This is a genomic window from Streptomyces sp. NPDC047117 (assembly GCF_040643545.1).
Taxonomy (GTDB): Bacteria; Actinomycetota; Actinomycetes; order Streptomycetales; family Streptomycetaceae; genus Streptomyces.
The window spans coordinates 57,672-115,342 of record NZ_JBEYUN010000019.1; the positions used below are offsets into that span (position 1 = coordinate 57,672).

Genomic DNA, 57,671 nt, shown 5'->3' on the forward strand with positions numbered 1-57,671 from the left:
GAGGCGGTCCCGGTCACCTGGTGACACCGTTCGGGCCCCCGCCACCACACACGAGAGCGCCGGCCGGACTCCTCCGGCCGGCGCACACTCCTGTCGCGCCCCGGACCGGCAACGCCCCGGCGGCCCGCGGGTGTGCACGCGTGCGCCCGACCGACGCACGAAGACCACTGATTTCAGGGCGCGAGAGCCCGACCGACTCGACGTGGGGATCGAATTGAGCAGCACAAAACCCGCACCCGCCTCCTACCCCTTCAACAGCTCGGAAGGGCTGGACCTGGACGAAGCGTACGAGAGGGCGCAGAAGGGCGAAGGGCTCCAATGGGTCCGCATGCCGTACGGGGAGCCGGGCTGGCTCGTCAGCCGTTACGACGACGCGAGATTCGTGCTCGGCGACCGGCGGTTCAGTCACGCCGCGGTGGCGGAGAACGACGCGCCGCGTATGCGGGAACTCCAGACCCCCAGCGGCATCCTCGGCATGGACGCACCTGACCACACCAGGCTGCGCGGGTTGGTGACCAGAGCATTCACCCCGCGCCGAGTGGAGGCCCGGCGGCCGCACGTCAAGGAGCTGACCGCCTCCCTGCTGCAGGACATGAAGGCAATCGGGTCGCCTGTCGACCTGGTGGAGCACTACGCCATCCCCATCCCCGTGGCCGTCATCTGTGGCCTGCTGGGCGTGCCCAACGAAGACCGGGCGCTCTTTCGCGGCTGGTGCGACATAGCAATGTCCACCAGCTCGCTCACCGCCGAGGACCATGTGCGGCTGGCCGGTGAATTGATGAGCTACCTGTCGGACCTGGTCGAAGACCGCCGCGCCGCTCCGCAGGACGACCTCGTATCGGCACTGATCGAAGCCCGCGATGTCAATGGCCGACTCTCGCACGAAGAGCTGGTCAACCTGATCGTCTTTCTTCTGTTTGCCGGCCACGAGACCACGGCCAGCCAGATCTCCAGCTTCGTCCTGGTCCTGCTGGAGCAGCCGGACCAGTTGGCTCTCCTCCGCTCCCGTCCGGATCTGCTGGAAAACGCCGTGGAGGAGCTGACGCGATTCATCCCGCTGGGAATCGGAGCAGCGTTCCCGCGCTACGCCACCGAGGACATCGAGGTGGGCGGAACGCTGATACGGGCAGGCGAGCCGGTCCTGATCCAGTCCAACGCAGCCAGCCGGGACGCCTTGCGTTTCCCCTCACCCGGCGTGCTCGACATCACCCGCGACGACGCCCGCCACCACCTCGGTTACGGACATGGTCCGCATCACTGCCTCGGTGCGTCCCTCGCGCGGCTGGAACTTCAGGAGGCGCTGAGGACCCTGCTCGACGGGCTGCCCGGGCTGCACCTCGCCCAGGACGTCGAGTGGAAGAAGGAAACGATTGTGAGGGGGCCGCGCAGGATGTTCGTGGCCTGGTGAGCGTCGCGGCATCGGGAGAGGCGGCGGGCCCCCTTTGAGGGAGCCTCTCCCATGCGCCGAGAGGCACCTCCCCGCCCCGACTTCCGTACACCGTGACACCTTGGAGGACTCCCGTGACAACGCAGTGGACCACGCCGTCCGCACTCGGCCGCAGGCTCCAACGGACCCGCGTGGGGCACTGGTTCGCAGGTAGCCAGGGCGATCCGTACGCGTTGATCCTGCGCGCCATGAGGGACGATCCCTCGCCCTACGAGGAGGAGGTCCGCGCGCGCGGACCGGTGTTCCACAGTGAAGCGCTGGACACGTGGGTGATCGCGGACGGCGTCCTCGCCCGGTCCGTCCTGACCGACGCCCGCTTCGGAGCGCTGACCCGCGAGGGAGGGCGGCACCGCGCGGAACATCTCCCGCCGGCGGGAGCCGAACTCCACCCGGACCGTGCGGGGGACGGGCACGGCGGCGCGCCGGCCGATGCCGGTCCGGCGGTGCCCGCGGAGGACGAGGCGGCCGTGGAGGCCCTTGCCGAGCAGGTGTCGCAGACCCTCCTGAGCGAGCTCGGCGCCGACTTCGACCTCGTCGCCGACTTCGCGCGCCGTCTGCCGGCACAGGTCCTGGCGGAATTCCTGGGGATACCCGCAGCCGACCGCGGCCGGTTCGAGGAACTGCTGACCGGCTGTGCCCGCAGCCTCGACAGTCGGCTGTGCCCGCAGACTCTCGCCATCACACGCGCCGGCCTGGCGGCGGCGGCCGAGCTCCAGGAACTGCTCGCGCGTCACCTCGATGACGGTGGCGCACGGCCCGCTCGCGCGGCTCTCACCCTGGCCGTCGGCGTGGCCGAACCCTCCAGCGTGCTCCTCTGCAACGCCTTCGAGACGCTCGGCAGCGCTCAAGGGGAGCGGGACGCCCTCTGCCACAGCCCGGAGCGAGCCGGCGCCGTCGTGGCGGAGACCTGGTGGCGCAAGCCGCCGGTGCGGGTGGAGAGCCGGATCGCGCAGGAGGACGTCTCACTGGCCGGGATGCCGATCCCCGCAGACGGGCATGTGGCGATCCTGGTCGCCGCCGCCCAACGTGACCCGGCGATCGCACAGGCCCGTGCGGCGGACGGCCCCACCGACGCCCCCGGGCAGGGCGACGGCACCGGGATACCCCTGGGGCTCCTCGGCGACGCGCACTCCACCTCGGCCGCGCGAGCGGCCCGCACCATTGCCCGCGCCGCGCTGCGGGTCCTCGCGCGGGAGGCACCGGGCCTGCGGGCGAGCGGGGCAGCGGTGCGCCTGAGGCGGGCGCCCGTCACGCTCGGACATGCCCGCTTCCCCGTCTCCCGGGCGGGCTCCGGGGCACTCACCGCCCCGGGTGCGGCATGAGCATCCGCGACGAACACCGACTGCCGAACGAGGAAGCGAGCCGATGCGCGTCCTGATCACGTCGATCGCCCACAACACGCACTACTACCACCTGGTGCCACTGGCCTGGGCCCTGAAATGCGCCGGCCACGAGGTGCGAGTGGCCAGCCAGCCCCGCCTCACCGACATCATCACCGGGTCGGGACAGACGGCCGTGCCGGTCGGAGACGACACCGACCTGTTGGAGCTGCTCACCGAGATCGGCGGCGACATCGCCCCGTACCAGGCGGGACTGGACTTCGCCGAGGACCGGCCCGAGGCGCTGACCTGGGAGCATCTGCTCGGCCAGCAGACCGTGCTGACTTCCCTGTGCTTCGCGCCGCTCAACGGTGACTCCACGATGGACGACATCGTCGCGCTGGCCCGCTCCTGGCAGCCGGACCTGGTGATCTGGGAGACCTTCACCTTCGCGGGAGCGGTCGCGGCCCATGCTGTGGGTGCGGCGCACGCCCGTCTCCTGTGGGGCCCCGACGTCATCGGTCAGGCCCGGGAACGGTTCGTGGACGCCAAGGCACAGCAGGCTCCCGAGCACCGGGAGGACCCGATGGCCGAGTGGCTCGGCTGGACCCTGGAGAGGCTCAGCCTCCCGCCCGCAGGAGACGGGCTGGAGGAGTTGCTGAACGGCCAGTGGGTCATCGACCCGGGCCCGGAGAGCCTGCGCCTCGACCTTCGCGGGCCGACCCGGCCCATGCGTTTCGTCCCCTACAACGGCCCTGCCGTCGTACCCGGTTGGCTGTCCGAGGAGCGGAAGCGCCCGCGGATCTGCCTCACCCAGGGGGTGTCACGACGCGAGACCCACGGCTCGGACATCGTCCGCTTCCAGGACCTGCTCACGACCCTGGCCGACCTCGACATCGAGATCGTCGCCACCCTCGACAGCGCCCAGCGGGAGAGCCTGACGGAGGTTCCCGACAACGTGCGGATCGTCGACTTCGTTTCGATGGACGTGCTGCTGCCGAGCTGCGCCGCGATCATCCACCACGGCGGTGCCGGAACCTCGGCAACAGCTCTCCTGCACGGCGTGCCGCAGATCATCATCGGCGCGCACTGGGACGCGCCGCTCATGGCCCGGCAGCTCGACGACGCGGGCGCGGGGATCTCCATCCGCCCCGATGACCTGGATGCGGACACACTGCGCGCGGCGGTTCAGCGCGTGCTCACGGACCCCTCCCTCCAACAGGGCGCGGACCGCCTGCAGGCCGAAATCCGGTCCCAACCCACCCCGGTGGAGCTCGTCCCCACGCTGGAGCGGCTCGCCCGGAGCCACCGGCGATCCCACTGACCGCACTGCCCGACAGGGGCCACGGCCGGCCCCCGGCCGTGGCGCCCCTACCGGCCCTGATTCGGCAACGTCACCGCAGGAATCCGCGTGCATCCCCCCAGCCTGCGGCGACATCCGCCTCAAGCTGGTTGAGCCGTGCCGTGATCACTTGGTCGAACCCGTCCATGAAGTACTCGTCACCGTCGTGCGGTGCGATCTGCCGGCCGTCGCCCACGAACCGCTCGACCACCTCCGCCAAGGAGGTGTCCGGCCCCACCCGGCCCGCGATGTAGCGGTCCGCTCCGTCGAGGTCCGGGAACCCGGCCTCGCGGTACAGGTACACGTCACCCAGCAGGTCGACCTGCACCGACACCTGGGGGTGCACGGACGGGCGCATCGTCCGCGGCCTGATCCTCAGCAGTTCGGCGTCCGCGCCGGTCTTCAGGCTGTGCAGTGCGTAGCCGTAGTCGATGTTCAGCGTGGGGGTCAGCCGGCTCACCCGCTCCTCGAAGGCGAGGAGCCCTTCCTGGAGCTCGGTGCGTTCGGCCTCGGTCAGCCTGCCGTTGTCGCGGCCGCTGTAGTCCTCGCGTACGTTCAGGAAGTCCACCGGCCGGTCCGGCGCCGCCTCGTTGAGTTCGGCGATGAAGTCGACAAGGTCGAGCAGGCGGTGGGTGCGCCCGGGCAGCACGATGTAGCTGAATCCCACTCGTACCGGGTTCTCCCGCTCGGCACGCAGCTGCTGGAAGCGTTGGAGGTTGGCGCGGACCCTTCCGAAGGAGGCGCGCTTGCCCGTGGTCTCCTCGTACTCCTTGTCATTGAGCCCGTAGAGCGAGGTGCGCACCGCGTGCAGGTCCCACAGGCCGGGTTGTCTGTCCAGCGTTCGCTCCGTGAGCGCGAAGGAGTTCGTGTACACGGTCGGCCGCAGGCCCCGGGCGGCCGCGCGGCTGCTGAGCGTGCCCAACCCCGGGTTGGTCAGGGGCTCCAGACCTCCGGAGAAGTACATGGCGTACGGATTGCCGGGCGGTATCTCGTCAATGATGGACGCGAACATCGCGTTACCGGACTCCAGTGCCGACGGATCGTAGCGAGCACCGGTCACGCGGACGCAGAAGTGGCAACGGAACATACAGGTCGGCCCCGGATACAGGCCCACGCTGTAAGGGAAGACCGGCTTGTGCGCCAGGGCCGAGTCGAAGACTCCCCGCTGCTCCAGGGGCAGTACGGTGTTCTGCCAGTACTTGCCGGCCGGCCCGGCCTCCACGGCGTGCCGCAGCCCCGGCACCTGGCCGAAGAGGTCGAGGAGACGGCTGAAGGAAGCCCGGTCGACGTCCAGCGACCGACGTGCTTCCTCAAGGGGAGTGAAAGGGCGGTTCCCGTAATGCTCCGCGAGCCGTACGAGCTGAGGCGCGACCGTTGCGGCCTCGTCGGCTCCGGCGTGGCCGTCAGCGATCAGGTCGCGACGCACCGCGTCGACCGCTGCCGCGAGGTCGGCGCCGGGGCGAGCGCAGGTTGCGACCGGACCGGCGGTCGGGGAGGGGGCTGTGGATGTCATCCTGCATGTCCCATCGTCATCAGCACGCGGTTGTCGGCGCCGAAGTGTTCGGCACCGTGAGCGTGCAGGTCATCACGGAATTTATTGGCACCCCAACGGCCTCGCGAGAGCAGATCTTGCGGCCCGTGGGGGGGGCGGCCGGCGTATCCGGCAATCCGCCGAACGGCGCGGCATTCGGCACAGCACAACACCAAATCCCTCTCCCCACGCGCCCGTCGGGGTCGGTGAAGATCGCCCCACGCTGGCGCCGGACAGCTAAACTTGCCCCGCCCCGAGCCGTTGACCAGCACGAATGAAGAAGCATCGCTGGCGTACCAGGAGGAACGAACGAATGGCGCAGTGCGACAGAAACACCTTCTCGCTGGGTGGCGACCTTGCGGTGCACCGGATGGGCTTCGGCGCCCTGCGGCTGACCGGCCCGGGATACTGGGGTCCGCCGGACGACCGTGAAAAGGCGCTCGAAATAGCCCGGCTGGCCGTGGACCTCGGTGTTTCCCTCATCGACACCGCCGATTCCTACGGGCTGGGGAGCAGCGAGGAAGTGCTGGCCGAAGCGCTGCGCCCGTACCCGGACAGCTTGGTGATCGCGACGAAGGCAGGCCAGTGCCGTCCCCGCCCCGATCAGTGGGTGCCGTTGGGCAGGCCCGAGTACCTGCGTCAGCAGGCCGAGTTGAGCCTGCGCCGTCTTGGGCTCGACCGCATCGACCTCTTTCAACTGCACCGGATCGATCCGAAGGTGCCGGCGGCCGAGCAATTCGGGGCGCTGAAGGAGTTGCAGGACGAGGGCAAGATCCGGCACATCGGACTGTCCAAGGTCACCGTCGAGGAGCTGGAGGAGGCCCGTGAGCAGATCACCGTGGCCAGTGTGCAGAACCTGTACAACCTGACCGACCGGCACAACGACGAGGTGGTCGACTACTGCGAGAAGCACTCGATCGCATTCATCGCGTGGCTCCCGATAGCCCGAGGTGAACTCGCCGCTGAAGACAGCCCGGTGACTGCCATCGCCGGCGAACTGGGCGCGACGCCCGGTCAGGTGGCGCTGGCGTGGCTGCTGCACCGTTCCCCGGTAGTGATCCCCATTCCCGGCACGAGCTCGCCCGCTCACCTCAAGGAGAACGTGGCGGCATCGGAACTCACCCTCTCCGAGGACCAGTTGTACCGGCTCGACGCGCTGGGACGATAGCGACCCCGGGGGAGTACCGGCACACTGCTCCCGGGGCGGGACGGCAGACCGCCGGACAGGAGTCGGGCACCACTGCCTTCGTGTCATTCGACGCTCGACGTGGCAAGGCAAGTCAGGGCGCCACCGTGGGTTCCCGATGCTCGCCGGCCCTGCGGGTGACCTCGTGTCCGCGCGCCACGATGAGCCGTACGATGTCGCACACGCGGCGGATGTCCTCGCGGGAGACGGTGGGGCCGGTGGGCAGGGCGAGTACCTTCTGCGCGAGCCGTTCGGTGTGCGGCAGGGTGACCGGCTGCTCCGAGCGGTAGGGCTCCATCTCGTGACAGCCGGGGGAGAAGTACCGCTGGCACACTACGTTCTCCGACTTGAGCACGTCTCCCAGCAGGTCACGGTAGACGCCGGTCACCGCGGCGTCGACTTCCACGATCAGGTAGTGGTAGTTGTTGCGCTCGGCACGGTCGAACTCGATGACCTTCAGCCCGGCGAGGCCGGCCAGCTCCGACCGGTAGTTGTCGTAGTTGGCCTCGTTCTGGCGCACCGTTTCCTCGAAGGCATCGAGCGAGGTCAGGCCCATCGCGGCGGCGGCTTCGGTCATCTTCCCGTTGATGCCCGCCTCCGTGGACACCCGCCCCTGCGCGAACCCGAAGTTGTGCATCGCGCGGATCCGCTGGGCCAGTTCCTCGTCATCGGTCACCACCGCGCCGCCCTCGAACGCGTTGACCACCTTGGTGGCGTGGAAGCTGAACACCTCGGCCTGCCCGAACCCGCCGATCGGCCGCCCTTCCGACGTGCAGCCGAGCCCGTGTGCGGCATCGTAGAACAGCTTCACACCGTGGTCGGCCGCGACCTTCGCAAGCTCGTCGACCGCGCACGGGCGACCCCACAGGTGGACCGGGACGATCGCACTGGTGCGGGGGGTGATGGCCGCTTCGACCAGTGCGGGGTCCATGCAGCCGGTACGCGGGTCGATGTCACAGAAGACCGGCGTCAGGCCCAGCCAGCGGAACGCATGGGCAGTCGCCGGGAAGGTCAGGGACGGCATGATGACCTCGCCGGACAATTCCGCGGCGCGAGACAGAAGTTGGAGAGCGATGGTCGCGTTACAGGTCGACACGCAATACCGTACGCCCGCCAGCTCGGCCACTCGTTGCTCGAACTCACGGGCCAGCGGTCCGCCGTTGGTCAGCCACTGGTTGTCCAGCGCCCAGTTCACGCGATCGAAGAACCGGGTTCGGTCACCGACATTGGGGCGACCCACGTAAAGCGGTTGCAGGAATGCCGAAGAGCCGCCGAATATGGCGAGGTCGCCAATATCGCGTTTCATATTCACATCTCCCCCGGCGTATGCGAAAAGATGCACACACGGTATTCATGACAGGCAGTACAGCACAAGAGTGAAGCCGTGAAGAGTCAACGATTTCACGATGCGTCCGAGGCCTCGGATCGACTCCGGACACAGTGAAAACGGGCACAGCAGTTTCGAGTGCGGCGAGTTCGAGCACAGTGATTTCGAATGCAGTGTCGGTCATCCTCAGCAGGCATGCAGCATGCTGCGCACGACAATCGAGGATCCGTCTTCGACAAGGATTTTGGAAGTGCTGGACAGGCGAGAGGCTACGGCGCACCGCGACATCTTTCGCCGTGCACAGGTGAGAGGCCCGCGCTATCAGCGCGGGCGCGAGACCCCGGCCCGGACGGATCGGCTCAGCCTGGACCGGGCAGCGATCAGTGCTTGCGGCGCCAGTAGACGCCGGTCACGTCCACGGTCTCGATCGGCTCGTCGATGCCGTGCTCACGCCGGTAGTCGTGGACGGCCTCCTTGCAGGCCGGAATCACGTAGTCGTCGACGATCGCGAACCCGCCGACGGAGAGCTTGGGATACAGGTTGACCAGCGCGTCCATGGTCGACTCGTACAGGTCGCCGTCCATCCGCAGGACTGCGAGCTGATCGACCGGCGCCGTCGGCAGGGTGTCGGCGAACATGCCGGGCAGGAACTTGACCTGTTCGTCGAGCAGGCCGTAGCGAGCGAAATTCTCCCGCACCTGCTCCTCGGAGCAGCTCAGCACCCAGTTCAGGTGGTGGAATTCCATGCCCTGGTCGAGCGGATGGCTGTCCTCGGACGTCACCGGGACACCGGCGAACGAGTCGGCGAGCCACACGTTCCGGTCTTCCACGCCGTGTGCCTTGAGTAGCGCGCGCATCAGGATGCAGGCGCCACCGCGCCATACGCCGGTCTCGATGAAGTCACCGGGGACGCCGTCCCGAAGAACCTGCTCCACGCACTCCTGGATGTTGTCCAGGCGGCGCATTCCGATCATGGTGTGTGCGACCGAAGGTACGTCCAGACCGGCCGCGCGATGGTCGACATCAAACGTGCCACGCTCTTTCGCGGGGTTTTCCGAGCCCGGACGCATGCTGTCCGCTTGATCCTTGTCCAGGACATTCATCCCGAACGGAAAAGTCGGGTGATCCTCATAAATAGTGTTCGCCAGAACCTTTTTGATGAGGTCGACGTAAAGCTCATGGGCCTGCACGGTCAAAGCATCCCCCAGCTTAAGAATCAAGCAAAAAAGTTTCTATTCTTAACTCACCCTAACAGCAACTAGAGGGAGGGAGCAAGGAAAATTCTCTCGATAGTGCCGGTGGCTGAGCCTCTTTCATCCCGAATGGCCGCATGTCAGCAGTGTGTGAACGGCTCGGGCGGGCGATCGGCCCCGGATCGGCCGGTCGCCGGGGCCGGGGAGACGCCTCAGCGGGCGGAACTCGAATTGCGTGGGCCGGGCTCGCGAGTGTGCTGCTCGCCGGATGCGGAACGGACGGATGCCCGGCTGTTGCCGCGTTGGCCGGCGGCGCCCGTGGGGTGCCCAAGGACGACGCCCGCCAACACCAGCACCACCCCGCACAGTTGCTGCGGAGTCAGTGTCTCGCCGGCGAGGATCAACCCGAGCAGTACGCCCGTCACGGGGTTGAGCAGTCCGACCAGGCCCACGGTCCCCGCGGGCAGATGGCGTAGTCCGGTGAACCAGGCGGCGAAGGCCAGTGCCGTGGCGATCAGGGCGACGTAACCGAACGCGAGGAGCGTCGGAGTGGAGAGCGCGGGCGGAGCGCCCTCCGTGACTGCGGCGACCGGCAGCAGGAACAGGCCCCCGGCGGTGAGTTGCCAGGCGGTCGAGGCGAGTACGTCGGTGCCGGCGCTCCATCGCTTGGTCAGCACGTAACCGAAGGACGACGTCAGCATGGCGGTGCCCGAGGCGAGGGCCCCGGCCACACTCACTCCGCCCGCCCCCGTGAGCAGCATGAGGCACACCCCCGCCAGCCCGGTCGCGGCGCCGGCCAGGTGAGCGGCCCGGGGCCGCTCGGACACCAGGAGCCACGCCATGAGCATCATCGTCAGCGGGGACAGTGCCATGACGGTCGAGGCGATGCTCGTCGGAAGCAGCTGGGATGCGGCGTAGACGAGGACGAAGAACACGCTCACGTTGAGCAGCCCGAGCACCGCGGACCGCCACCACCACGCCCCGCGTGGCAGCTGCCTGCGCAGGGCCAGCAGGACGAGCCCGGCGGGCAGTGCCCGAAGGGCGGCCCCGTACAGCGGGTGGTCCGCCGGCAGGAACTCGCGTGTGACGTAGTAGTTGGTACCCCAAGCCACCGGCGCCACCGCCGTCAGCGCCACCCACCGCAGATTAGCTTCCATGGAAGCTAATATAACTTCCTCGGAAGCTACTATGGGATCCATGAACGATCGGCAACCGCTGGACCGCGTGGCCCGCATCCAGGCCGACTGGCGCCGCGAACGTCCCGACCTCGACGTCGGCCCGCAGGGCGTGATCGGCCGGCTGCACCGGCTGGGCGACCGCCTCACCGAGAACCTCTGCCTCGTCTACGAGCGCTACGGCCTCAGCGAGGGCGAGTTCGACGTCCTGTGCGCACTGCGCCGCGCCGGTGAGCCCTATGAACGGGCCCCCGGCGAGCTTGCCGCGCACACCATGGTCACCACCGGCGCGATGACGAAGAGAATCGACCGCCTGGAGCGCGCCGGGCTCGTCACCCGCCGCCGCTCCGACAACGATCAGCGCGGCCGGATCGTCGCCCTCACCGCACCCGGGCGTGGCCTCATCGACCAGGCATTCACCGACCACATGCACAACGAACGGCGGCTACTGGACCTCCTGACACCCACCGAGGCCACAGCCCTCGAAAAGCTGCTCACGACCTGGCTCTCCCACATGGAACAGCCCACCACCAGCAGCGAGTGACCCACCGCAGTGTCTTGCGTGGGCGGCTACGCGGAGGCGCCTCGGGGAGAGGCGTGGAGCGACCGCGACCGAAGGTGGTCGTGGAGGGCCGCGAAAGCCGTGTACGTGAGGGGAAGCGTCAGGGCCGCGGTGACCAGGAGGCCCACGATGACGGGGGCGAGGATGCCGGCGTAGTAGGCGGCGAAGAAGTTCCCCGTGGCCTGTTCGAGGAGGGTGCGCACGAGGGGGCGCAGCGGCAGGGCGAGCTGCACCACCAGCCGGAGCACTCCGGCGGTCAGTGCGGCCAGTGGCAGTGAGAGGGCGAGGACGCGGATCCCTCCGGCGCGCGTCCACGTCAGCGACCAGGAACGGCGCAGAGCCGCGACGGGGCCGAGTCCGTCGGCCGCCGCGGCCGGGGCGAGGGCGAGCGCGAGGCGCAGCAGCACGGCGACGGCAATGGCCGCCACCGGGGACGCCTTGACGAGTGTGTAGGGCCACGATGCGGGCGCCAGAATCTGGTCCTCGGTGTCGATCTGATAGCCGGTGAGACTGTGCGCCACGGCCATGAAGAGCAGCGGCAGCGCCCATACGGCGAGGCCGCGCAGCGTGTACACGGCGAGCAGCGGTCGCAACCGCGCACGGACCGTGGCACGCAACGATTCCCTTGCCTCAGGAGCTCCGATTCCCACTGCGGCGGCCCGTGAGCACGCACTCTGCAGGGCCGCGCTGCCCATGCCGAAGAGGAGCAGGAAGAGCGGAAGCGTGCAGGCGGCGACCAGTCCCAGATCGCTGGGATCGTGCAGGTACGGGTCCTCGTTGTAGTGGTACCAAACGCGTTGGTTCCGCATGTGGGTGAAGAGGGGCCAGCCCAGCGCGAATATCGCGGCCGTCATCAGCAGCCCGATCAGCCCGGCCAGCCCGACGACACGTACCGTCACACCCGCCAGCACTCGCCGGTGCTGCCGCAGGACGGCGAACGTCGTGGCGGTGACACCGCGTCCCGAGTCCGCGCCCGTCGGCGGCGCTGTGCGGTCGTGTGGTGTGGTGCGCGTCATGGTGCGAGCCTTCTGTACGTTCCGGTTCCGTTCCCCGTGGGGACGCGAGACGGACCGTAACGGTTCTCCGGACGTGCGAGGTTTCGCGGCTGCATCCGTGGGCCGACGGCATCCGTGGGCCTACGGCAGGAGGAAATGACAAAGGCAAGGAGAAGTCTCTCCTTGCCACTCTCAATGTATAGCGCAACGGGGGGCTTGCGGCAAGGCCCGGGGGGTGCAGCACAATCTTCCGTCGAGGCCACAACCTGCGTAAATGCGGAAATGGGGACACGACGTGCGTGTGTTGTCGACGTCTGGGGGACGCGGTGACGTCGAACCAGTGCGGGGACCGGCAGTGCGGTCGCGAGCGATGGGGGCGGTGGGGGCGGTGGGGACGCGCCTGACCGGAGGTTCGACGGAACCTGAGGCGCCGGTGATTCGATTGGTTCGATTGGCCAGTGCAGTGCGACGACAGGACACGACTGCCTCGGAGGTAGCGCGTTGATCGAGCAGTACGTGTGGGATCTCGAAGAGGTCGACGAGACACAGGTCGCGGCCGTCGGCGGCAAGGGCGCCCACCTGGGCCGGCTGTCGCGGATCGACGGCATCCGCGTGCCGGCCGGCTTCTGCGTGACGACGGACGCCTTCCGGCGGATCATGGCGGAGGCGCCGGCGGTCAACGATCGGCTTGAGCAGCTGTCGCGCCTGACCCCGGACGACCGGGAGGGGATCCGCACACTCAGCGCGCAGATCCGCCGGACCATCGAAGACATCGCCATCCCGGACGAGCTCGCGGCGGCGATCACCGGCGCGCTGGCCCGGCTCGGCGACCGGACCGCCTGCGCCGTCCGGTCCAGCGCGACGGCCGAGGACCTGCCGACGGCCTCCTTCGCCGGCCAGCAGGACACGTACCTGAACGTGGTGGGGCCGGCGGCGGTCCTCCAGCACGTCAGCCGGTGCTGGGCCTCGCTGTTCACCGAGCGGGCCGTGACGTACCGTCAGCGCAACGGCATCGACCACCGTACGGTCCACATGGCCGTGGTCGTCCAGCAGATGGTCTTCCCGCATGCGGCCGGCATCCTCTTCACGGCCGACCCCGTCACGGGCAACCGGAAGGTCGCGACCGTCGACGCCGGCTTCGGCCTCGGCGAGGCACTGGTCTCCGGCCTGGTGAACCCGGACGTCTACGAGGTGCGGGACGGCGAAGTCATCGCCAGGACGATCGCCGCAAAACAGCGTGCCGTGCATGCCCTGCCGGCCGGCGGTACGCAGGAAGTGGCGATCGACTCGCGGCGGCAGGAGCAGCCGGCGCTCACGGATGCGCAGGTCATGGAACTTGTGCGGCTCGGGCGGCGGATCGAAGCCCACTTCGGCAGCCCGCAGGACATCGAATGGTGCCTGGCCGATGACGACGCCGGCTTCCGGATCGTGCAGAGCCGGCCGATCACGACGCTGTTCCCGATCCCCGAGGCCGACGACGAGGAGAATCACGTCTACGTCTCCGTCGGTCATCAGCAGATGATGACCGACCCCATGAAGCCCCTGGGCATCTCCATGTGGCAGCTGACGGCCATGGTGGAGATGCACGCGGCCGGCGGGCGGCTGTTCGTCGACACCACCCGGCGGCTGGCCACGCCCGGGAGCCGCGCCGGCCTCCTGGACGTCATGGGGAAGGGTGACCCACTGGTCAGGGACGCGCTGGAGACCGTCCTCGACCGCGACGGCTTCGTACCGTCGCTCCCGGACGCAGGTCCCAGCGGGCCACCGTCCGGAGGTGCGCCCGCCCCGATCGAGACCGACCCGGCCGTCGTCACCGAACTGATCGAGCGCAGCCAGGCGTCCATCGCCGCCCTGGAGCGCGACATCCGGACGAAGACCGGACCGGCGCTGTTCGACTTCCTGCTGGAGGCCTTCGAGGAGCACAAGCGGGTCCTCAGCGATCCGCTGAGCATGAAGGCGATCATGGCGGGGATGGAGGCCACCTGGTGGCTCAACGACAAGCTGCTGGAGTGGCTGGGCGAGAAGAACGCGGCTGACACGCTCACCCTGTCCGCCCCCGACAACGTGACCTCGGAGATGGGACTGGCGCTGCTCGACGTCGCGGACGTGATCCGCCCGCATCCGGAGGTGGTGACGTTCCTCCAGGGGGTCGGCGTCGAGGACGAGGGCTTTCTGGACGAGCTGGCGAAGCTCGCGGGCGGGACCGAAGCGCGCGATGCCATCGAGGCCTACCTCGACCGGTACGGCATGCGCTGCGTCGGCGAGATCGACATCACGAGGCCGCGTTGGCGTGAGCGACCCACCACGCTCGTGCCCGTGATCCTCGACAACGTCAGGAACTTCGAGCCGGGCGCCGCCGAGCGGCGCTTCGAGGAAGGCCGGCAGAAGGCGCAGCAGAAGGAACAGGAAGTGCTGTCCCGCTTGCGGGCCTTGCCGGACGGGGACCGGAAAGCCGACGAGACCAAGCGGATGATCGACCGGGTCCGCACCTTCATCGGCTACCGGGAGTACCCGAAGTACGGCATCATCAGCCGCTACTTCGTCTACAAGCAGGCCCTGCTGGCGGAGGCCGAGCGCCTCGTGCGGGCAGGCGTGCTTCCTGACCAGGAGGACGTCTTCTACCTCACGTTCCAGGAGTTCCACGACGTCGTGCGCTCGCGCGAAGTGGACGACCGATCCATCCGGCAGCCATTCCAGCAGCCCATCCGGCAGCTCATCCAGGAGCGCAAGGACGCGTTCCGGTCGTACCACGCGCTCACACCGCCCCGGGTGCTCACCTCGGACGGCGAGGCCGTCACCGGTGCGTACCGGCGCGACGACGTGCCGGCCGGTGCCCTGGTCGGCCTGCCGGTTTCCGCCGGGACGATCGAGGGCCGGGCCCGCGTCATCCTCGACATGGCGGAGGCTGATCTCGAAGCGGGCGACATCCTGGTCACCGCCTTCACGGACCCGAGCTGGTCGCCGCTGTTCGTCGGCATCGCCGGCCTGGTGACGGAGGTGGGCGGCCTGATGACCCACGGCGCGGTGATCGCCCGGGAGTACGGCTTGCCGGCCGTGGTGGGTGTGGAGCAGGCCACCCGTCGGATCCGGGACGGACAGCGGATCCGCGTACACGGAACCGACGGATACATCGAGCTCCTGCCGTGACCGATCACACCACAGCGAGACCGTGAAGGCCTGAGAGAAGTCTCTGAGAGCAATGGCCTGCGCCATCGCCGCCGGTTCATGGCCGGGGGAGAGATGGCGCAGGCCGCAGCCGGTTGGCCCCGGGGCAATCAGGACCCGTGCAGCGTCAGGACGTATGCAGCGTCAGTCCGTAACGGTTGAGGATCTCGTTGACGGGCTGGAACCAGGTCTCCCCGCCGCTGGAGCAGTTGCCCCAGCCCCCGGAGGTGACACCCTGCGCCTGGTCACCGCTGATGAACGAACCACCCGAGTCGCCGGGTTCGGCGCAGACGCTGGTCTTGGTCATCTGGTGCACCGCGCCCTCGCTGTAGTTCACCGTCTCGTTCTTGGCGAGTACGGCGCCGCAGTGCCAGTGGCTCGTGGAGCCGGAACGGCAGATGGAGGCGCCGATCGGGGCCTCTGCCGAACCGCGTACGAGCTGGTCGGAGACCGTGCCCCAGCCGATGACCACCGGCACCGTCCACCAGCCGTTGCCCACGCTGACCCAGGCGTAGTCGTTGTCCGGGAACGACGAACCCTGGAACGTGCCGATGGGGGAACGGTCCCAGCCGCTGACGGCCGCACCGGCCTTGCCGCAGTGGCCGGCGGTGATGAACCCGCCGTGTACCGAGAAGCCGATGGAGCAGCGGACGTTGCCGGTGTAGTACGGGTCGCCACCGACGGTGCCCGCCGCGAAGGTCCGGGGCGCGGACGCCACCGTCCGGACCTTGACCGGCCCGGACTCGCGGGCTCGGTTCACAAAGCGTTGGACATCGTTGTCAGCTCGCTTGCCGCTGACGACGTTGACCACCACGGTGTTGGCGGCGGGATCGACGTGCCAGCCGCTGACGCCGGTGGGCGCGTCGAGTCGGTCGATGCGTGTCTTGGCGGCGTCCAGCTTCCGCGCGCTGTGCTCGACGGTACGTACCTGGGCGCCGGTGGCGCGGACGGCCCGCACGGTGGCGGGTGACGCGGCCGAGGTGACGGCCACGGTCAGCCGCTCGCGGCCGGCGTCGAACCACGAGCCGCCGAAGGCGTCTCCGGCGGCCCGTTGTGCCTTGGGTGCGATTCCGGTCGCGCGGCGTTCGGCCGCGATTCGGTCCTCGGCCTGCGCCCGGGTGAGGCCGAAGTCCTGCTGCATTGCCTTGAGCAGGCCGGTGGCGGCGGATGGAGCCTTTGCGGCGGTGGGGGAGTCGGCCGCCGCGGCCGGCAGGGTGCCCGACGCGGTCCAGCTGCCGAGCAGGAGGAGGGTAGCCACGCCGACGTGCTTGAGTCTGCTGCATCTCACGGGAGTTGCCCTTCGTCGTTCCCACAAGGATGGGTGGAACAGGGTGGAACAACCGCTGCTTGAGAGCGCTCTCATTGGGGTCGCATCGAGCTTAGCCGGACCGAGGTATCAGGTCCATGCCAATGACGCTGGATGCTGGACGCCGGTATGAGCGCGGGGTGCTGCTGCGGGTGTACGTGCGGCCGCCCGGGCCCTGGCTAGAGCAGCTTCCACCGCTGGTCGTCAGCGCCGGTGTCCTCGCGCAGCACGGTCTGGGCGCTGTTCTGCGTGGACCCGTTCAGCACGCTGAGTACCTTCCCGCTGGGCACATGGGTGAGTGTGTGCCACCCGTCACCGCTGTCGGTCATGCGCCACCGCAGGCCGGGGTCGTCGTGGTCCGTGTACTGCACGACGCGCGCACCGTCCGGGCCGGAGCCGCCCTCGACGCCGAGCACCTTGCCGCTGTAGCCGTTGCGTATGACGAGGTGCCCGCCGTCGCGTGGGAGAAGCTGCCAAGCGTGATCGCCCGTACCGGTGTTGTCGAACTGCACGACGCGTCCACCGTCGTCCAGGGACATTCCGTCCACGGCGAGCACTTTCCCGCTGCGTTTGTTCTGGACGCGGTGGTACGGGCGTTCCTCGGCCCAACGCCGGCCGCCCGTCGGCGAGACGGTGGGGAACGCGGTGAGGCGCAGCCGGGCCGCGCCCATCGGTATCAGCGTCACCTGCTCCTCGGGGGCCTCGCTGTGGGCGGGGCTCGCCTGGAGCGGGTTGACCACACCCTCACTGTCGGCCGTCCACTCAGCGATGCGCCGGGCCGGGGCGCTGATCCGTACGGGGACGCCGTCGTGGGTGAAGGGGTTGTCCGCCAGGGGCCTTCGGTCGCGGTGGAACTTCAGCACGGCGGCGGCCATCCGTTCGGCGTCGGCCGCTGCATCCGCTGGATGTGCCGTGTTCGCCGCGAGGGAGAGCCCGTAGTTCCACGGCGTGGTGGCGTGCACCTCGTAGTGCGGGAACGTGGCGTCGCCGGCGTACTGTACGTACTTCTCACCGATGCGCAGCGAGTACGTGAGCGGTCCGTGGTCGACGCTCACGGCGTTGCCGTTGCCGGGCCAGGTGCGTACCGCGGTGCGCTGGGGCAGCCGGAGTGTGACGGTGTCGCCGTCCGCCCACGTACGGTCGATCGTGACGAAGGAGGGGCCTGAACATGCCGCCGTGCGACGGCCGTTGACCTTGAGCGTGGGGTTGTCGCACCAGGCGGGGATGCGCAGCCGAAGCGGGAAGGCGAGCCTTTTGGGTGCCGAGAGGGTGAGGGTCACCGTCTCGTCGAAGGGGTAGTCGGTCTCCTCGCGGAAGGTGACCTCCGTACCGTCGGCGACCTTCGCGGTCACCTCGCCGGCGGCGTACATGACCGCGGCCAGTCCGTGGTCGGGGGTGGCGAGCCACAATTCCTCGGTGAAGTAGGGCCAGCCCATACCGTAGTTGTGCGGGCAGCAGCGGTAGTTGTCGATGCCGGGCTCGTAGGTCTGCATCGCGAAGCCGTTCTGGAACTGCCCCTGGGTCTTCTTCTCCCGGCCCAGATCGACGCTGTTGGCGCTGGTGATGTAGTGGATGGCCCTGCCCTGCGGGTCGAGGGAGGCGGGGAGCATGTTGAAGGCCAGGTCCTCGCACCGGTCCGCCCACAGCGGGTCGCCGGTGAGGCGGACCAGCAGTTCGTGGCCGGCCATGAACTCCACGATCCCGCATGTCTCGAAGCCCTGGCGGGGATCACCGAAGCCGGGCCGCCGGTTCTCGTCGCCGGCGAAGCCGCCGCCGGGGAACTGGCCGTAGGTGCGCAACAGTTCGCTGTACGCGCGATAGGTGACCTGCGTGAGCCGAGCGTCTCCCGACTGTACGGCGTACTGTGCGGGTTCGCGGAACCCCTGTGCGATGTTGACGTTGTGCGGGCTCGGCAGCTGTTCTCCCGTCCAGTCGGCTCCGTACCGGTGCATCTTGTCGCAGAGGTCGAGCAGGTACGGCTCGCCGGTGCGGTTGTAGAGCCACTGCGCGACGTCCAGCCCGTCACCCCACCGGAACGAGACCCAGCTGCTGTCGAAGGCGCCCGGCCCCTGCGCGTTCATGAAGCGGGTGAACCGGGTCAGGAACGGCACGATGCGTTCATCGTGCGCGTACTCCTGCCAGGTGCGCAGCGCCATCAGGAGCGGCAGGAACGGCCAGAAGTCCGGACCCCCGTTCAGCGCCGTGCGCAGCGCACGCGGGCCGAAGAAGCCGTCGTCCTGCTGGGTGGCGAGGATCGCGTCGATCCACCGCCGGCTGTTCTCCAACGCGGTGCTGTCGCGCGTGGCGATGGCCAGGCTGACGTAGCCGCGCAACCAGTAGGTGACTTCCTCCCAGCCGTTCTTTTCCGGGTGGACCCATCCGGTGTCCTCGAAGTCGAGGAAGCGCGAGGCCCGTTCGTACTGGCCGCACAGCCCGTTGAGCTGGAGCTTGAGCTGCCCTGCGAGCCAGCCGCGTGCGGTGACGGAGCCCGGGGGCAGTCGCAGGAAGGCGGTGGGGGAGAGGGGTGCGGCGTTGGGGGTGTAGTGACCGCCGGGGGCAGGGGCCACGCGGCCGGCGGGAGGAGTGACTGCGGTGGCGTGCCGGGCGGTGAGCAGCGGAGTGCCCAGCGCGAGGACGCCGGTGGCGAGCAACTGTCTGCGAGAGAGGGGCATGCGGGTGCCTCCAAAAAGACATGCGTTGACTTTTGCGCAGCCTTGATGGGGAAACATGTTAGGAACTGTGCGAGTAATTGCCCACCCTCGGGAGCCCTCGTTTCCTGCAAGCCCCCCATGCCCTGCTAGCGTGTAACACATGACTACCGATACTGACTCTTACGAGCTGCGTGTCGGCGTCCCCTCCGTCGAGGTATTCCGAAAGCTGCGCACCGACGCCGGACTCTCCGACAGAGCGCCCGAGGCGGTCGCGCTGGCCCTGCCGAACACGTGGCACGGCGTGGTGCTCCACCACGAGGGCGAGCCCATCGGTATGGGGCGTGTCATCGGGGACGGCGGCACCGCGTTCCAGGTCGTCGACATCTGCGTGCACCCCGCGCATCAGGGGCGGGGACTGGGCAGGCGCATCATGGCCGCGCTCACCGAGGAACTGGAACGCCGCGCACCCGAGACGGCGTACGTGTCCCTGATCGCGGACGGGCCCGCGCGCTTCCTCTACGAGAAGTTCGGCTTCGCCGACACCGCCGAGCACAACTCGGTCGGCATGTACCGCTGGATGCGCGCGAGCTGACGGTGCCGACGGCGGTGCTGTTACCGGGGTGCCGCCGTACGCAATCCACATTCAATCCAGGAAGGTCGAAGCGGCTTGCCTCGCCCGGGCAGCAGGCTGAGCGGCGGGTGTCGTCATCGTCAGCCATGAGCTCCTCCCGGGGCAGGCGAGTGCCGCGTTCCCGATCGGCGTTGGCCGACGGGCGGTGCAGTACGGTGCGGCGCCTATGGGCGGTCCGCTCGCCGGTGGGTTCCGGTCCGGCCAGTCCGACGCGCCGACCCGCCCTCCCCTCCCGTGCCTACGCCTTGCGGGCGAGGAGCTGGACCTCCTGGAACTGTCGCTTGTCGGTGGGCTGCGGCTCGATCACCGTGCGGGCTGTCTCGGTCAATCCGTGGTCGCGCAGGAGCGCGGCGAGATGGTCGGGGGACCAGCGGTAGGCCGTTGCCACGGCGTGGTCGTACGCTTCTGTCTCGTCGTGGGGGCCGTCGGTGGCGGGAAAGCTGACCAGCAGGTGCCCGCCCGGAGCCAGTACCCGGGCCATCTCGGCCAGGATGGCGGGCACGTCCCGCGGCGGGGTGTGGATGACGGACCACCGCGAGAGCACCCCGCCCAGCGCACCGTCGTCGATGTCCAGTGCGGCCATCGAGCCGACCTCGAAACGAAGCTCGGGGTGCGCCTCGCGAGCGAGATCGATCATCACAGGGGAGGCGTCGACGCCGAAGGCATTCAGGCCCAGCCCGCGCAAGTGAGCGGTGACGTACCCCGGCCCACAGCCAAGGTCCGCGACCGCACCGTCGCCGTCCGCCCGTACCAGCTCCGCGAAGGCGCTCAGGAGCGCGCGCTCCAGGGGGCGGTCGCGCAGAGAGTCCTGGAACAGCTCCACGTAGGTGGGGGCGATGGCGTCATAGGACTCACGGGTGGCACGCAAGGTCTGAAATTCGATCACCGGGAGACCGTAGCGGGTCGAGCACGCATGCGCTTCAAGAACGGTCGAACACTGACCAGCAGAGGTCGTTGCGGAGCCGCTGATCGTCCAGTACGAGCTCGCGGATCGCTTCCGGGAGCTGGTCTCGCTGCCACTGACACTCGAGTCGCCCCGCGGCCTCGCTCTCGCTCTTCGGTGCGGCGGCACGTGCGGCCTTGATCGCGTAGGCCGCCGCACCCAGCTCATGCGCGGCGACGTGTGCGACGACCGCGGCCTGGCCGGCGGCGTACGCGGCATGCCGTGCCGCCCCACGCAGGTCCCGGGCCGCGCCCATCGCATGGCCGCCCGCAGCACGAGCCTCCATCATCCTGACCTCACCGCGCGCCCAGGAGCGGGCGTGCTCGATGGCTTGACGTGGCCGCGGATCATCGGGCTGGGCCGACTCGAAGAGGCCGAGCACGTGCTCCGCGCAGGAGGCCGCCCAAAGAGCGAGGAGACGGTGATCCGCATCGGTGAGGGTCCCACCGCGCCGGAGCGTCACGAAGCGAGGGTCACGGACCTTCGGGAGAATCACGGTCGGCACTCCTTCTGGAGGGAGCTGTCAAAGTTCATGCGTCTGCAATGAACCATGGATCAGCTGCCTGTTAAACATGAGCAGGTGAGCCCTCCAGCGCTGTACCGCAGGTTGTACGTGGATCTGGCACGCGTGGATGCGTCCGCGTGTCGGTGTTCCTGACCTGCCCCACCACCATCCGTTCCGGTGTGTGCCGACTGTCCGCGTCAGTCCTGTACGGCGCCCGGTCGTCGCATTCCGATGCCTGGTCACGCACCCAAGCACTCTCCGGAGGTGATCCTCCTGTACCGGTCGGTCGACGTCACCCTGCGTACCCGCACGCGGATTCTTCAGGTGCGCACGCCTGGAACAGACGGCGGGACGGGGCTGTTGTGACCCACGACGGCCGGCGCTCCTCGATGCGCGCCGTCCCGGTGGTCCGGCGGGCGGAGGTGTGTGGCATGCGACGCGTGCTCGACCCGCGCGCCCTGAACCCCAGCCGCCGAATCCGGCTCCACTCCCGGCCGTACATCGACCTGCAGCGCTTCGCCGGCGCGCTCTGTCGTTCCTGACCTTCTTCTGCCCGGGCTCTCGCTCGCCCGGGACCCTCATTCACCATGCCCGCGCCCGTCACGCGTGGGCCATCAGCGATCCCGTGCGGACGTACAGAAGTGCGGACGCGCGGACTTTGAGACGCACGTACACCCAGACGTACGGACACTCATAGGAAGGCACCCCCGTGTCCCCAATCCCCGCTTCCGCGTTGCATCTCGCCGTCGCACTCGACGGCACCGGCTGGCACCCCGCGTCCTGGCGTGAGCCGGTGGCCCGGCCCCGCGACCTGTTCACCGCCCCGTACTGGGCCGAACTGGTCGCCGAGGCCGAGCGCGGGCTGCTCGATTTCGTGACCTTCGAGGACGGCCTCGGCCTGCAGTCCTCCCACTTCCTGGAGCCCGACGGCCGCACCGACCAGGTACGCGGCCGCCTGGACGCCGTCCTGCTCGCGGCCCGCATCGCCCCGCTCACCCGGCACATCGGTCTGGTGCCGACCGCGGTGGTGACGCACACCGAGCCGTTCCACCTCTCCAAGGCCATCGCCACCCTCGACTACGTGAGCAGCGGCCGGGCAGGGGTGCGCGTCCAGATCAGTGCTCGTCCGAACGAGGCCGCGCACTTCGGCCGTCGTACGATCCCGCCGATCGACGCGTACGACAGCCCGGACGCGGCGGAGTTGGTGACAGACCTCTTTGACGAGGCCGCCGACTACGTCGAGGTCCTGCGTCGGCTCTGGGACAGCTGGGAGGACGACGCGGAGATCCGGGACGCGGCCACCGGCCGCTTCATCGACCGCGACAAGCTGCACTACATCGACTTCGAGGGGCGCCACTTCAGTGTGAAGGGCCCCTCCATCACCCCGCGCCCGCCCCAGGGCCAGCCCGTCGTCAGCGCCCTCGCCCATCAGCCCGCGCCGTACCGGCTGGTGGGCCGGCAGGGCGACATCGGCTACGTCACCCCGCACGACGTCGACGGGGCCCGTGCGATCGTCGGCGAGATCCGCGCCGAGCAGGAAGCGGCCGGCCGCTCGGAGCAGCCCCTGCACGTCTTCGGTGACCTGGTCGTCTTCCTCGACGACGACCCGGCCGACGCACGTGCCCGCCGCGCGCGCCTCGATGACCTCGCCGGGTCCGCGTACACCAGCGACGCACGCATCTTCACCGGCTCGCCAGCCCAACTCGCCGACCTACTGCTCGAGTTCCAGTCCGCTGGGCTGAGTGGTTTCCGGCTGCGGCCGGCCGTGGTCGGCCATGACCTGCCCGCGATCACCCGCCGCCTCGTACCCGAACTTCAGCGCAGGGGTGTCTTCCGCCGCGCCTACGAAGCCGACACCCTGCGCGGCCTCCTCGGCCTCGCCCGCCCCGCCAACCGATACGCCGCCACTGCCTGAGCCGGACGGAGACCGTACGCCATGAGCAAGCCGCAGAAGCAGATCCACAGCAAGTCCCCGAAGCAGGCCGACCACAAGCCGCGGAAGCAGATCCACCTGGCCGCGCACTTCCCCGGTGTCAACAACACCACCGTGTGGAGTGCCCCGGAGGCCGGCAGCCACATCGAGTTCAGTTCGTTCGCGCACTTCGCGCGGACCGCCGAGCGCGCCAAGTTCGACTTCCTGTTCCTCGCAGAGGGCCTCCGTCTGCGCGAACAGGGCGGTCAGATATACGACTTGGACGTTGTCGGCCGCCCCGACACCTTCACCGTCCTGTCCGCGCTCGCCGCCGTCACCGAACACCTCGGACTGACCGGAACCATCAACTCCACGTTCAACGAGCCCTACGAGGTGGCCCGGCAGTTCGCCAGCCTCGACCACCTCACCGGGGGCCGCTCCGCCTGGAACGTCGTCACCTCCTGGGACGCCTTCACCGGCGAGAACTTCCGCCGCGGCGGCTTCCTGCCGCAGGAGGAGCGCTACTCCCGGGCCAAGGAGTTCCTGACCACCGCGGGCGAACTCTTCGACTCCTGGCGCGGCGACGAGATCCTCGCCGACCAGGCAACCGGCACCTTCCTGAGCGACGCCAAGGCGGGCTCCTTCGTCCACGCCGGCCCGCACTTCGACATCCAGGGGCAGTTCAACGTCCCCCGGTCTCCGCAGGGCCGGCCGGTCATCTTCCAGGCCGGGGACTCCGAAGAAGGCCGCGAGTTCGCCGCGTCGACCGCCGACGCGATCTTCAGCCGGCACGCCACCCTTGAGGAGGGGCAGGCGTTCTATGCGGACGTCAAGCGCCGGCTGGCCGCGTACGGCCGTACTCCGGACCAGCTCAAGATTCTGCCCGCCGCGACCTTCGTGCTCGGCGACACCGACGCGGAGGCCGAGGAGATCGCCCGCGACGTGCGCCGGCAGCAGGTCAGCGGGGCCACCGCGCTCAAGCACCTGGAGTTCGTCTGGAACCGTGACCTGTCGTCGTACGACCCGGACGGGCCGCTGCCCGACATCGACCCGGACGTGAACGACCAGCACATCGCCAAGGGGCGCGCCCAGGTGCGCATGTACCGGGACCCGCTGGCCACCGCCCGCGAGTGGCGCGAGCTGGCCGCCGCACGCAACTGGTCCATCCGAGACCTCGTCATCAACACCGGCAACCGGCAGACCTTCGTCGGCGCCCCGGCCACCGTCGCGAAGACCATCAACGACCTCGTCCAGGCCGACGCCAGCGACGGATTCATCCTCGTCCCGCACATCACCCCGGGCGGCCTCGACGCCTTCGCCGACCGGGTCGTCCCGCTCCTCCAGGAACAGGGCGTCTTCCGCTCCGAGTACGAGGGCCCGACCCTGCGCCACCACCTCGGCCTCGCTCATCCGGACGACATGGGCGGCGAGCGGGTGGCGTCGTAACGTTCCTCGCCATCACGCTGGCTGGACGCAGCCCGACGCAAGGAGCGCAGCATTGGACGTCCACGCATCTCTGGCCGACGTGGTGGGCAACACGCCCCTGGTGCGGCTGAACCGTGTCACCGACGCGGTCGCCGCGCCGGTCTACGTGAAATTGGAGTACGTCAATCCCGGCGGCAGTGTGAAGGACCGCATCGCGCTGGCGATGGTGGAGGCGGCCGAGAGCGCCGGCCTGCTGGCGCCCGGCGGCACCATCGTCGAGGGGACCTCGGGCAACACGGGTGTCGCACTGGCCATGGTCGCCGCGCAGCGCGGCTACCGGTGTGTCTTCGCGATCCCGGAGAAGAGCAGCACGGAGAAGATCGCCGTGCTGCGCGCCTACGGTGCCGAGGTCGTCGTCTGCCCGAGCGATGTGCCGCGCGAGCACCCCGAGCATGTGCACGTCGTGGCCACCCGTATCGCCGCCGAGACGCCGGGTGCCTGGCTGGCCGATCAGTACGACAACCCGGCCAATCCGCGTGCCCACTACCGCAGCACCGGGCCGGAGATCTGGCGGCAGACCGACGGGCGGATCACCCACCTGGTGTCCGGCATCGGCACCGGCGGCACCATCACCGGAACCGGCGAGTACCTCAAAGAAGTGAGCGGCGGCCGGGTGACGGTCGTCGGCGCCGACCCGGAGGCATCGGTCTACTCGGGCGGCGACGGGAGCCCGTACCTCGTGGAAAGCATCGGCCACTTCCGGCACCCGCAGACGGTCGAGGATGTCTGGCCCGAGTCCTACCACCCGGCGGTCGTCGACCGATTCGAGCGGATCAGCGATGGCGAATCCCTGCACACCGCCCGACGACTCGCCCGCGAAGAAGGGCTGTTGGTCGGCGGCTCCGCGGGCACGGCGGTCGCGGCCGCACTGCGGGTGGCGGCGGAAGCGACGCCGGACGACCTCGTCGTCGCCCTGCTGCCGGACTCGGGCCGCAACTACCTTTCCAAGGTCTTCGATGACAGCTGGCTGAGCAGCGTCGGCCTGCATGAAGGGGCTGTTGCCACACCATGACAGCCCAGACGATTCCCTTGTTCGGGGTCTCGGCACGCGGATAGCTTCGGCAGCATGCGGATCTGCCGGCGGTTCCACAGGCGACGGGCCATCGATCTGATGCGCGTCGCCACCGCGGTGTGTAGCTGACTTCTCCTCCGCGCCGCCGACCTGCGCAACGTTCCGCGCAGAGGCGCGCATTTTCCATCCGCAATGCCCAACGTGCCGCCGCGTCACGGCCGTTGGGTTTCCTGGCCACGCGCCTTCCATGACCGCCCCCACCCCTGGCAACGCCCCCCACTGGCCGGCCCCGCCGTGCCGTCCCCGCCATCCCAACAGCGATCGGAAGCCTGATGAGCCCGAGCCCGGAATTCCTCTGGTACATCCCGAATACCGTCGAGCCCGGTCACCGCGGTGACGACACGACAACCGGCTGGGGGTCCATCGAGTACTCGACCGAACTCGCCCGGACGGCGGAGGACCACGGCTGGGGCGGCGCGCTGCTCGGTACCGGGTGGGGGCGCCCGGACACCTTCACGGTCGCCACCGCCCTGGCCGCGCGCACCACGACGTTCAAGCCGCTGATCGCCGTCCGCCCCGGTTACTGGCAGCCCGCGCACTTCGCCGGCGCGGCCGCCACCCTCGACCGGCTCAGCCGTGGCCGCGTACTGGTCAACATCGTCAGCGGCCTGGACAATCCGGCCGCCTACGGTGACACCAACGTCGACCCCACCGCACGCTATGCCCGCACCCAGGAGTTCCTGCATCTCGTGCGGTGCCTGTGGACCGAGGAGAGCGTCACGTTCCATGGCGAGCACTTCCACGTCACCGGTTCCACGGTCAGTCCGCGCCCCTACGTCACCGAGGAGCGGGCGCATCCGACCCTGTACTTCGGCGGTGCGTCCGAGGCCGCCGAACGCGTCTCGGCGGCCGAGGCGGACGTCCAGCTCTTCTGGGGCGAACCGCTTGAGGGGGTCGCCGAACGCATAGCCAGGCTAAGGGAGTTGAGCGGGCGAGTGGGGCGCCGCCACGCCCCGCTGGAGTACGGGTTGCGGATCACCACCGTCGTGCGCGACACCACCGAGGAGGCGTGGCGCGCGGCGGAGGAGAAGGTCGCGAAGATGGCGGCCGACGCCGGGGAGATCGCCACGTGGAGAGGCAACCGCAGGACGGCGGTCGGCCAGCGGCGGCTCCTCGACCTCGCCGAGCGCGGAGAGGTACTCGACACCTGCCTGTACACCACGCCGGGCAGGTTCGGCGGTGGGGGAGCGGGGACCACATGGCTGGTCGGTTCGGCCGACGACGTTGCCGCGGCGCTCCGCGCGTACCGGGGGCTCGGCGTCACACACTTCGTGCTGTCCGACACGCCCTACAGGGAGGAGACCCGCCGGATCGGCGACCAGCTGCTGCCCAGGCTCCGGGGAGATCACCTCGCGGGTGCCACTACCGCCCCGTGATGTCCAGCATCCGAGATAGCCGTCTCGTTCATTGTTGACTTCTTCCCGATCACTGAGTCATATTCCTCCTCATGTCACGCAGCCCCGTCACCTCCGAGCGAGCCACCATTGAGTTGGCTCTCATCGGCGTGACCGCGCACAGCGTCTCCGACATTCACTGTTGCTGACGTCTGCCTGAGCGCGCGTGGACGCACCGTCCGAACTCTGCAACAGAGCGGACGGCCGGTTCTGAACAGTCGTGCCTGGGCGAACTCCGTCCGCAGGCGCGGCAGCATCTCGTATTCGACGGGCACGTCCACTCTCCGCCCGTTCGCGTGTGATCGCTCTCGTCACTGCCTGCGCGCAACACCCCTACAGGCAACACTCCGAGAGGTCACCACCGATGCGTCATCCGTCCGTCATATCCCGTCGCCTGACAGCGGCGCTGGCCGTATCCGCCCTGGCCGTGGGCGCCACCGCCTGCGGGCCCAAGGACAGTGGGGGAGGCGACGGCGCCTCCGGTGCGGCGGGCACGCCCAAGAAGGGGGGCACGCTCAGCGTCCTCAACAGTGAGCCGCAGCAGGACTTCGATCCGGCCCGGCTGTACACCTCCGGCGGCGGCAACGTCCCCTCCCTGGTCTTCCGCACGCTCACCACGCGCAACCGGGAGGACGGCGCCGCCGGTGCGAAGGTCGTGCCCGACCTGGCCACCGACCTGGGCACACCCAGCAAGAACGCCACCGTGTGGACGTACACCCTCAAGGACAATCTGAAGTACGAGGACGGCACGAAGATCACGAGTGCCGACATCAAGTACGGGATCGAGCGGTCGTTCGCGGCCGAGCTGTCCGGCGGCGCGCCGTACCTGCGTGACTGGCTCATCGGCGGCGCCGACTACCAGGGCCCGTACAAGGACAAGAAGGGCCTCGACTCGATCGAGACGCCCGACGCGAAGACGATCGTCTTCCACCTCAACAAGCCGGAGGGCGAGTTCCCCTACCTGGCCACGCAGACGCAGACGACCCCCGTGCCGAAGGCCAAGGACACCGGCACCAAGTACGAGCAGCACCCCGTCTCCTCGGGCCCGTACAAGGTCGTCAAGAACGAGGGCGACGGCGAGCGTCTCGTCCTGGCGCGCAACCCGCACTGGTCGGCCGCCACCGACAAGGAACGCAAGGCCTACCCCGACCGGATCGACGTACGCTCCGGACTCGACTCCGCCGTGATCAACCAACGCCTGTCCGCATCGCGCGGCGCCGACGCGGCCGCCATCACCACCGACACCAACCTGGGCCCGGCCGAGCTCGCCAAGGTCACCGGCGACAAGGACCTCGCGGCGCGCGTCGGCACCGGCCACTTCGGCTACACCAACTACATCGCGTTCAACCCGAAGGTGAAGCCGTTCGACAACCCGAAGGTGCGCGAGGCCATCGCGTACGCCGTCGACCGCTCCTCCGTGGTCAACGCGGCCGGCGGCTCCTCGCTCGCCGAGGCGGCCACCACGTTCCTGCCCGACCAGAAGTCCTTCGGGCACACGCCCTACGACCACTTCCCGGCCGGCAAGTCGGGCAACCCGGCCAAGGCCAAGGAGCTGCTGAAGAAGGCCGGTTACCCCAAGGGCCTGACGGTCACCCTCACCCACTCCAACGCGAAGGACTTCGCCACCAGCCCGGAGATCGCCACCGCGCTCCAGGAGGCGCTGGCGAAGGCCGGCATCACCGTCAAGCTCCGGGGCCTGGAGGACAACGACTACAACGACACCATCCACAACGTGAAGAGCGAGCCGGGCTTCTTCCTCAGCGGCTGGGGAGCCGACTGGCCGTCCGGCGGCCCGTTCTTCGCGCCGATCTTCGACGGGCGCCAGATCGTCAAGGCCGGGTACAACTTCAACGCCGCCCAGCTGAACGACCCCACGGTCAACAAGGAGATCGACGAGATCAACAAGCTGACCGACCTGAGTGCCGCCGCGCATCGCTGGGGCGCGCTCGACAAGAAGGTCGGTGCGCAGGCACTGACCGTGCCGCTGTTCCACCCGGTCTACAAGCGGCTGTACGGCAAGGCGGTCAAGAACGTGGTGATCAGCGACTGGACAGGTGTGCTCGACGCCTCGCAGGTCGCGGTCAAGTAGGTCCAGCAGCCATGTCCGAGACTCTCCTCATCGAAAAGGCCGAGGAGGCGGGGGCGGTCTTCGCCCCCGCCTCCGGGGGCCGCCCGTTCTGGCGTCGGCTGCGCGCCCGCCCCTCCGCCCTCGTCGCGGCGGTGACCGTCGCCCTCTTCGTACTGATCGCGCTCGCCGCGCCACTGCTCACCGCCCTCGAAGGGCAGAACCCCACCACGTACCACCCGGACCTCGTCGACTCCGCCACCGGCGGGGTGCCGATCGGCTCTTTCGGCGGGATCAGCGCCGACCACTGGCTCGGCGTCGAGCCCCTCACCGGACGCGACCTGTTCGGGCGCGTCGTCTACGGAGCACAGGTCTCGCTCGGTGTCGCGCTCGCCGCGACGCTGCTGCAGGTCGTCGTCGGAGTCGGCCTCGGTCTCGCCTCCGGGCTCGGCAACCGCCTCCTCGACCAGGCGCTGAGCCGGATCACCGACGTGGTGGTCGCACTGCCCGTGATGGTGATCGCGCTCGGTGCACTGGCCGTCGTTCCCGCCGGTTTCCCGCGCCCGGTCCTCATCGCCGTGGTCGTCGGCCTGGTCGGCTGGGCCGGCATTTCGAAGATCGTGCGGGCCCGGACGCTGGCGCTGAAATCGCTCGACCACGTCGCCGCCGCACGCCTCAGCGGCTGGAGTTCGTGGCAGGTCGCCCGGCGCGAACTGCTGCCCGCCCTCGCCGCGCCCGTCCTCACCTACGCGGTACTGCTCTTCCCGGCGAACATCGTCGTCGAAGCGGCCCTGTCCTTCCTCGGCGTCGGCATCAAACCGCCCACACCGTCCTGGGGGCAGATGCTCAGCGACGCCGACACCTGGTACCAGGCCGCCCCGACGTACCTGCTGATCCCCGCCCTGCTGCTCTTCGTCACCGTGCTGGCACTGACCGTCCTGGGCGAGGGCGTCCGCACCGCACTCGACCCGCGCGCCGCGTCCCGGCTGGGCATCGGCACCGGACGCAAGAAGACCGGCACCGGTCGTGGCGCCGGCCGTGGCACCGGCCGCGGCATAGGTCGCACGAAGGGAGCCGACGCATGAGGGGGTTCCTGCTCCGGCGGGCCGCGGGAGCGGTGTTCGTGCTCTTCGCGCTGAGCATCGTCGTGTACGCGGCCTTCTACGTCGCCCCGGGCAATGTCGCGCAGATCGCCTGCGGCCCGCGCTGCTCACCGGCCCAGGTGGCGCAGGTCAGCGAGCAACTGCACCTCGGCGACCCGTTGTACCTGCAGTACGCGCACTTCGTCGAGGCGCTCTTCGCCGGCCGGGACTACTCGACGGGCACCGGGGTGCTGCACTGCCCGGCCCCCTGCCTCGGCCTGTCGTACCAGAGTGACCAGCAGGTCACCGAGCTGATCCTGGCCAAGCTCCCGGCCACCGCCTCACTCGCCCTCGGCGCCGCCGTGCTGTGGGTGCTGCTCGGCGTCGGCACCGGCCTGCTGTCGGTGTGGCGCCGCGGCCGGCCGACCGAGCGGATCCTCACCGGAATCACCCTGGCCGGCATGGCCACCCCGGTCTTCGTCATCGGCCTGCTGCTCATCATCATCCTGGTCACGGCGTTGCAGATCCTGCCGTTCCCGGACTACGTGCCGCTGACCGACGACCCCGAACAGTGGGCCTGGAACCTGCTGCTGCCGTGGATCTCGCTGGCGCTGATCTCCGCGGCCCCGTACGCCCGCATGACGCGGGCCTCGATGCTGGAGACCCTCGCCGAGGACCATGTGCGCACCTTCCGGGCGTACGGGGTCGGCGAGCGGGTGCTCGTCGGGCGGCACGCCCTGCGCGGCGCGCTCGCCCCGGTGATCGCGCTCGGGGCCCTGGACGTCGGCTCGATGTTCGGCGGCGCCGTCCTGACCGAGTCCCTCTTCGGGATCCCGGGAGTGGGCCGCGAACTCGTCGACGCCGTCAAGAACGTGGACCTTCCGGTCGTCGTCGGTCTGGTGCTCGTCACCGGATTCTTCGTCGTCCTCGCCAATGCCGTCGCGGACATTCTCCAGGCGATGGCCGACCGACGGGTGGTGCTCGCATGAGCCTGGTCGAAGTCACCGATCTCTCCGTTTCCTTCGGCGATGTACGGGCGGTGCAAGACCTGTCGTTCTCGCTGGAAGCCGGCCGCGCGCTCGGCGTCGTCGGCGAGTCCGGCTCCGGCAAGAGCGCACTGGCCTACGCCCTGCTGGGCCTGCACCGGGGGACCGGCGCCACCGTCAGCGGCTCGGTCGAGGTCGCCGGGGTGGACGTGAGCGCCGCGGACGACGCGGAACTACGTTCGCTGCGGGGTGCGAAAGCCGCGATGGTCTTCCAGGACCCGCTGTCCTCGCTGGACCCGTACTACGCCGTCGGCGACCAGATCGCCCAGGTGTACCGGGCCCACCACCGCGTCTCCCGCCGGGCGGCGCGGGCCCGCGCCGTCGAGGTCCTCGACCGGGTCAGGATCCCCGACGCGGCACGGCGCTCCCGGTCGAGGCCGCACGAGTTCTCCGGTGGCATGCGGCAGCGCGCCCTGATCGCCATGGCACTGGCCTGCGAACCCCAACTCCTCATCGCCGACGAACCGACCACAGCGCTGGACGTCACCGTGCAGGCCCAGATCCTGGACCTGCTGCACCAGCTGCGGAGCGAGACGGGCATGGGGCTGCTGCTCGTCACCCATGACGTGGGTGTCGCGGCCGAGTCGGTCGACGACGTACTGGTCATGCAGTCGGGCAAGGCCGTCGAGCGGGGGCCGGTGGGGGAAGTACTGCTGGCTCCGCGCGCACCGTACACGCGGGCTCTGCTGGCGGCTGTGCCACGCATCTCGGACGGCCCGGACGGCCCGGACGGCCCGGACGGCCCGGACGGCCCGGACGGCTCGGTGGACGAGGACGGGGGTGGTCCCCTCGATGTGGGCGAGCAGCCATTGGACGGCGGCGGCCCGCTCGATGTGGGTGAGCAGCCATTGGACGGGGGCGGCCCGCTCGATGGGGGCGCTCCGCTCGTCGAAGCCGTCGGCCTCCGTCAGGTGTTCGGCAAGGGCAGAACCGCCCTGGCGGCCGTCGACGGCGTCTCGCTCACCGTCCACCGGGGCGAGACTCTCGGCATCGTCGGGGAGAGCGGCAGCGGCAAGACCACCCTCGGACGCATGCTCGTCGGCCTTCTCGACCCCACCTCCGGCACACTCACCCGCCGGGCCCGCGTACAGATGGTGTTCCAGGACCCCGCCTCCTCGCTCAACCCGCGTCGCTCGATCGGGGAGTCGGTCGCCGACCCGCTCCGGGCATCCGGACAGCGCGACGAGGCGGTGATCCGGGCCCGGGTCGGTGACCTGCTGGAGCGGGTCGGCCTCGCCCCCGAGCAGTACGACCGCTACCCGCACGAATTCAGTGGCGGTCAGCGGCAGCGCGTCGGCATCGCACGGGCGCTGGCCGCCGAGCCGGAACTCATCGTCTGCGACGAAGCCGTCTCCGCCCTCGATGTGACGACCCAGGCGCAGGTCACCGCGTTGCTGGCCGAGGTGCAGCAGGAGCTGGGGCTGTCCCTGGTCTTCATCGCGCACGACCTCGCCGTGGTACGCCGGGTCAGCGACCGGGTCGCCGTGATGCGGCGGGGCCGGATCGTCGAGGAGGGCGCAGTGGACCAGGTGTACTCCCACCCCCGGAATGCGTACACCCAACAACTCCTCGCCGCCGTTCCGACGCTCGACCCCGGGCTCGCGTCGGCACGCCGCGCGGTCCGCGCGGAGCTGGTATCGGTGTGACACGACGGGCCGGGCGGGCCCGGCCGCGAGGTGTGATGTAACGGGCGCATGGCGCCGCTACGAAGGTGTCATTGCGGTAGTGGTCCGGCGCGCCGGCCAGTGTTGACCGGCTCTTGACCCGTGGATAGCTTCGGCTGCATGCGGATCTGCCAGCGGTTTCGGAAGCGACGGGCCATCGATCTGATGCGCGTCGCCACCGCGGTGTGTAGCTGACCTCCCCCCCACTGAGCTGCGCCACCTCTCCGCGCCGAGCTACTTCCCGCGCCCCCAGCAGCTGTCCTACGCCAACGGGACAGCGACCCCTCTGACGGTGCGTCACTCCTCCCTGACGGTGCCGTCCCCTCGCTCTGTGAAGGCCCGAATGCTCCCTCGTATACGCACGCGCATACGCATGCCCAGATCACTCCTCGCCGGCGGTGCCGCCGGCCTCTCCGCCGCTCTCCTTCTGACCTCCTGCGCGAACCACGCCCGGACCACCGCGACCAGCAAGAACATCTCCGACGAGAAGATCCCGGCCAAGGTGTCGCCCGGCACCTCCCTCACCGTCGGAGCACCTGATCTCAAGGTCGCGCTGGAGCTGTCGGGCCGGGCCGACAAGCTTCCCTTCAAGGTCAAGTGGGCCAATATCAGTGGCGGCCCACAGTGCTCCGAGGCATTCCGGGCGAACGCGCTCGACATCTGCTCGGCCGCGGAGATCCCGTCGATCAACGCGCACTGGACGGGGCTCGACACCAAGCTCGTGGCGACGAAATTCCACCAGGATCCCTACCGGTACCCGATCTACGAACTGGGCATCGCTCCGGGCGCGGACATCAAATCCCTCGCCGACCTGCGCGGGAAGAAGATCGCCTACAGTCCCGGCCAGGCACAGGGCGCGCTGGTACTGCGGATTCTCAAGAAGGCCGGGCTCACCCAGCAGGACGTCGAGCTGGTCGAACTGGCCAGCACCGGCGACGTCTATCCCACGGCTCTCGGCAATCACCAGGTGGACGCCGCACCGATCGCCGACGTCAACGTGAAGCGCTATCTGACGAAGTACGGCAAGGACGGCGGCACCACCGTCAAGCACGGACTGCGGGACGACCCGGGGCATCTGTGGGCGCTCACGGACTCGGTGAGCAACGCCCAGAAGTCCGCCGCCATCAGGGAACTCATCAAGATCTGGGCGCGGGCGCAGGTCTGGATCGACGAGCACCCGAAGGAATGGGTCGAGGGCTACTACGTCAAGGACCAGGGCCTGAGCCGCGAGGACGGCGAATACCTGGTGAAGAGGTCCGGCCATCCCGACTTCCCGGTGGACTGGAGCAGCGCGATCAAGCGTCAGCAGCAGACCATCGACCTGCTGGCGAAGGAGCAGAAGCACGAGGCCTTCAAGGCGGACATTCTCTTCGACCGCCGGTACGAGTCGGTTGCCGCCGACGCGCTCGCCGGCGACGGGAGGGCGACATGAGCACCACCGTCTTCGAGAAGCGGACGGCACCGGCGACGACGGACGAGGCCGCTGCCCCTGCCGCGCCGCGTCCGCGCCGCCGTACGCGAAAGCGGCTCGGCCCGGGCCGGCCCATACCGTACGGCTGGGCGCTCGGCCCCGTGCTGCTGCTGGCTCTCTGGGTGGTCGGCTCCGGCACCGGCCTCATCGACGCCCGGAACCTGCCCGCGCCATGGACCATCGCCGGCACGGCGAGCGACCTCATCGCCGATGGCAGACTGCAGTCCAACCTCGCCACTTCCGCCCAACGCGCCGCGCTGGGCCTCGTGTTCGGCGTCGCCGCCGGGCTTCTCCTCGCACTCGTCTCCGGCCTCAGCCGACTCGGCGAGGGCGTCATCGACGGCCCGGTGCAGATCAAGCGAGCGATCCCCTCACTCGCACTGATTCCTCTGCTGATCCTGTGGTTCGGCATCGGCGAGACGATGAAGGTCATCACGATCGCACTCGGCGTCTTCGTACCGGTCTACATCCACACGCACAACGGGCTGCGCACCATCGACAACCGCTATGCCGAGCTGGCCGAGACCGTCCGGCTCAGCCGGTTGCAGTTCGTACGCCACGTCGTGCTCCCCGGCGCCCTCCCCGGTTTCCTGCTCGGGATGCGCTTCGCGGTGACCGCCGCCTGGCTGGCGCTGGTCGTCGTCGAGCAGGTCAACGCCACCAGCGGAATCGGCTACATGATGGAGCTCGCGCGAACTTACGGGCAGACCGACATCATCATCGTCGGCCTCGTCGTGTACGGGCTCCTCGGGCTCGTCTCCGACGCCCTGGTGCGGTTCGTGGAGAGGAGGGCGCTGTCATGGCGACGCACACTGGCGGCCTGATCGAGACCGAGGACCGCGCAACGGTCCGGATCGAGAATCTGGTGCGCTCCTTCGGGGAGCGCCGGGTTCTGGACGGACTCCAACTGAACATCGAGCCGGGCGAGTTCGTGGCGCTGCTCGGGCGCAGCGGTTCCGGGAAGAGCACACTGCTGCGGGCGCTGGCCCGGCTCGACCACGAAGTGGCGGGGAGCGGCGAACTCGCCGCCCCCGACCACGTATCCGTCGTCTTCCAGGACGCACGGCTGCTGCCCTGGAAGCGACTGCTCGACAATGTCGTCCTGGGGCTGCCGGGCCCGGACGCCGAGGCGCGCGGCCGGGCCGCCCTCGCCGAAGTCGGGCTCGAAGGGCGCGAGCGGGCCTGGCCCGTCGAGCTCTCCGGCGGCGAGCAGCAACGCGTCTCGCTCGCCCGCTCCCTCGTCCGCGAACCACAACTCCTGCTCGCCGACGAGCCGTTCGGTGCGTTGGACGCCCTCACCCGGATCAGGATGCACACCCTGCTGCGTCGACTGTGCGAGCGCCACCGGCCCGCCGTACTGCTGGTCACACACGACGTCGACGAGGCCATCGTGCTCGCTGACCGGGTGGTCGTCGTGGAGGAGGGCTGGATCGCGGCCGACCTGCCCGTGCAGCTCCCGGCACCGCGCCGCCAGAGCAGCCCCGAGTACGCCGCCCTGCGCGACCGCCTGCTCGCACACCTCGGAGTGGACCTCGCGGAGGAAGAGAACACGGCGTGACCGCGGCCCAGTTGGGGCCGACCAGTTGACGTGGCCACGGTGGCAGCGTCTTCGTCCGGTACCGACGGGAATGCCAGGGGCCGGGGGGCTCCACCGGTTAGTGGTCAGGCGGACGATTTCCTCGTCCGGGTAGGGCCGCGGATCTGGCTGTGGTGCTGTGTGCGCCTGTCCAGGCGATCCCGTTGGGCATACTCGGCACACTAGCGGGCGCACTGACAGTGGACTTTCGTGTACGAATCGGCGCATCGGGTCACCATCACGCCCCGCCCGGGAAACTTCCTGGCGCAGGCTGGGGAACGGTGCGGCTCCTCGTTAGAGTGGCGCCGACTCAGTATGGATAGCGAGGGGGCGACCATCCATGGCGGCTACGGCCGGATTGCATGTCAGCGCGGAATTTCCCGCGATGCTGGAGCGAATCGACGCACTCGGCGGGGAACTTGACGCGAAGGCGGACGTGGCCGAGGAACTCGGCAGACTCCCGGAGGACACCGCACGGGCGTTGCTGGACGCGGGACTCGTCCGGGCCGAACTGCCTCTGATTCTCGGCGGATACGAGTTCTCCCCGCGCCAGCTTATCGAGACGGTCGAGCGGGTCAGCTACCACGATGCCGCGGCCGGTTGGACGATGATGGCGCTGCAGTTGGTGACCGGTACCACCGCGGCCTATGTCGATGCCGTTGCGGCGGCCGACCTGTTCCCCGATGTCGCCGGTGGTGACTACGCGTTGTTGGCCGGGCACGGCACCCGGCCCGGCCGGGCCGTCCCGGTGGACGGTGGCTATCTGGTGAGCGGCAGTTGGCAGTTCGCCTCCGGCATGGCGCACGCCACCCACATCCACAGCGCGATCCAGGTCGAGGGCACCGGGGAGTTTCGGGTGCTGGCGATGCCGAAGTCGCAGGTGGAACTCGTCGACAACTGGGATGTACTGGGCCTGCGGGCGACGCACAGCATCGACTACCACTGTGCCGATGCGTACGTCCCGGCGACGCACACCTACGTCGCCACCACGACGACCCCGGCCAACGGTGGTGCGATCTACCGCCTCGGCCTGGTCAACATGGCTGCCATCGGGCACACCGGCTGGGCCTTGGGTGTCGGGCGGCGCCTGCTCGATGAACTGAAGTCGGTCGCCGCGGCCAAGTCCGGCACGCCCAACGCCGCCGTCGACACCACGCAGTTCCACGCGGAGTACGCCACCGCCGAAGCCAAGCTTCGTTCGGCGCGGGCGTGGGCGATGGAGGTATGGCAGGGCATCGAAGCCACCCTGGACAAGGGGGAGGTGCTGAGTACAGAGCAGGACACGCTGCTCAGGCTGGCGCTCAACCATGCGACGTGGACCGTGCAGGAAGTGGGGCAGACAGTGCACCGCTGGGCGGGGACGGCGGCGATACGGCGCGGGCCGATCGACCGGTTCCTGCGCGACCTCGGCACGGGCACCCAGCACATCACCTCAAGCCCGGTGGTCCTGCAGAACTGCGGGAAATGGCTGAGCGGTGCACAGCCCCAGGCGCACTGGGAGTTTCTCGACCTGGCGCCGTAAGACCCATAATTGGGTGAAAGATATCAAAATGAAGAAAAGGGGTAAGGGGGGTGTGGCCGGGGGCTCACGCGCCTGGCCGGGCCCCGGGTAGAATCGTCCGCATGGTCCGATCTGCCCGTGGTGAGGCGCGCCCCGGGATGTGGCGGCGCGAGGCGGGCACTGTGGTGCGCCGGGTGGAGCCCTTCCCGGAGCAGGCGATAGCCCCGTTCGCGATCTTCGCCGGCCTGCAGATTCCCCGCGTTCCCACGGAGTGGGCGCCGCACTCGCACCCCCGGCACGAGCTGGTCTGGGTACGCGGGGGAACGCTGACGTCCCGAGTGAAGGACCGCGTCTTCACCGTGTCCGAGGGGCACGGACTGTGGATGCCCGCCGGAGTGGTGCACGGGGGCCGGGCTACAGCGGGCGCGAAGTTCTACGAAGCCTTCTTCGCCCCCGACCGGGCGCCGTTCGCGTTCGAGGGGCCGAGGGCGATCGCGATGACGCCCTTGCTGGAGTCGCTGCTGACCCATCTCTCCCGTACCGACCTCGACGCGGCGGCCAGGGCGCGGGCGGAGTCGGTCGTGTTCGATGTGCTGGAGCCGTCGGAACACCAGCTCGCGCTGCAGCTGCCCGGCGACGCCCGGATAGACGCGATCGCCGAAGTCCTGCTGGACGATCCCGCCGACGGTCGCTCGCTGGAGGAGTGGGCGCAGTGCCTGGGGATGAGCGAACGTACGATCACCCGCGCGTTCCGCCACGCGACCGGCCTCTCCTTCGCGCAGTGGCGGCAGGTGCTGCGAGTGCACCTGGCGCTGACGCTCCTCTCCGAGGGGCTCGATGTGACGGCCGTATCCGAGACGCTCGGCTACGCGCAGCCCAGTACCTTCATCGCCGCCTTCCGCAGGGTCATGGGAACCACGCCGGGCGCCTTCTTCGACGCCGACGGCGCCCCCGGGGATGTCCGGAATCCCGTATCGGCTGTCCAGAACTCCTGATTGCCGACACGGCAGGCGGAACATACTCTTCTTGGAGTTAGGTAACCCTTAGTTGGTGCTTGCCGTGCATGGTGCTTGCCGTGCATGGTGCTTGCCGCGCACGGCGCTGTCCGTGTGCGGGAGAGTTCGCTGCCCGGACGCCTGAAGCCCTATGGCGAAAGCCGGACGGTGAAGGCCGGACGGAGGGTGCCGCAGCCCCTGCCCCTCCGACCGTCCGGACCCACCGATGTTCACAAGCACCTCCCGGCGCGCCGGTCGCCCCGCGGCCGACCCCGCCACGCCGGTGGCCGCCCTCAACGGGCACGACCTGGTACTGCGGTACGGCGGCACACCGGTCGTCCACGGCGTCTCGCTCGCCCTGGAACCCGGCCGCGCGACCGCCCTGGTGGGGCCGAACGGCAGTGGGAAGTCCACGCTGCTGCGCGCGCTCTCCCGACTGCACCGGGTGGACGGCGGCCGGGTCACGCTCGGCGCTCCCGACGGACCGGACGAGCGCGACGCGGCCCTGCTCAGCGCCCGCCAGTTCGCCCGCGAAGTCACACTGTTCTCCCAGTCGAGGCCCGCGCTCCAAGGGCTGACGGTCGCGGAGGTCGTGGCCTTCGGACGCCACCCGTACCGGCGCGGCTTCGCCGGACCGACCGCCGAGGACCGCAGCGCCATCGACCGGGCCATGGGAGTCACCGGCGTACGGGACATGGCCGGCCGACCGGTCGGGGAGCTGTCCGGCGGGGAACTGCAGCGCGTCTGGCTCGCGGCCTGCCTGGCCCAGGACACCGGCGTTGTGCTGCTGGACGAACCGACCAACCACCTGGACCTGCGCTACCAGATCGAGACGCTCGACCTGGTGCGCGATCTCGTCGAGGAGCACGGCATCGCGGTCGGGATCGTGCTCCACGACCTCGACCAGGCGTCCCGTGTCGCGGACACGTTGGTCCTGATGCGCTCCGGCCGCATGCACGCGATGGGCACACCCACCGATGTCCTCACCGCGCAGAACATCCGCGAGGTCTACGACATTCGCGTCGAGGTCGCCGTCGACCCGCGCACGGGCAGGCTCCGCATCGACCCGATCGGACGGCACCTCACCTGAGGCGATACCTCACCTGAGGCGATACCTCACCTGAGGCGATACCTCGCCTGAAGCGGGGCCTTGCTTGAAGCGGGGCCTTGCTTGAAGCGGGGCGTCTCGCTTGGAGCGGCGCCCCCGCCGTTCCCACGCACCCACTGACCCACTCACTCCATGAACCGCAAACGAGGATATTTCATGAAGCTTTCCCGTCGCCTGGCGGCGTCAGCCTCCGCGGGACTCATCGTCCTCGCCGCAACGGCCTGCGGCACGACCAACGTCGACAAGGCCGCGGCGGGCGACGGCGCCAGCGCGTCGCCGTCGTCGAAGGACTGCGCCAAGGACACCACGACCACTTCGACGAAGCCGGTCTCCTTCAAGGACGGCGTCGGCCGGCAGGTGAAGCTCGACAAGCCCGCCGAACGGATCGCGGTCCTGGAGTGGCAGCAGGTCGAGGACGCGCTGACCCTCTGCGTCACTCCCACCGCGGTCTCCGACGCTAAGGGGTACAGCACCTGGGTCAGCGCGGAGAAGCTGCCCAGCGGGGTGACCGACATCGGCACCCGTGAGGAGCCCGACCTCGACACCCTCTACGCGGCGAAGCCCGACCTCATCGTCGTGGAGGCGTTCAAGGCCGACGACGAGATCATCTCGAAGCTGGAGAAGCGAGGCGTCCCCGTGATGGCCACGCGGGGGGCGGACCCGAAGGACCCGATCGGGAACATGCGGGAGGTGTTCAGCATGATCGGCGAGGCGACGGGACGCACCGAGCGCGCGGACAAGGTCCTCAAGGAGTTCGACGAGCACCTCGCGACGGCGAAGCAGCAGGTCACCGACGCCGATCTGCCGACGAAGGACTTCCTCTTCTTCGACGGATGGCTGGAGGGAGGCAACCTCACCGTCCGCCCGTACAGCAAGGGCGCCCTGTTCACCGAGATAGGCGAAGAGCTCGGCATGCACCCCGCGTGGACCGACGACGTCAACAAGGCGCACGGTGACGGAGGCGTCGACCCGTCCTACGGTCTCGCCCAGACCGACGTCGAGGGACTCACCTCGGTGGGGGACGCCAACCTCTTCTACGCCAATGACGCAGGAGCCGGTGGGTACGTCGCCGCGCTGAAGAAGAACCCGCTCTGGAAGACCATCCCGGCCGTGAAGGAAGGCCGCGCGCACTCCTTCCCCGCCCGGGTGTGGGGTGCCGGCGGCCCGCGCTCCTGCGAGCAGGCGATCGACGCCTACGTCGACGTACTCGACAACAAGTGAGCGCAACGCAAGAAGTGAGCACAGCGCAAGAAATGAGCACACCAGCAACATCGGCACCGCAACAGGAAGCGCCGCCGCGCGTCGAGCGCGGCGGCGGCCCTGCCGGGGCGGCCGTCCTGACAGCCCTTCTCGTCCTGACCGCCCTGGTGGGCATATGGCACCTGACGCAGGGAACATCGGGCGTCGGCGTCGGTGACCTGGTGCGGCATCTCGCCGGGGAACGGGAGAACACCGGTGGGGCGCCGGTCGGCGAGATTCTCACCGGCTCGCGGCTGCCGCGCCTCTTCGCGGGCGTGGCAGTGGGTTTCGCCCTCGGCTGCGCCGGCACGCTGCTGCAGTCCGTCACGCACAACACGCTCGCCTCCCCGGACACCCTCGCGGTCTCGGCCGGGGCCTACTTCACGCTCTCGCTCGTCGCGGCCTTCGGTCTCGCCGTACCGCTCTGGGCGTCGGGCGCCGTCGCCTTCGCCGGCGGCCTGGCAGCGGCGGCGCTCGTACTGCTCCTCGCGGGCCGCGCCGCGGGCACCGTCGGCACCCGCCTCATCCTCGCCGGATCGGCGATCGCGATGGCCCTGGACGCGGCGACCGCGATGCTGCTCATCCTGTTCAAGCAGAACACGACCGGTCTCTTCGCCTGGGGGAGCGGTTCGCTCGCCCAACTGAACATCGACGCGTCGATGCGGGCCCTGCCTCTCGTGGCCCTGGTGTTGTGCGTCGCCCTGGCGCTGTCCCGGCGGCTGGACGTGATGAACCTCGGCGACGACGCCGCGTCCTCCCTCGGCGTGCCGATCCGGACCACCCGCGTGACCGCCGTGCTCTGCGCGGTACTCCTGACCAGCACGGCGGTGACACTCGCCGGCCCGATCGCCTTCGTCGGCCTCGGCGCCCCCGTCCTGGCCCGACTGGTCGCCGGAAAGGTACGGGCGCTGCGCCGCCACCTCTTCCTGGTGCCCGCGGCCGGACTGGTCGGTGCGCTGCTCATTCTGCTCGCGGACGCGTCGCTGCGCGCGGTGCAGGGTGCGGACGGGGCCGCCTCCATTCCCACCGGCGTACCGACCGCGCTGCTCGGCGCCGTGGTGATCGTGGTCCTCGCACTCCGCCTCCGCGACACGGGCCGGGTCCGGCAACCACCCCACGCGCGGGTCGCCGCACGATCGCGCCGCGCGTTCCTGCTCGTTGTGTTCGGCGCGGTGGCACTCCTGGCCGGGGCGGCGCTCGTGGCGGTCCTGGCGGGAAGCCTCTGGCTGCGTACGGGGGACATCGCGCTCTGGGCGCAGGGCGCCGCCCCCGCCCTGATCGGCCAGGCACTGGACGACCGGTTCCCGCGCGTGCTCGCTGCGGTCCTCGCCGGTGCGGCACTCGGACTGGCCGGCTGCGTCGTACAGAGCACGGTGCGCAATCCGCTGGCTGAGCCGGGCGTGCTCGGCATCACGGCGGGCGCCGGGCTGGGGGCGGCGGCCGTCGTCACGTCGGGCCTGTCCGGCGGACAGCCGCTGCTCATCGCGGTCGCCATCGCGGCGGGGCTCGCCACGTTCGCGGTGATCGCCCTGCTGTCCTGGCGCGGCGGGTTCCTGCCCGACCGGTTCGTACTGATCGGCATCGGCTGCGGGTACGGCATCAGCTCGATCACCACCTTCCTGCTGCTGCGTGCCGACCCGTACAACACGCCCCGGATCTTCACCTGGCTCTCCGGTACGACCTACGGACACACGCTGCCCGACGTCGTACCGGTCGCGGTGGCCCTGGCGCTCGCGCTCCCCGTGCTGCTCGCCATGCGCGGCCGGCTCGACCTGCTCGCCGTCGACGAGGACACCCCGCGCATCGTCGGCGTCAGGCCGGTACGCACACGCTTCGCCGCACTGACGATCGCCGCGGTGCTCGCGGCGCTCAGCGTGATCGCCGTCGGCGTCGTCGGCTTCGTGGGGCTCGTCGCCCCGCACCTCGCCCGGTCATTGGTGGGCGCCCGGCACGGTCGCGCGATCCCCGTCGCGATGCTGCTCGGCGGGCTGCTGGTCTGCGTGGCCGACGCCCTCGGCCGCACGGTCGTGGCACCCGCCCAGGTGCCGGCGGGCCTGATGATCGCGCTGGTCGGAGCCCCGTACTTCGTCTGGGTGCTCAGGCAGTCCCGCGCATGACGCAACAGAAACGGCAGAAACAACAGGAAGCGTCTGTGAACGAAGCGACTGTGAACGAAGCGTCTGTGAGCAGCGTCGTCGTCCCGTTCGAGCCCGATACGTTGCCGGCCTTGCTGATGCGGCTCGGACACCACGAGGTGCCGGAACGCTGGCACACGGTCGACCGGTCCGCGCACGCTCCCCACATCGTGGCGGTTCCGAGCACGGCCGGTACGGCCGGTACGGACTGGGTCGCCGCCGCGCTCGTGACGGCACGCCCGCACACGGCGTACCTGAAGATCGTCGACGCAGTCGGCGACGTACCGGCAGCCGTCGAGGCAGTCGTCGCCCACGCACGCCGCCGAGGGCTCGCGCAGGTCAAGTGGGAAGGCTGGACGGCGAGTCCGGAGGCGGCCGCTGCCGCCGGCTTCGCCCCGCTGAGCCCTCCGCTCACGCCGACGGAGCACGCGGCAGGGCCCGATACCGGGTACGTCCGTTGGCTGCATGACGACGAGGTGACTACGGAGACCACGGAGACCACGCTGACCACGGTGACCGAACCCCCGTACTACGGGCAGACCACGCACTTCACGTGTGGCGCCGTCACCGCGTTGGTCGCGCAGACGCACGCGGGCACACTGCCGCGGGCGGCACTCGACCGCGAGGCGGAGCTGACACTGTGGCGCGGCGCGACCAACTTTCCCGCGTGCGAGCCCGTCGGACTGGGCGTCGCCGTGCGCCGAGCGTGGCCGTCGTCCCCCGTCACGGTCCACCTCGATGTGGGCCGGCCCGTCCTGCTCGACCACTACCCGGAGAACGAGCAGGAATGGCGTGCCCTGCTCCAACGCACGTCGCGTACGGAGGCCGGGCGGATCGGCGTCCCGATCGACCCGCACCACCTCTCTCTGGCCGCGATCCGGAGTGCGATCGGCCGACGGGAACACGTGCTGCTCCTGGTCTCGCTCGCCGGGATGCAAGGGTTCGACGTACCGCACTGGGTGCTCTGCCACGGCGCCGTACCCGGCGCCGTCGTGATCGAGGACCCGTGGGCCCAGGCGGACGCGGGGGACACCTGGGTCGACGCCCACCTACTCCCCGTTCCGGACTCGTCACTCGACACCATGTCGACCATCGCGAGCATCTCGTCGGACTCCGGGGGCTCCGGGAACTCCGGGGACTCTGGGAACTCCGGGGGCTCCGGAGAGTCGCCGGACCGCTTCCGCGGCGCCGTGACCATCGGCCGCCCGCAGCGGTAACCGTTACTCCTCAGGCCGTACCTGCCTGCCATCCCTGCCTGCCGTCCGTGCGTCACCGGATGAGGCGTGCGGGCTTGGCGGCGGTGTGCAGCAGGTACTCCAGCGGCCCGCGTCGGAACAGGCGCGTCCATGCGACAGCCAGCAGCATCGCGCCCGCGAGGAACAGGAAGAGCTCCGCCCAGGAGCCCGGCAGGTCTTCCTTCCACACGGCCCGGATGACGACGATGTGCAGGACGTAGGCGGACAGGGACACCATGCCGACCGCTGTGACCGGTGCGGCCAGGCGACGGAAGCGAGGCAGCTGGTCGACGGCGATGAGACAGCCGGCCAGCACGGCCAGGGCAACGCCGGTGGCGCCCACGATGGACGGCGTGGTCTGGCTGTGCGGCGCGGCCACCAGCAGCCACTCGCCGAAGTTGTCGGTGGGCTGACCGACCGTCTCGGACCACCAGGCCGACGACGGGGAATCGCTGTCCGTGCCGGCCGCGATGGCCGCGTACGCGCCCGGAACCACGTGCAGGGCCACCCACGAACCGCCGTAACCGAGGATGGCGAGACCGATGCCGGTCAGGGCCAGCCGGATGCGCACCGCGGTCAGGGAGAGGTCGAGCCTGGCCACCGCCATCCCCGCCAGCAGGAACGGTATCCAGGTCAGGACCGGGTAGGGACCGGTGAACATCAGGTCGAGAACGCCGTCCGAGTCCGTGATCCGCGCCAGCGGATCGGTGGCGATCAGGGTGTCCGACCAACTCCCGCCGTCGATGGCGACCTTGATGAAGTACAGGACCTGGGGAAGCACCAGTGCGGTGACGACGGCCGCGAGTGCCAGGGATGAGGCACGCAGCCGGTACAACGGCAGAACGAAGACGAAGAGTAGCGCGTAGTAGGCGAGGATCACGTCGAGCTGGGTGCCCAGCGCGATCAGGGCGATCCCGAGGGCGAACAGGACGACGGAGCGGATCAGGACCCTGCCCACCGCCTGGCGGCCGGCTCGACCGGTCCTGGGCTCGGAGCGGCCGGTCATGAGCACCAGCGTGAAGCCGGCGAGCAGGGCGAAGAGTGCGGACGAGCGGCCGTAGGTGAGTTCCACGAGCGGAGCCAGTGGCCCGGCGTCCGAGGGGGCAGGGCCGGCATGGACGGTGAACATGCCCAGCACCGCGAGTCCGCGTGCCAGGTCGACACCGACCAGCCTCCGGGTGGCCGGGGCTGCGGCTTGTGGGGACGGTTGAGCCGGCTCGGTGGTGGTGTCACCGGCCAGCGAGGACTTGTACGCCATTGCTCCAACGTGGCCGTTTCAGTTGAAACAGGAAACGACCCACCGGGCTTCGGCCGAATATCGAAGCCGAGGTCAGTTTTTCTGAGTGAGGTGGTGCGAAAAGCAACGGCTGCGGTCCCTTGGACCACACCGGTTTCGATGTTCCGAGACGGCAGAGCAATGAACGAGTCGGACGGGTCAGTGGCCGGGAGCGTGGTGGGGAGCTGTGGGCCATGTGTGGTGGAGGCTGTCGATGACGTAGGTGTGGCTGTGTCGCCAGCCCTCCGGCGCGCGGGCGGCGTCGGCCAGGTGCGGGTGCTCGGCGTCCAGGGCGGTGTGCAGGTGGGTGATCCGGTCCGGATGGGGGACCCGGTCCGGGTCGCGCGACGGCCACAGTCGCAGTGCCAGGAGCCCGCCTGCCAGTGCCGTCGTGCCCAACGCGAGGACGGCCCACTGCAGCCCGGCCGTCGCGCCGAGCCATCCGGCGAGCGGATAGGTCAGCAGCCAGCAGGCGTGGGAGAGGGAGAACTGCGCCGCGAACGCGGAGGCACGCCCCGTGGCCGGTGCCGACCGGCGGATCAGCCGCCCGGTGGGCGTGAGCACCATCGAGCAGGCCGCGCCGAACGCGGCCCAGGCCGCCAGGAGGGCCGACCACCGCCAGTTGCCCGTATCGGCCGCGGTGACGCCACCGAGGCCGGCGAAGACCGCGGTGAGCAGCAGGGCGCCGCTCAGCATCACCGTCCGGTCGGAAATGCGGTCGAGCGCCCGGGGGAGCAGCAGTGCGACGGCCATTGATCCCGCGCCGTACGCGCCGAGCGCGACCGGTACGTCGCCCGCGGAACGGCCGAGGTGGTCACGGACGTAGACGACGGTGTTGACGGTGACGACCGCGCTCGCGGCGGCGACGGCCAGGTTGAGGGCGAGCAGTGCGCGCAGCCGTGGCGTGGTGAAGAAGAGCCGGGCGCCCGCGCCGGCCTTGCCGCGGGTGCTGCCGGTGTGTTCGGTGCCTTCGGTGGGTTGGGCGGTGACCGGCTTCGGCAGTACCGCGGAGACCACCAGGGCGGCCGAGGCAAGGAAGCCGACGGCGGTGCCGGCGAAGAGCCAGTTGTAGGTGATCAGGGAGAGCAGTGCGGCCGCGAGCGCCGGGCTGAACAGGCTTTCCAGGTCGTAGGCGAGCCGGGAGAGGGAGAGCGCCCGGGTGTAGTCGCGTTCCGCCGGCAGGACGTCGGGAATGACGGCCTGGAAGGTGGGGGTGAAGGCGGCGGAGGCGGCCTGCAGCACGAAGACCAGGACGTAGACCTGCCAGACCTGGTCGACGAACGGCAGCATCAGGGCGACGCCGACGCGTATCAGGTCGCTGCCGACGAGCAGGGCACGGCGCGGCAGCCGGTCGGCGATCGCACCGATGGCCGGGGCGATCGCCACGTACGCGACCATCTTGATCGCCAGAGCGGTGCCGAGTACCGAACCGGCGGCCGCGCCGGCGATGTCGTAGGCGAGCAGGCCCAGTGCGACGGTGGCCAGCCCGGTGCCGACGAGGGCGATGACCTGTGCCGCGAAGAGGTGCAGGTACGTGCGGTCGCGCAGTACGGAGAGCATGCGGGTGTCCCTTGGCCCGAACGGTCGAGGCTGACTCCGCCCACTATACGAATAGGTGCGCATCTGCGCACCTATTGTTTACGTCACCCGCCACGGTTGATGGATCGCACGCTCGGCGCCGCGCTCTAGGCTGTATGCATGTCCGAACGCGATGCAGTGCCATCTGCACCACATGCGCATCTGCAGGTCCCCGACAGTGCACGCCTGGCCGAGGCGACGGGGGTGTTCGCACTGCTCGCGGACGCGACGCGGCTGCACCTGCTGTGGGTGCTGGCACAGGAGGAGTCGGACGTCGGCTCGCTGACGGAGCGCACCGAGGCCTCGCGGACCGCTGTCAGTCAGCACCTGGCGAAGCTACGGCTCGCCGGGCTGGTGGAGACGCGGCGCGCGGGCCGGCACATCTACTACCGGCTGAGCGATGGGCACCTGCGGCGTCTCGTACTGGAGGCACTGAGCCACGCGGACCACCGCGTCAGCGGCGAGGCCGCGCACGACTGACGGGGTGGGCGGCGACGGCCTGACCGGGAACGTGCTCCCTGGGATCACGTGTCCACCTGACCGGTCACAACGGCCGGAACATGCGCTCCCGCTCCTCGTAGGCGAAGACCTCGCCGGAAGTGATCTCGTAGAACCATCCGTGCAGGCGCAGTCGCCTCTCGCGCAGGCGGCGCGCGATGCACGGGTAGGAGCGCAGGTGCCTGAGCTGTGTTTCCAGATGGCGCTGCGTGGCGACACCCTTGCGCAGGGCGGCGGGCTGCGAGCGGTACTCCGCCCGCTGCAGCCAGCGGTTGAACAGCGCCATTCCGGGCAACTGCTTGTCGGCCACCATGCCTTGTACGGCGTCGCAGCACGAGTGTCCGCAGACGACGATGTGGGGCACTTGCAGCGCGATGACCGCGAACTCCAGGGTGGCGCCGACGCCGCAGTCGGCCTCGGACCTGTGGCGCGGGACGATGTTGCCGGCGGTGCGCAGTTCGAGGATCTCGCCCGGACGAGCACCGGTGATCAGCGACGGTACGACGCGTGAGTCCGAGCATGCGAGGAAGAGGGCTTGTGGGCGCTGTCCTTCGGCGAGCGCGGTGAGATCGTCACGGCTCTCGGCAAGGCTCGACCGGAAGGCGCGGGCGTTTTCGATGAGTGACTGCATGGTGGCCTGCCTTGAGCTGCGGGCAATGGAGGGCAGGGGGTGTCGTAGGTGGCTGCTGGGCCGCGCGGGGCGTCATGACCGGCCCCGCGACATGGCGTACGCGACGTACGCCGTGGGTGTGTGGGACGGCTCCCCTGCCGTGCTTACCTGCGAGCCGATCGCGTTGTGCGGCCGGGGCGGTGACACCGACGATGAGAACGGCACCAAACCCGGCGACCGAGCCATGTCGGCGCGGCGCTGAGTGGGTGTCAGGTGGTGGCTTACGCGAGCTGTCAGCCGCCGACCTGTGCCGGTCGATGTCCACGCCTCCAAACTACTACGCAACGTAGAAGTTCAGGGGTTCCGTAGTCGTGACGGTGGCACCGCCCCGCAGGTGGCTTCCCCTGCGAAGAGAGAGAAGGGCAGGTCGGACGCGTTGAGACCATTCGGCGAACTGGAATCGGACATCATGCGCGTGGTGTGGGCGAGTGCGGAACCACTCAGCATTCAGCGCATCACCGATGTCCTCAACGAGGAGCGTCCGCTGGCCTACACCACGGTGATGACGGTCACCGAGCGTCTGCGGACCAAGGGATGGCTGGGCCGAGTCAAGTGCGGCAGGTCCTACCGTTACAGCCCGCTGCGCTCGGCGGACGACTACACGGCCGAACTCATGGAGCAGGCCCTGGCTTCCTCCACCGACCGCGCGAACGCGCTCCTGCACTTCGCCGGCCGCCTCGACGCCGACGAGGCGGCCGCCCTCCGCAAGGCACTGGACACCCTGCCCCCCGATCACGATCCCGATCCGGATACCGACTCCGATCCCGCCCCCGACCCCGAAGCCGATACCAACTTCTGAGGCCACACTGTGTTATTCATCGCAGCATTGCTCGCCTACGCGGTATTGCTCGGCGGGCCGGCCGCCCGCCTGTTGACCCGTGCGCGCTGGGTAACCCGCTTCCCGCAAGCCGCCCTGCGCAGCTGGCATGCCTGCGCTCTGAGCCTGCTGGCCTCGATCGTGGGCTTCCTCCTCCTGGTCGCGCACGACCTGTGGGAACACCTCATGATGTGGCTCTTCAGCGCTGACGAGCCGCTGGTCCACGACGCCTACGGCGGTTCCTGGCTGGTGGCGGACATTCCCCGGGCCGCGTTGGCCGTTCTCTTCCTGGGATCCGTGACGCTCGCCGGCCTCACCCTGCGCAGCCTGCTGAGCCTCCGCCGGGAGCGGAACAAGTACCGGCTCACGGCCGACGCCCTGAGGGAGCACGACCGCATCCACGACTCGGACGTACGCGTGCTGAAGCACACGGACCCCGCGGTCTTCTGCATCCCCGGGACACGCAACGGCTCACGCATCGTCGTGACCACGGCGGCACTGGACATGCTGTCCGACACCGAACTCGCCGCTGCGCTGGAACACGAGCGGGCCCACCTGGCATACCGTCACCACCGCGCCTTCCTCGTCGCCGACGTCCTGACCGCGGCCTTCGGCTGGACCGGCCTCTCACGCGGATACGCCCAACAGGTGCGCCGCCTCGCGGAGATGGCCGCGGACGACCGGGCCGCGCAGGAGCACGGCCGGCGCGCCGTGGCCTCGGCGCTGCTGGAGATGTGCGCCGTGGGCCCCACCGCCACGGTGTCCGGGCTGCCCGCGATGACAGGAACCGACCCGGCCGAGCGCATCCGCCGCCTCCTCAGGGCGGCACCGTCCCACGCGAAGGCACTGGCGCCCGCCCTGAGCACAGTGGTCATGGCAGTCGTCCTCGCACTCCCCGTGGTACTCGCCATGACCCCCGCAGCCCTCCTTGCCGGCACCGCGCATTCCGGTTGCTGACGGCGTGACGTCGGTGGAGAAGAAGCTCAGCGCGTCGAAGGTGCTCAGCGCGTCGAAGGTGCTCAGCGCGTCGAAGCCGCTCTTGCCGGAGGTAACGCTCGTGTCGCACAGAGGCCGGCGACGGGCCGGCTTCCGCGGAGAGCAATCACATTCCGCCCTCGAGATGCCGAGCGCGGGCACGCAGCGCGAGTGTCACGAGTGCCGCGCTTTCAGGGCGTCGTACGTCGTGGCCCGTCAGCTCGGCGAAGCGCTGGAGACGGTGCTGGACAGTGTGCGGCCTGCCCGGCGGGGCAGCAATAAGCATTTCGCAGTGATTCGCGGGGGTTCAGCGTTCATGTGCATAGCGACGCAGAAAGCCCTGGCTCCTGGAGTTCCCTCCAGGAGCCAGGGCCTGCACGCCGCTCGGACGATGTCTCGGTCGCGCGCTGCGGAGCGGTCGGTGATCTGGAAGCTGTGCTCGGCCCCTACAGATCCTGGTCGGGTTCCGTGATCCCGAGGTCGACGCGCATGACGCGGCGCATTTTCCACAAGGGATCCCACAGCTTGTCCAAGCTCTCCGAGGCGGCCTCCAGGTTCTCCCCCTCCTGCGCAACGTTTCCATCGAGTCGCATCAACAGGCCATAGAGATCACCAAGATGACGATTTGCCGTGCTGGCCGCCTCCGCCACGGTGTCGGGCAGCACCATCTGGGCCTCGGCGTGACGCATACGGTGCTCACGGCGCGCCCGGTCCAGATCTGCCCGTAGCTCCTCGGTCATCTCGCCTCTGTCCAGGGCGTGAAGGGCCTTCGCCATCACGTTGGCCAAGTCGCGAGTGCCGGCGCTGAGGGTGGCGTAACACGTGCGCCGTGCCTCGAGCCGGGCCTGGCGCGTGGCGTACTCACGCTCCTCTTGCTGGAGTTGCCTCGTGTGTTCCAACTCGCGGGCCCTGGCGCGGTCGGCACCGCGCTGTGTGATCACGGCGGCAGCGAGGGTGCCGCCAATGCCCAGAACCGCGATCACGATCTGACTGATTGAGCTGTTCAAGCTGCCCCCTGGCTCCGATCGGCTCGCCGGGACTGTACCTCGCTCAGCGGGAGTCGAGGCCGCCTGACATGAGCCGGGTGACGTTGTGGTGGTCGAGGCAGAGATCGTCCGCTACCTGGCGGCGAGTTCGACACCGGCGGAGGGGATGGGGGCGACACCCCAGCCGTTCGTCTGGACCCGCTCGATCGCTGCCAACTGGGTGAGCACGTCGACCGGTCGAGAGTGTCAGTTGCTTGAGCCTGTCAGTTGTTCGAGAGGGAATCCGTCGACGGGTTCGTTTCCTGCGTGGCGGCCCAGGAGGCGAGGAGGCGCAGTCCTTCCTCGGAGGGGGAGCCGGGTTCGGCGGTGTAGATGGTGAGGGTGAGGCCGGGTTCGGCGGCCATCTCCAGGCCCTCGTAGGCAACCGTGAGCTCGCCCACGGCCGAGTGGTGGAAGCGCTTCATTCCGGTGCCGTGATGACGGACGTTGTGGGCGCCCCAGCGGGTACGGAATTCCTCACTGCGCGTGCACAGCTCACCCACCAGGTCGTGCAGCTCCTTGTCGTGCGGGTTGCGGCCGGCTTCGGTGCGCAGGATGGCGACGGAGATGTCGGCGGCGAGGTCCCAGTCGGGGTAGAAGCGCCGGGACACGGGGTCGAGGAAGTTGAAGCGGGCGAAGTTCGGTGGCTGGCAGCTGCTGTTGTAGATGTCGCTGTTGAAGGCGCGGGCGAGCTGATTGGCGGCGAGCAGATCCATGCGGCCGTTGCGGACGAAGGCCGGTGCTTCGGTGATCGCGTCCAGCGTCCACTGCAGGCTGGGATGCGGCGTCCACTGGCCCTTGCTGCGTCGGCGTCGGGGCCTGGTGAGGGCGTCGGTGCCGTCGGCGGCCTGGGCCAGGTGGAGGAGGTGGGCGCGTTCGGCGTCGTCGAGCTGGAGTGCGCGGGCAACGGCTTCGAGGACGGCGGGGGAGACGCCGGCGAGGCTGCCGCGTTCGAGTTTGGCGTAGTACTCGACGCTGACGTCGGCCAGCGCGGCGACCTCGCTCCTGCGCAGCCCGGGAACACGGCGCCGGGGCCCGGTGGGCAGCCCGGCCTGCTCGGGGGTGATCTTTGCTCGCCGCGAGGTCAGGAACTCGCGGACCTCTTCACGGTTGTCCACACCTCGACCGTACGCCGCACACGCCGCAGGAGGGGTGTACTGGTGGTACACCCCTCGCTGGTGACTCGCTGCACGCGAGAAATGGCGGTTACCTGGGTTGCGTGGCACTTCCCGGCCCGGTGCGGTGGCGCCGCGGAGGCCGGGTGTGCCCACCCGGGAGTGCGCCGACGCCAGTCACGCCCAGTCACGCCAGTCACGCCAGTGACGGCAGTGGTGTCGTCCTCGCGCCCCGGTACGTAACTGCACGCGGGCCCGCCGCGGAGCGGCCCAGTGGGCCGCTCCGCGCTCGCGGGCCGCCCCTCAGAACGTAAGGAACCACTCATGCGCGGAGCAGTGATCCACGCCCCCGGCGATGTGCGCTTCGAGAACAACCTCGACGACCCGAAGATTCTGAAGCCGACCGACGCGATCATCCGCACGGCCGTCACCTGCGTGTGCGGCTCGGACCTGTGGCCCTACCGCGGCCTGGAGCCGATCGGTGACCCGCACCCGATGGGCCACGAGTACGTCGGCGTCGTGGAGGAGGTCGGCAGCGAGGTCACCTCGGTCAAGCCGGGCCAGTTCGTGGTCGGCTCCTTCGCCACCTCGGACAACACGTGTGCGAACTGCCGCAACGGCTGGCAGTCCAGCTGTCTGAACCGTGAGTTCATGAGCACCTGCCAGGCCGACTACGTCCGTATTCCCCACGCTCAGGGCTCCCTCGTCGCCACCGACGGACACCCGGCCGACGAGTTCCTGCCGGGCCTGCTCGCGGTCTCCGACGTGATGGGTACGGGCTGGTACGCCGCCCTGGCCGCGGAGGTCAAGCCCGGCTCCACCGCCGTAGTGGTCGGCGACGGTGCGGTCGGCCTGTGCGGTGTGATCGCGGCCAAGGAGCTGGGCGCGGAGCGGATCATCGCGATGAGCCGCCACGAATCCCGTCAGAAGCTCGCCCTGGACTTCGGCGCCACCGACATTGTCACAGAGCGCGGCGAGGACGGCGTCGCCCGCGTCAAGGACCTCACCGACGGCATCGGCGCGGACGCGGTACTGGAGTGCGTCGGCACCGCCCAGGCCATGCAGCAGGCGCTGCAGTCGGCGCGGCCCGGCGGCAACGTCGGCTTCGTCGGGGTACCGCACGATGTCGCGGTCGACGGCCAGGAACTGTTCTTCTCCCACGTCGGCCTGCGCGGCGGCCCCGCCCCCGTACGCCGCTACCTGCCCGACCTCATCGACCGCGTCCTGTCCGGCCGGATCGACCCGGGCAAGGTCTTCGACCTCACCCTGCCGCTGGAGCAGGTCGCCGAGGGCTACCGGGCGATGGACGAGCGCCGCGCGATCAAGGCACTGCTCACGCCCTGAATCGGTACGCCCGTCGTTACTGGCCGGGGACAGGCCCGTCGGCCGGGGCCGGATGCCTGAGGCCTGCCCGGCCCCGGGCGCCGAGCCCCTGCCCCGGTGGTGGAAGCCCGGCTCACGCATCCACCCGTCCGGCGCACAGCTCGGCGGCCGTTTCCTTGCTCCCCACCTCCCCGCCTGCCCGTTTCCTCGCTTCCTCGCATTCTGTACAAGGAGTATCCGCACGCATGCCTTCCGTATCCGGAAGCGCTCCCGCTCCCGGCAAGCTGCCCTTCGTCGTCTGGGTGCTGGCGGCCGGTACGTTCCTGATGGGGACCACCGAGTTCGTCATCGCAGGGCTGTTGCCGGAGATGGCCGGTGACCTCGGCGTCAGCGTTTCCCACGCCGGTCTGCTGATCACGGCCTTCGCCATCGGCATGATCATCGGCGGGCCGACCATGGCCATGGCCACGCTGCGCCTGCCGCAGCGCCAGACCCTGGTCCGGGCGCTCGCCACCTTCGCGCTCGGCCACGTCGTCGCGGCGGTCAGTGGTTCCTTCACGGTCGTACTCATCGCCCGTGTAGTGACCGCGCTGGCCACCGGAGCGTTCTGGGCCGTCGGATTCGTGATCGTCACCGCCGCCGCTGGCCCGGCCAATTCGACGCGCGCTGTGGGCGTGATGATGGGCGGTCTGACGCTGGCCAACGTCGTCGGCGTACCGATCGGCTCCTTCGCCGGTCAGATCACCGGCTGGCGCGGCCCCTTCTGGGCCCTGGCCGTCCTCGCCGCACTCGCGGCCGCGTTCGTCGGCCGGTTCATCCCCACGACCGAGCAGCGTACCGAGGTGTCGGTACGGGCCGAGGTCCGTGCGCTGCGGCAGGGCCGGCTGTGGCTGGCGCTCACCGCCGCGGTAGTGATCATGGGTGGTGTCCTGGCGACGTACACGTACATCACCCCGCTGCTGACCGACCGCGCCGGAATTCCGGAGGGTGCCGTGCCGCTGGTCCTGATCGCCTTCGGTGCCGGTGCGCTGGGCGGCACCGCGGTCGGTGGCCGGCTGGGCGACCGCCGCCCGATGGCCACGACCATCACGGCCGCCGCGGCCACCGCCGTGCTGCTGTTCCTGCTGATCCCGCTGTCGACCAGCCCCGCCGCGGCAGTTGCCCTGGTCTTCCTGATGTCGCTGGCCGGTTTCACCGTCAACCCCATCGTCACCTCCCTCGCCGTTCGCTTCGCCGGCGAGGCACCGACGCTGACCTCGGCGCTGACCACTTCCGCGTACAACACCGGCATCGCCGCCGGCTCAGCCATCGCGGGCACGGCACTGAGCTCGTCCCTGGGCCTGACCGGTCCCGCACTCGTAGGCGCCGTCTCCGCAGCCCTCACCCTGCTCCCGCTCGCAGCCCTCGCCGTACTCGGCACGTCCCACACGACGCGGGTCGTCGCCCAGCGCACCACCGCGTCTCACACCCGGGACGACGAATCCGTACCGGCACCGGCGCAGCACTGAATCCCGTATCGCTCGCTCCGCTCTCCCTGGGAGAAGACCGCATGAACCCCACGTACGACTTCACCGGCCAAGTCGCCTTCGTCACCGGAGCCGGCTCCGGGATGGGCCTCGCCACCGCCCGCGCCTTCGCGCAAGCGGGTGCCGCCGTGGCCCTCACCGACATCGACGAGGCCGCGCTGAACGCAGCGGTGAAGCAGCTCACCGACGAAGGACACCAGGCCCTCGCCATCATCTGCGACGTCAGCGACGAGGACCAGGTCGCCGCGGCAGTCGACCGTACGGTGGAGACCTTCGGCCGCCTCGACATGGCCTACAACAACGCCGGCATCCAGATCCCGCCGGCCGACGCGGCCGACGAGGAGGCTTCCGTCTTCGACAAGGTCAACGCCGTGAATCTGCGCGGCATTTGGGCCAGCATGAAGCACGAACTGCGGCACATGCGGGCCCAGGGGAGTGGCGCCATCGTCAACTGCTCCTCCCTCGGCGGCCTGGTCGGCATTCCCGGCCGTGCCTCGTATCACGCCTCCAAGCACGGTGTGATCGGCCTGACCGGCAGCGCGGCCCTCGAATACGCCCCGCGCGGTATCCGCATCAACGCGGTGTGCCCCGGCACCATCGACACCCCCATGGTCAGCGACATGATCGCCAAGGGGGAGCTCGACCGCGCCGAGGCCGAAGCGAACCAGCCCATCAACCGCCTCGGCACCGCAGAGGAAATCGCCCAGGCCGTCCTGTGGCTGTGCAGCCCCGGCGCCGGCTTCGTCCTCGGCGTCGCCCTCCCCGTCGACGGCGGCTACGTCGCCCAATAGCCGACGAGTAGCCGGACGTCCCCCCCCCATCCCCCCATCCCCCCCATCCCTCCACCCACCCCACCACCATCGCGCGACAAGGAAGCCCACCATGCAGCACCTCACCTCGACCCCCACGGCCAAGGCCCCGGCCGAGCGGTTCACCGGCGACGTCTACCTCAACATGATCGACGCGCCGACCGATCCCGCCCGCCTGGCCGCCGCCCTCGTCCGCTTCACCCCGGGCGCCCGCACCAACTGGCACCGCCACGCCAACGGCCAGACTCTGTACGTCACCGACGGCATCGGCCTGGTCGGCACTCGCGACGGCGAGGTCGTACGCGTGAGCGCGGGCGAGATCGTGAAGTGCCCGGCCGGCGAGGAACACTGGCACGGTGCCACCGACACCACGTTCATGGCCCACATCGCCATGGTCGTCGGCGACGCTGCCGGCGACGGCACCACCTGGCTGGAGCCCGTCACCGACGAGCAGTACACCCAGGCACTCGCCACGCTCAGCGCCTGATCTGCACGGCGAGTAGGCAGGCGTTCGCCCTGCTAGGGCCGCGCGGATGTGTCGAGGAGCCGGCTGATCTCCTCTTCGCCGTACCCGAGTTCGGTGAGGATGTCGTGGCTGTGCTGGCCGAGGAGGGGTGGGGCGGTGCGGACCGGTGGGCGGGTGCCGCGGAAGGTTACGGGGAAGGCGACCTGCTCCAGGGGGCCCACGTCCGGGTGGTCGACCTTTTGCACCATGTCCAGAGCGGCGGTCTGCGGGCAGTCGTACACCTCGCCGAGGGTGCGGATGGGTGCGACGGGGACGCCCAGCGGCTTGAGGAGGCCGCACCAGTGGGCGACCGGTTTGTCGACGAGGACCGACTCCAGCTTGGCGTTGAGGGCGGTGCGGTGTGCCACGCGGTCGCGGTTGGTGGCGAAACGTGGGTCGTCCGCCCACTCCGGGTGGCCGAGCGCGTCGACCAGGCGGCGGAACAGGGTGTCGTTGCCGACGGCGATCACGAAGTGGCCGTCGGCGGCCGGGTACGCCTGGTAGGGGACGAGGCTGGGATGGCCCGAGCCCAGGCGGGCAGGGCGCTCGCCGGTCGCGAAGTAGCCGGTGGCCCAGTTGATGTGGAGGGCGAGCTGGGACTCGTACAGGGACGTCGTGACGTACTGGCCGGCGCCGGTGCGTTCGCGTTCCACGAGCGCCGAGGTGACACCGATGAGACCGAAGAGGGCGGCACCGAGGTCGCCCATGGCGTAACCCGCCTTCACCGGCGGGCCGTCCGGCTCACCGGTGAGGGACATCAGTCCGGCCGAGGCCTGCGCCACCATGTCGTAGCCGGGCTCGTCGCGCAGCGGTCCGGTGTCGCCGAAGGCGGAGATGTGGAGGATGACGAGGCGCGGGTACTGCGCGCTGAGTGCCCGGTGGTCGAAGAGGCTGGCCAGGGAGCTGCCCGGGCGGAAGTTCTCCACCAACACATCGGCGTCGGCGAGCATCCGGTGTACGACCTCCTGGCCGGCCGCCGACTTGAGGTCGAGGGTCACCGAGCGCTTGTTCCGGTTGGCCGCCAGGTAGTACGTGGCGTCGGGGCCGTTGAAGGGCGGGCCCCAGGACCGGGTGGGGTCGCCGCCGTCGGGGTGCTCGACCTTGATGACGTCCGCGCCGAGGTCGGCCAGCGACATGGTGACGTAGGGGCCCGCGAGGATCTTGGAGAGGTCGACGACCTTCATGCCCGCGAGCGGGGCGGGGTGCTCATGCATGGGCGGCATCCTTCAGCTCGGTGAGCGGGACGGGCCCGCCGTCCGCCAGTGCGGCGAAGTGGTCCAGCGCGGGACGGGGCAG

The 57,671-nt window shown here is 69.6% G+C and carries 50 protein-coding genes and 1 pseudogene (2 of these 51 cut by a window edge); 34 read left to right on the plus strand and 17 right to left on the minus strand.

What is annotated here, in order from left to right:
• The 4 genes from ABZ840_RS29955 to ABZ840_RS29970 all read left to right on the plus strand — a co-directional run.
• A protein-coding gene (locus tag ABZ840_RS29955; protein WP_361564570.1) for a cytochrome P450 crosses the window boundary here: on the plus strand, positions 1–24 show its end. The gene continues 1,182 nt to the left of window position 1, outside the view; the window shows 24 of its 1,206 coding nt (coding positions 1,183–1,206); its start codon lies beyond the left edge, outside the window; the stop codon is at positions 22–24.
• Positions 25–202: 178 nt separating this feature from the next.
• Entirely contained in the window at positions 203–1,408 is a 1,206-nt protein-coding gene (locus ABZ840_RS29960) for a cytochrome P450 (RefSeq protein ID WP_361564572.1), read from the plus strand.
• 113 nt (positions 1,409–1,521) lie between these two features.
• Positions 1,522–2,769, plus strand: coding sequence for a P450-derived glycosyltransferase activator (locus tag ABZ840_RS29965; protein ID WP_361564575.1), 1,248 nt, complete (start codon positions 1,522–1,524; stop codon positions 2,767–2,769).
• 43 nt (positions 2,770–2,812) lie between these two features.
• Complete coding sequence (locus tag ABZ840_RS29970; protein WP_361564578.1) at positions 2,813–4,090, plus strand: activator-dependent family glycosyltransferase; 1,278 nt, start codon at positions 2,813–2,815, stop codon at positions 4,088–4,090.
• Between the two features lie 70 nt (positions 4,091–4,160).
• On the opposite strand, the gene desII is transcribed toward ABZ840_RS29970, so the two are convergent.
• Entirely contained in the window at positions 4,161–5,621 is a 1,461-nt protein-coding gene (gene desII, locus ABZ840_RS29975) for a dTDP-4-amino-4,6-dideoxy-D-glucose ammonia-lyase (RefSeq protein ID WP_361564580.1), read from the minus strand.
• 331 nt (positions 5,622–5,952) lie between these two features.
• Here desII and ABZ840_RS29980 point away from each other — a divergent pair, with 331 nt between their 5' ends.
• Positions 5,953–6,807 (plus strand): aldo/keto reductase, encoded by an 855-nt coding sequence (locus tag ABZ840_RS29980; RefSeq protein ID WP_361564583.1) that lies wholly within the window; start codon positions 5,953–5,955, stop codon positions 6,805–6,807.
• A gap of 112 nt (positions 6,808–6,919) precedes the next feature.
• Here the strand turns inward: ABZ840_RS29980 and ABZ840_RS29985 are convergent, their stop codons facing one another.
• The 3 genes from ABZ840_RS29985 to ABZ840_RS29995 all read right to left on the minus strand — a co-directional run bounded on the left by ABZ840_RS29985 (position 6,920) and on the right by ABZ840_RS29995 (position 10,502).
• Complete coding sequence (locus tag ABZ840_RS29985; RefSeq protein WP_361564586.1) at positions 6,920–8,131, minus strand: dTDP-4-dehydro-6-deoxyglucose aminotransferase; 1,212 nt, start codon at positions 8,129–8,131, stop codon at positions 6,920–6,922.
• A gap of 401 nt (positions 8,132–8,532) precedes the next feature.
• Positions 8,533–9,372, minus strand: coding sequence for a TylF/MycF family methyltransferase (locus ABZ840_RS29990; protein WP_361564589.1), 840 nt, complete (start codon positions 9,370–9,372; stop codon positions 8,533–8,535).
• 185 nt (positions 9,373–9,557) lie between these two features.
• Positions 9,558–10,502, minus strand: a complete 945-nt coding sequence (locus tag ABZ840_RS29995) for an EamA family transporter (RefSeq protein ID WP_361564591.1) — start codon at positions 10,500–10,502, stop codon at positions 9,558–9,560.
• A 40-nt stretch (positions 10,503–10,542) separates the two neighbouring features.
• On the opposite strand from ABZ840_RS29995, the gene ABZ840_RS30000 reads away from it, so the two are divergent.
• On the plus strand, positions 10,543–11,064 hold the full coding sequence (locus ABZ840_RS30000) for a MarR family transcriptional regulator (RefSeq protein WP_361564594.1): 522 nt from the start codon (positions 10,543–10,545) through the stop codon (positions 11,062–11,064).
• Positions 11,065–11,090: 26 nt separating this feature from the next.
• On the opposite strand, the gene ABZ840_RS30005 is transcribed toward ABZ840_RS30000, so the two are convergent.
• Positions 11,091–12,098, minus strand: a complete 1,008-nt coding sequence (locus ABZ840_RS30005) for a hypothetical protein (protein ID WP_361564597.1) — start codon at positions 12,096–12,098, stop codon at positions 11,091–11,093.
• A gap of 480 nt (positions 12,099–12,578) precedes the next feature.
• Here ABZ840_RS30005 and rph point away from each other — a divergent pair, with 480 nt between their 5' ends.
• Positions 12,579–15,224 carry a rifamycin-inactivating phosphotransferase gene (gene rph / locus ABZ840_RS30010; RefSeq protein WP_361564599.1) on the plus strand — a complete coding sequence of 882 codons (2,646 nt, stop codon included), beginning with the start codon at positions 12,579–12,581 and terminating at the stop codon, positions 15,222–15,224.
• 145 nt (positions 15,225–15,369) lie between these two features.
• Here rph and ABZ840_RS30015 read toward each other — a convergent pair whose 3' ends face one another.
• Both ABZ840_RS30015 and ABZ840_RS30020 read right to left on the minus strand, forming a co-directional pair.
• Positions 15,370–16,530, minus strand: a complete 1,161-nt coding sequence (locus ABZ840_RS30015) for a S1 family peptidase (protein WP_361564603.1) — start codon at positions 16,528–16,530, stop codon at positions 15,370–15,372.
• A 197-nt stretch (positions 16,531–16,727) separates the two neighbouring features.
• Positions 16,728–19,220 carry a beta-L-arabinofuranosidase domain-containing protein gene (locus tag ABZ840_RS30020; protein ID WP_361564605.1) on the minus strand — a complete coding sequence of 831 codons (2,493 nt, stop codon included), beginning with the start codon at positions 19,218–19,220 and terminating at the stop codon, positions 16,728–16,730.
• Positions 19,221–19,359: 139 nt separating this feature from the next.
• Here ABZ840_RS30020 and ABZ840_RS30025 point away from each other — a divergent pair, with 139 nt between their 5' ends.
• Positions 19,360–19,791, plus strand: a complete 432-nt coding sequence (locus ABZ840_RS30025; protein WP_361564608.1) for a GNAT family N-acetyltransferase — start codon at positions 19,360–19,362, stop codon at positions 19,789–19,791.
• 277 nt (positions 19,792–20,068) lie between these two features.
• Here the strand turns inward: ABZ840_RS30025 and ABZ840_RS30030 are convergent, their stop codons facing one another.
• Positions 20,069–20,716 (minus strand): class I SAM-dependent methyltransferase, encoded by a 648-nt coding sequence (locus ABZ840_RS30030; RefSeq protein ID WP_361564611.1) that lies wholly within the window; start codon positions 20,714–20,716, stop codon positions 20,069–20,071.
• Positions 20,717–20,750: 34 nt separating this feature from the next.
• Positions 20,751–21,269: a putative immunity protein gene (locus tag ABZ840_RS30035; protein ID WP_361564614.1), complete on the minus strand. Its 519-nt coding sequence runs from the start codon at positions 21,267–21,269 to the stop codon at positions 20,751–20,753.
• A 440-nt stretch (positions 21,270–21,709) separates the two neighbouring features.
• On the opposite strand from ABZ840_RS30035, the gene ABZ840_RS30040 reads away from it, so the two are divergent.
• The 19 genes and pseudogenes from ABZ840_RS30040 (at position 21,710) to ABZ840_RS30130 (ending at position 44,240) form a co-directional block, all read left to right on the plus strand.
• Positions 21,710–21,820 carry a putative leader peptide gene (locus ABZ840_RS30040; RefSeq protein WP_361564616.1) on the plus strand — a complete coding sequence of 37 codons (111 nt, stop codon included), beginning with the start codon at positions 21,710–21,712 and terminating at the stop codon, positions 21,818–21,820.
• Between the two features lie 167 nt (positions 21,821–21,987).
• Positions 21,988–23,193: an LLM class flavin-dependent oxidoreductase gene (locus tag ABZ840_RS30045; protein ID WP_361564619.1), complete on the plus strand. Its 1,206-nt coding sequence runs from the start codon at positions 21,988–21,990 to the stop codon at positions 23,191–23,193.
• A gap of 21 nt (positions 23,194–23,214) precedes the next feature.
• The gene (locus ABZ840_RS30050; protein WP_361564622.1) at positions 23,215–24,636 is read left to right on the plus strand and encodes an NtaA/DmoA family FMN-dependent monooxygenase; all 1,422 of its coding nucleotides are present in this window, start codon (positions 23,215–23,217) and stop codon (positions 24,634–24,636) included.
• 52 nt (positions 24,637–24,688) lie between these two features.
• Positions 24,689–25,648 (plus strand): annotated as a pseudogene (locus tag ABZ840_RS30055) (pyridoxal-phosphate dependent enzyme); the annotation flags it as partial.
• A gap of 371 nt (positions 25,649–26,019) precedes the next feature.
• Entirely contained in the window at positions 26,020–27,123 is a 1,104-nt protein-coding gene (locus ABZ840_RS30060) for an LLM class flavin-dependent oxidoreductase (protein ID WP_361564625.1), read from the plus strand.
• 71 nt (positions 27,124–27,194) lie between these two features.
• A complete protein-coding gene (locus ABZ840_RS30065; RefSeq protein ID WP_361564628.1) occupies positions 27,195–27,290 on the plus strand; it encodes an Ms4533A family Cys-rich leader peptide in 96 nt (31 codons plus the stop codon).
• 215 nt (positions 27,291–27,505) lie between these two features.
• Positions 27,506–29,230: an ABC transporter substrate-binding protein gene (locus ABZ840_RS30070; protein WP_361564631.1), complete on the plus strand. Its 1,725-nt coding sequence runs from the start codon at positions 27,506–27,508 to the stop codon at positions 29,228–29,230.
• Between the two features lie 11 nt (positions 29,231–29,241).
• Positions 29,242–30,291: an ABC transporter permease gene (locus tag ABZ840_RS30075; protein WP_361564634.1), complete on the plus strand. Its 1,050-nt coding sequence runs from the start codon at positions 29,242–29,244 to the stop codon at positions 30,289–30,291.
• Positions 30,288–31,277 carry an ABC transporter permease gene (locus ABZ840_RS30080; RefSeq protein ID WP_361564637.1) on the plus strand — a complete coding sequence of 330 codons (990 nt, stop codon included), beginning with the start codon at positions 30,288–30,290 and terminating at the stop codon, positions 31,275–31,277. The genes ABZ840_RS30075 and ABZ840_RS30080 overlap by 4 nt, the downstream gene beginning before the upstream one ends.
• A complete protein-coding gene (locus ABZ840_RS30085) occupies positions 31,274–32,980 on the plus strand; it encodes an ABC transporter ATP-binding protein (RefSeq protein ID WP_361564639.1) in 1,707 nt (568 codons plus the stop codon). Before ABZ840_RS30080 ends, ABZ840_RS30085 begins: the two co-directional genes overlap by 4 nt.
• A gap of 391 nt (positions 32,981–33,371) precedes the next feature.
• Entirely contained in the window at positions 33,372–34,430 is a 1,059-nt protein-coding gene (locus ABZ840_RS30090) for an ABC transporter substrate-binding protein (protein ID WP_361564642.1), read from the plus strand.
• Positions 34,427–35,293 carry an ABC transporter permease gene (locus ABZ840_RS30095; protein ID WP_361564644.1) on the plus strand — a complete coding sequence of 289 codons (867 nt, stop codon included), beginning with the start codon at positions 34,427–34,429 and terminating at the stop codon, positions 35,291–35,293. Before ABZ840_RS30090 ends, ABZ840_RS30095 begins: the two co-directional genes overlap by 4 nt.
• Positions 35,269–36,027, plus strand: coding sequence for an ABC transporter ATP-binding protein (locus tag ABZ840_RS30100; protein ID WP_361564646.1), 759 nt, complete (start codon positions 35,269–35,271; stop codon positions 36,025–36,027). Before ABZ840_RS30095 ends, ABZ840_RS30100 begins: the two co-directional genes overlap by 25 nt.
• A 358-nt stretch (positions 36,028–36,385) precedes the next feature.
• Positions 36,386–37,567: an acyl-CoA dehydrogenase gene (locus ABZ840_RS30105; protein WP_361564649.1), complete on the plus strand. Its 1,182-nt coding sequence runs from the start codon at positions 36,386–36,388 to the stop codon at positions 37,565–37,567.
• Between the two features lie 101 nt (positions 37,568–37,668).
• Complete coding sequence (locus tag ABZ840_RS30110) at positions 37,669–38,541, plus strand: helix-turn-helix domain-containing protein (protein ID WP_361564652.1); 873 nt, start codon at positions 37,669–37,671, stop codon at positions 38,539–38,541.
• Between the two features lie 226 nt (positions 38,542–38,767).
• The gene (locus tag ABZ840_RS30115; protein ID WP_361564655.1) at positions 38,768–39,631 is read left to right on the plus strand and encodes an ABC transporter ATP-binding protein; all 864 of its coding nucleotides are present in this window, start codon (positions 38,768–38,770) and stop codon (positions 39,629–39,631) included.
• Positions 39,632–39,805: 174 nt separating this feature from the next.
• On the plus strand, positions 39,806–40,870 hold the full coding sequence (locus ABZ840_RS30120; RefSeq protein ID WP_361564657.1) for an iron-siderophore ABC transporter substrate-binding protein: 1,065 nt from the start codon (positions 39,806–39,808) through the stop codon (positions 40,868–40,870).
• A gap of 14 nt (positions 40,871–40,884) precedes the next feature.
• A complete protein-coding gene (locus tag ABZ840_RS30125) occupies positions 40,885–43,005 on the plus strand; it encodes an iron ABC transporter permease (RefSeq protein ID WP_361564660.1) in 2,121 nt (706 codons plus the stop codon).
• Between the two features lie 116 nt (positions 43,006–43,121).
• Positions 43,122–44,240, plus strand: a complete 1,119-nt coding sequence (locus ABZ840_RS30130) for a peptidase C39 family protein (protein ID WP_361564832.1) — start codon at positions 43,122–43,124, stop codon at positions 44,238–44,240.
• 52 nt (positions 44,241–44,292) lie between these two features.
• Here the strand turns inward: ABZ840_RS30130 and ABZ840_RS30135 are convergent, their stop codons facing one another.
• Positions 44,293–45,516, minus strand: a complete 1,224-nt coding sequence (locus ABZ840_RS30135; RefSeq protein WP_361564663.1) for an acyltransferase family protein — start codon at positions 45,514–45,516, stop codon at positions 44,293–44,295.
• A gap of 177 nt (positions 45,517–45,693) precedes the next feature.
• Complete coding sequence (locus ABZ840_RS30140) at positions 45,694–47,094, minus strand: MFS transporter (protein WP_361564665.1); 1,401 nt, start codon at positions 47,092–47,094, stop codon at positions 45,694–45,696.
• A 138-nt stretch (positions 47,095–47,232) separates the two neighbouring features.
• Between ABZ840_RS30140 and ABZ840_RS30145 the strand changes: the two genes are divergently transcribed.
• Positions 47,233–47,592 carry a metalloregulator ArsR/SmtB family transcription factor gene (locus ABZ840_RS30145; protein WP_361564668.1) on the plus strand — a complete coding sequence of 120 codons (360 nt, stop codon included), beginning with the start codon at positions 47,233–47,235 and terminating at the stop codon, positions 47,590–47,592.
• Positions 47,593–47,656: 64 nt separating this feature from the next.
• Here ABZ840_RS30145 and ABZ840_RS30150 read toward each other — a convergent pair whose 3' ends face one another.
• Positions 47,657–48,241: a carbonic anhydrase gene (locus ABZ840_RS30150; protein WP_361564670.1), complete on the minus strand. Its 585-nt coding sequence runs from the start codon at positions 48,239–48,241 to the stop codon at positions 47,657–47,659.
• Between the two features lie 415 nt (positions 48,242–48,656).
• On the opposite strand from ABZ840_RS30150, the gene ABZ840_RS30155 reads away from it, so the two are divergent.
• Positions 48,657–49,079, plus strand: coding sequence for a BlaI/MecI/CopY family transcriptional regulator (locus ABZ840_RS30155; RefSeq protein WP_361564673.1), 423 nt, complete (start codon positions 48,657–48,659; stop codon positions 49,077–49,079).
• A 9-nt stretch (positions 49,080–49,088) separates the two neighbouring features.
• Entirely contained in the window at positions 49,089–50,054 is a 966-nt protein-coding gene (locus ABZ840_RS30160) for a M56 family metallopeptidase (protein WP_361564676.1), read from the plus strand.
• 145 nt (positions 50,055–50,199) lie between these two features.
• Here the strand turns inward: ABZ840_RS30160 and ABZ840_RS30165 are convergent, their stop codons facing one another.
• The 3 genes from ABZ840_RS30165 to ABZ840_RS30175 all read right to left on the minus strand — a co-directional run bounded on the left by ABZ840_RS30165 (position 50,200) and on the right by ABZ840_RS30175 (position 52,215).
• Positions 50,200–50,358, minus strand: coding sequence for a helix-turn-helix domain-containing protein (locus tag ABZ840_RS30165; RefSeq protein WP_361564679.1), 159 nt, complete (start codon positions 50,356–50,358; stop codon positions 50,200–50,202).
• A gap of 160 nt (positions 50,359–50,518) precedes the next feature.
• The gene (locus tag ABZ840_RS30170) at positions 50,519–51,079 is read right to left on the minus strand and encodes a hypothetical protein (RefSeq protein ID WP_361564681.1); all 561 of its coding nucleotides are present in this window, start codon (positions 51,077–51,079) and stop codon (positions 50,519–50,521) included.
• 242 nt (positions 51,080–51,321) lie between these two features.
• Positions 51,322–52,215 carry a helix-turn-helix transcriptional regulator gene (locus ABZ840_RS30175; RefSeq protein WP_361564684.1) on the minus strand — a complete coding sequence of 298 codons (894 nt, stop codon included), beginning with the start codon at positions 52,213–52,215 and terminating at the stop codon, positions 51,322–51,324.
• Positions 52,216–52,536: 321 nt separating this feature from the next.
• On the opposite strand from ABZ840_RS30175, the gene ABZ840_RS30180 reads away from it, so the two are divergent.
• From ABZ840_RS30180 to ABZ840_RS30195, 4 genes are all read left to right on the plus strand, one after another.
• Positions 52,537–53,556, plus strand: coding sequence for a zinc-dependent alcohol dehydrogenase family protein (locus ABZ840_RS30180; RefSeq protein ID WP_361564687.1), 1,020 nt, complete (start codon positions 52,537–52,539; stop codon positions 53,554–53,556).
• 224 nt (positions 53,557–53,780) lie between these two features.
• Positions 53,781–55,043, plus strand: a complete 1,263-nt coding sequence (locus ABZ840_RS30185; protein WP_361564690.1) for an MFS transporter — start codon at positions 53,781–53,783, stop codon at positions 55,041–55,043.
• Positions 55,044–55,084: 41 nt separating this feature from the next.
• Positions 55,085–55,852 (plus strand): glucose 1-dehydrogenase, encoded by a 768-nt coding sequence (locus tag ABZ840_RS30190; protein WP_361564693.1) that lies wholly within the window; start codon positions 55,085–55,087, stop codon positions 55,850–55,852.
• A 91-nt stretch (positions 55,853–55,943) separates the two neighbouring features.
• Entirely contained in the window at positions 55,944–56,357 is a 414-nt protein-coding gene (locus ABZ840_RS30195; protein ID WP_361564695.1) for a cupin domain-containing protein, read from the plus strand.
• A 32-nt stretch (positions 56,358–56,389) separates the two neighbouring features.
• Here the strand turns inward: ABZ840_RS30195 and ABZ840_RS30200 are convergent, their stop codons facing one another.
• Positions 56,390–57,589 carry a CoA transferase gene (locus ABZ840_RS30200; protein ID WP_361564698.1) on the minus strand — a complete coding sequence of 400 codons (1,200 nt, stop codon included), beginning with the start codon at positions 57,587–57,589 and terminating at the stop codon, positions 56,390–56,392.
• Positions 57,582–57,671: the final stretch of an acyl-CoA dehydrogenase family protein gene (locus ABZ840_RS30205; RefSeq protein ID WP_361564701.1), read on the minus strand. Its footprint extends 1,563 nt past the window's final position; the window shows 90 of its 1,653 coding nt (coding positions 1,564–1,653); its start codon lies off the right edge, out of view; its stop codon occupies positions 57,582–57,584. Before ABZ840_RS30205 ends, ABZ840_RS30200 begins: the two co-directional genes overlap by 8 nt.

Bases quoted from the DNA above. Each gene is read 5' to 3' on its own strand.
- ABZ840_RS29970 (WP_361564578.1), top strand. From the start codon at position 2,813: ATGCGCGTCCTGATCACGTCGATCGCCCACAACACGCACTACTACCAC.
- desII (WP_361564580.1), bottom strand. From the start codon at position 5,621: ATGACATCCACAGCCCCCTCCCCGACCGCCGGTCCGGTCGCAACCTGC.
- ABZ840_RS29980 (WP_361564583.1), top strand. From the start codon at position 5,953: ATGGCGCAGTGCGACAGAAACACCTTCTCGCTGGGTGGCGACCTTGCG.
- ABZ840_RS29985 (WP_361564586.1), bottom strand. From the start codon at position 8,131: ATGAAACGCGATATTGGCGACCTCGCCATATTCGGCGGCTCTTCGGCA.
- ABZ840_RS29995 (WP_361564591.1), bottom strand. From the start codon at position 10,502: ATGGAAGCTAATCTGCGGTGGGTGGCGCTGACGGCGGTGGCGCCGGTG.
- ABZ840_RS30000 (WP_361564594.1), top strand. From the start codon at position 10,543: ATGAACGATCGGCAACCGCTGGACCGCGTGGCCCGCATCCAGGCCGAC.
- ABZ840_RS30005 (WP_361564597.1), bottom strand. From the start codon at position 12,098: ATGACGCGCACCACACCACACGACCGCACAGCGCCGCCGACGGGCGCG.
- ABZ840_RS30020 (WP_361564605.1), bottom strand. From the start codon at position 19,220: ATGCCCCTCTCTCGCAGACAGTTGCTCGCCACCGGCGTCCTCGCGCTG.
- ABZ840_RS30025 (WP_361564608.1), top strand. From the start codon at position 19,360: ATGACTACCGATACTGACTCTTACGAGCTGCGTGTCGGCGTCCCCTCC.
- ABZ840_RS30040 (WP_361564616.1), top strand. From the start codon at position 21,710: ATGCGACGCGTGCTCGACCCGCGCGCCCTGAACCCCAGCCGCCGAATC.
- ABZ840_RS30050 (WP_361564622.1), top strand. From the start codon at position 23,215: ATGAGCAAGCCGCAGAAGCAGATCCACAGCAAGTCCCCGAAGCAGGCC.
- ABZ840_RS30060 (WP_361564625.1), top strand. From the start codon at position 26,020: ATGAGCCCGAGCCCGGAATTCCTCTGGTACATCCCGAATACCGTCGAG.
- ABZ840_RS30065 (WP_361564628.1), top strand. From the start codon at position 27,195: ATGTCACGCAGCCCCGTCACCTCCGAGCGAGCCACCATTGAGTTGGCT.
- ABZ840_RS30070 (WP_361564631.1), top strand. From the start codon at position 27,506: ATGCGTCATCCGTCCGTCATATCCCGTCGCCTGACAGCGGCGCTGGCC.
- ABZ840_RS30075 (WP_361564634.1), top strand. From the start codon at position 29,242: ATGTCCGAGACTCTCCTCATCGAAAAGGCCGAGGAGGCGGGGGCGGTC.
- ABZ840_RS30080 (WP_361564637.1), top strand. From the start codon at position 30,288: ATGAGGGGGTTCCTGCTCCGGCGGGCCGCGGGAGCGGTGTTCGTGCTC.
- ABZ840_RS30085 (WP_361564639.1), top strand. From the start codon at position 31,274: ATGAGCCTGGTCGAAGTCACCGATCTCTCCGTTTCCTTCGGCGATGTA.
- ABZ840_RS30090 (WP_361564642.1), top strand. From the start codon at position 33,372: ATGCCCAGATCACTCCTCGCCGGCGGTGCCGCCGGCCTCTCCGCCGCT.
- ABZ840_RS30095 (WP_361564644.1), top strand. From the start codon at position 34,427: ATGAGCACCACCGTCTTCGAGAAGCGGACGGCACCGGCGACGACGGAC.
- ABZ840_RS30100 (WP_361564646.1), top strand. From the start codon at position 35,269: ATGGCGACGCACACTGGCGGCCTGATCGAGACCGAGGACCGCGCAACG.
- ABZ840_RS30105 (WP_361564649.1), top strand. From the start codon at position 36,386: ATGGCGGCTACGGCCGGATTGCATGTCAGCGCGGAATTTCCCGCGATG.
- ABZ840_RS30110 (WP_361564652.1), top strand. From the start codon at position 37,669: ATGGTCCGATCTGCCCGTGGTGAGGCGCGCCCCGGGATGTGGCGGCGC.
- ABZ840_RS30115 (WP_361564655.1), top strand. From the start codon at position 38,768: ATGTTCACAAGCACCTCCCGGCGCGCCGGTCGCCCCGCGGCCGACCCC.
- ABZ840_RS30120 (WP_361564657.1), top strand. From the start codon at position 39,806: ATGAAGCTTTCCCGTCGCCTGGCGGCGTCAGCCTCCGCGGGACTCATC.
- ABZ840_RS30130 (WP_361564832.1), top strand. From the start codon at position 43,122: ATGCGGCTCGGACACCACGAGGTGCCGGAACGCTGGCACACGGTCGAC.
- ABZ840_RS30135 (WP_361564663.1), bottom strand. From the start codon at position 45,516: ATGGCGTACAAGTCCTCGCTGGCCGGTGACACCACCACCGAGCCGGCT.
- ABZ840_RS30140 (WP_361564665.1), bottom strand. From the start codon at position 47,094: ATGCTCTCCGTACTGCGCGACCGCACGTACCTGCACCTCTTCGCGGCA.
- ABZ840_RS30145 (WP_361564668.1), top strand. From the start codon at position 47,233: ATGTCCGAACGCGATGCAGTGCCATCTGCACCACATGCGCATCTGCAG.
- ABZ840_RS30150 (WP_361564670.1), bottom strand. From the start codon at position 48,241: ATGCAGTCACTCATCGAAAACGCCCGCGCCTTCCGGTCGAGCCTTGCC.
- ABZ840_RS30165 (WP_361564679.1), bottom strand. From the start codon at position 50,358: ATGCTTATTGCTGCCCCGCCGGGCAGGCCGCACACTGTCCAGCACCGT.
- ABZ840_RS30180 (WP_361564687.1), top strand. From the start codon at position 52,537: ATGCGCGGAGCAGTGATCCACGCCCCCGGCGATGTGCGCTTCGAGAAC.
- ABZ840_RS30185 (WP_361564690.1), top strand. From the start codon at position 53,781: ATGCCTTCCGTATCCGGAAGCGCTCCCGCTCCCGGCAAGCTGCCCTTC.
- ABZ840_RS30190 (WP_361564693.1), top strand. From the start codon at position 55,085: ATGAACCCCACGTACGACTTCACCGGCCAAGTCGCCTTCGTCACCGGA.
- ABZ840_RS30195 (WP_361564695.1), top strand. From the start codon at position 55,944: ATGCAGCACCTCACCTCGACCCCCACGGCCAAGGCCCCGGCCGAGCGG.
- ABZ840_RS30200 (WP_361564698.1), bottom strand. From the start codon at position 57,589: ATGCATGAGCACCCCGCCCCGCTCGCGGGCATGAAGGTCGTCGACCTC.